Origin of the sequence: Algicola sagamiensis DSM 14643 (assembly GCF_000374485.1) — a bacterium.
GTDB lineage: Bacteria > Pseudomonadota > Gammaproteobacteria > Enterobacterales > Alteromonadaceae > Algicola > Algicola sagamiensis.
In genome coordinates this window covers 1-57,671 of sequence record NZ_KB894504.1, presented here as the reverse complement: position 1 = coordinate 57,671, position 57,671 = coordinate 1, and the positions used below count along the sequence as shown (strand labels likewise).

47 protein-coding genes and 2 rRNA genes (1 of these 49 running past the window's edge) are annotated in these 57,671 nt (G+C 42.7%); 14 read left to right on the top strand and 35 right to left on the bottom strand.

Going from position 1 to position 57,671, the window contains the following annotated elements; genetic code table 11:
* The 9 genes in view from C505_RS0117205 to C505_RS0117165 are tightly spaced (at most 49 nt apart) and all read right to left on the bottom strand, a layout consistent with a single transcriptional unit that may run on beyond the window.
* A protein-coding gene (locus C505_RS0117205) for a type II secretion system F family protein (protein ID WP_018693874.1) crosses the window boundary here: on the bottom strand, positions 1–9 show its 5' end (the start). 1,209 nt of this gene lie to the left of the window's left edge; only the first 9 of its 1,218 coding nucleotides appear in the window; the start codon lies at positions 7–9; its stop codon lies beyond the left edge, outside the window.
* A gap of 11 nt (positions 10–20) precedes the next feature.
* Positions 21–1,892, bottom strand: coding sequence for a GspE/PulE family protein (locus tag C505_RS22805; protein ID WP_157369163.1), 1,872 nt, complete (start codon positions 1,890–1,892; stop codon positions 21–23).
* Between the two features lie 3 nt (positions 1,893–1,895).
* Complete coding sequence (locus tag C505_RS0117195; RefSeq protein WP_157369162.1) at positions 1,896–3,179, bottom strand: CDC27 family protein; 1,284 nt, start codon at positions 3,177–3,179, stop codon at positions 1,896–1,898.
* 3 nt (positions 3,180–3,182) lie between these two features.
* Positions 3,183–4,082 (bottom strand): ExeA family protein, encoded by a 900-nt coding sequence (locus C505_RS0117190; protein ID WP_018693871.1) that lies wholly within the window; start codon positions 4,080–4,082, stop codon positions 3,183–3,185.
* A gap of 3 nt (positions 4,083–4,085) precedes the next feature.
* Positions 4,086–5,750 (bottom strand): pilus (MSHA type) biogenesis protein MshL, encoded by a 1,665-nt coding sequence (gene mshL / locus C505_RS0117185; protein WP_018693870.1) that lies wholly within the window; start codon positions 5,748–5,750, stop codon positions 4,086–4,088.
* A 49-nt stretch (positions 5,751–5,799) separates the two neighbouring features.
* A complete protein-coding gene (locus C505_RS0117180) occupies positions 5,800–6,189 on the bottom strand; it encodes a hypothetical protein (RefSeq protein WP_018693869.1) in 390 nt (129 codons plus the stop codon).
* A complete protein-coding gene (gene gspM, locus C505_RS0117175; RefSeq protein WP_018693868.1) occupies positions 6,167–6,832 on the bottom strand; it encodes a type II secretion system protein GspM in 666 nt (221 codons plus the stop codon). Before gspM ends, C505_RS0117180 begins: the two co-directional genes overlap by 23 nt.
* Entirely contained in the window at positions 6,829–7,437 is a 609-nt protein-coding gene (locus tag C505_RS0117170) for a PilN domain-containing protein (protein WP_018693867.1), read from the bottom strand. The genes gspM and C505_RS0117170 overlap by 4 nt, the downstream gene beginning before the upstream one ends.
* Complete coding sequence (locus C505_RS0117165; protein ID WP_018693866.1) at positions 7,434–8,339, bottom strand: hypothetical protein; 906 nt, start codon at positions 8,337–8,339, stop codon at positions 7,434–7,436. Before C505_RS0117165 ends, C505_RS0117170 begins: the two co-directional genes overlap by 4 nt.
* A 155-nt stretch (positions 8,340–8,494) precedes the next feature.
* Between C505_RS0117165 and C505_RS22800 the strand changes: the two genes are divergently transcribed.
* Entirely contained in the window at positions 8,495–9,466 is a 972-nt protein-coding gene (locus C505_RS22800) for a 1-aminocyclopropane-1-carboxylate deaminase/D-cysteine desulfhydrase (RefSeq protein ID WP_018693865.1), read from the top strand.
* Here C505_RS22800 and can read toward each other — a convergent pair.
* Together can and C505_RS0117145 are read right to left on the bottom strand one after the other, a co-directional pair.
* Positions 9,463–10,077, bottom strand: a complete 615-nt coding sequence (can, locus tag C505_RS0117150) for a carbonate dehydratase (RefSeq protein ID WP_018693864.1) — start codon at positions 10,075–10,077, stop codon at positions 9,463–9,465. The genes C505_RS22800 and can overlap by 4 nt on opposite strands.
* Before the next feature lie 102 nt (positions 10,078–10,179).
* Positions 10,180–11,826, bottom strand: coding sequence for an EAL domain-containing protein (locus C505_RS0117145; protein WP_018693863.1), 1,647 nt, complete (start codon positions 11,824–11,826; stop codon positions 10,180–10,182).
* A gap of 315 nt (positions 11,827–12,141) precedes the next feature.
* Between C505_RS0117145 and C505_RS23860 the strand changes: the two genes are divergently transcribed.
* Positions 12,142–12,927 (top strand): substrate-binding periplasmic protein, encoded by a 786-nt coding sequence (locus tag C505_RS23860; protein ID WP_018693861.1) that lies wholly within the window; start codon positions 12,142–12,144, stop codon positions 12,925–12,927.
* A 93-nt stretch (positions 12,928–13,020) separates the two neighbouring features.
* Positions 13,021–14,373, top strand: a complete 1,353-nt coding sequence (gene gorA, locus C505_RS0117130; protein ID WP_018693860.1) for a glutathione-disulfide reductase — start codon at positions 13,021–13,023, stop codon at positions 14,371–14,373.
* A gap of 72 nt (positions 14,374–14,445) precedes the next feature.
* On the opposite strand, the gene C505_RS0117125 is transcribed toward gorA, so the two are convergent.
* Positions 14,446–18,327 carry a non-ribosomal peptide synthetase gene (locus tag C505_RS0117125; RefSeq protein WP_018693859.1) on the bottom strand — a complete coding sequence of 1,294 codons (3,882 nt, stop codon included), beginning with the start codon at positions 18,325–18,327 and terminating at the stop codon, positions 14,446–14,448.
* A 253-nt stretch (positions 18,328–18,580) separates the two neighbouring features.
* The gene (locus C505_RS0117120) at positions 18,581–19,015 is read right to left on the bottom strand and encodes a hypothetical protein (protein ID WP_018693858.1); all 435 of its coding nucleotides are present in this window, start codon (positions 19,013–19,015) and stop codon (positions 18,581–18,583) included.
* A gap of 248 nt (positions 19,016–19,263) precedes the next feature.
* Here C505_RS0117120 and C505_RS0117115 point away from each other — a divergent pair, with 248 nt between their 5' ends.
* Positions 19,264–19,632, top strand: a complete 369-nt coding sequence (locus tag C505_RS0117115) for a lipase chaperone (RefSeq protein WP_040440205.1) — start codon at positions 19,264–19,266, stop codon at positions 19,630–19,632.
* Positions 19,633–19,795: 163 nt separating this feature from the next.
* Positions 19,796–20,254 (top strand): hypothetical protein, encoded by a 459-nt coding sequence (locus C505_RS0117110; protein WP_169337064.1) that lies wholly within the window; start codon positions 19,796–19,798, stop codon positions 20,252–20,254.
* 106 nt (positions 20,255–20,360) lie between these two features.
* Here the strand turns inward: C505_RS0117110 and gmhB are convergent, their stop codons facing one another.
* The 6 genes from gmhB to C505_RS0117080 form a co-directional block, all read right to left on the bottom strand.
* A complete protein-coding gene (gene gmhB, locus C505_RS22790; RefSeq protein ID WP_018693855.1) occupies positions 20,361–20,915 on the bottom strand; it encodes a D-glycero-beta-D-manno-heptose 1,7-bisphosphate 7-phosphatase in 555 nt (184 codons plus the stop codon).
* Positions 20,905–22,356 carry a bifunctional D-glycero-beta-D-manno-heptose-7-phosphate kinase/D-glycero-beta-D-manno-heptose 1-phosphate adenylyltransferase HldE gene (hldE, locus tag C505_RS0117100; RefSeq protein ID WP_018693854.1) on the bottom strand — a complete coding sequence of 484 codons (1,452 nt, stop codon included), beginning with the start codon at positions 22,354–22,356 and terminating at the stop codon, positions 20,905–20,907. Before hldE ends, gmhB begins: the two co-directional genes overlap by 11 nt.
* A gap of 1 nt (position 22,357) precedes the next feature.
* On the bottom strand, positions 22,358–22,936 hold the full coding sequence (locus tag C505_RS0117095) for a D-sedoheptulose 7-phosphate isomerase (RefSeq protein WP_018693853.1): 579 nt from the start codon (positions 22,934–22,936) through the stop codon (positions 22,358–22,360).
* Positions 22,937–23,016: 80 nt separating this feature from the next.
* Positions 23,017–24,114 (bottom strand): glycosyltransferase family 4 protein, encoded by a 1,098-nt coding sequence (locus C505_RS0117090; RefSeq protein ID WP_018693852.1) that lies wholly within the window; start codon positions 24,112–24,114, stop codon positions 23,017–23,019.
* The gene (locus C505_RS0117085) at positions 24,111–25,187 is read right to left on the bottom strand and encodes a glycosyltransferase family 9 protein (protein ID WP_018693851.1); all 1,077 of its coding nucleotides are present in this window, start codon (positions 25,185–25,187) and stop codon (positions 24,111–24,113) included. The genes C505_RS0117090 and C505_RS0117085 overlap by 4 nt, the downstream gene beginning before the upstream one ends.
* 14 nt (positions 25,188–25,201) lie before the next feature.
* Entirely contained in the window at positions 25,202–26,308 is a 1,107-nt protein-coding gene (locus C505_RS0117080; protein ID WP_018693850.1) for a glycosyltransferase family 4 protein, read from the bottom strand.
* Between the two features lie 174 nt (positions 26,309–26,482).
* On the opposite strand from C505_RS0117080, the gene waaA reads away from it, so the two are divergent.
* Positions 26,483–27,751 (top strand): lipid IV(A) 3-deoxy-D-manno-octulosonic acid transferase, encoded by a 1,269-nt coding sequence (gene waaA / locus C505_RS0117075; protein WP_018693849.1) that lies wholly within the window; start codon positions 26,483–26,485, stop codon positions 27,749–27,751.
* 22 nt (positions 27,752–27,773) lie between these two features.
* Here waaA and C505_RS0117070 read toward each other — a convergent pair whose 3' ends face one another.
* The gene (locus C505_RS0117070) at positions 27,774–28,499 is read right to left on the bottom strand and encodes a TetR/AcrR family transcriptional regulator (protein WP_018693848.1); all 726 of its coding nucleotides are present in this window, start codon (positions 28,497–28,499) and stop codon (positions 27,774–27,776) included.
* Positions 28,500–28,830: 331 nt separating this feature from the next.
* Here C505_RS0117070 and C505_RS22785 point away from each other — a divergent pair, with 331 nt between their 5' ends.
* Both C505_RS22785 and C505_RS0117060 read left to right on the top strand, forming a co-directional pair.
* Entirely contained in the window at positions 28,831–30,078 is a 1,248-nt protein-coding gene (locus C505_RS22785) for a S41 family peptidase (protein WP_018693847.1), read from the top strand.
* Positions 30,079–30,209: 131 nt separating this feature from the next.
* Positions 30,210–30,968 (top strand): divergent polysaccharide deacetylase family protein, encoded by a 759-nt coding sequence (locus tag C505_RS0117060; RefSeq protein ID WP_018693846.1) that lies wholly within the window; start codon positions 30,210–30,212, stop codon positions 30,966–30,968.
* Between the two features lie 34 nt (positions 30,969–31,002).
* On the opposite strand, the gene C505_RS0117055 is transcribed toward C505_RS0117060, so the two are convergent.
* Genes C505_RS0117055 through C505_RS0117030 form a run of 6 tightly spaced genes read right to left on the bottom strand, consistent with a single transcriptional unit; the run spans position 31,003 to position 38,493 of the window.
* Positions 31,003–31,401, bottom strand: a complete 399-nt coding sequence (locus C505_RS0117055) for an antibiotic biosynthesis monooxygenase family protein (RefSeq protein ID WP_157369158.1) — start codon at positions 31,399–31,401, stop codon at positions 31,003–31,005.
* Positions 31,402–31,406: 5 nt separating this feature from the next.
* Positions 31,407–32,039, bottom strand: a complete 633-nt coding sequence (locus C505_RS0117050; RefSeq protein WP_157369156.1) for a DUF6058 family natural product biosynthesis protein — start codon at positions 32,037–32,039, stop codon at positions 31,407–31,409.
* A 6-nt stretch (positions 32,040–32,045) separates the two neighbouring features.
* Positions 32,046–35,126: an efflux RND transporter permease subunit gene (locus tag C505_RS0117045; protein ID WP_018693843.1), complete on the bottom strand. Its 3,081-nt coding sequence runs from the start codon at positions 35,124–35,126 to the stop codon at positions 32,046–32,048.
* Between the two features lie 10 nt (positions 35,127–35,136).
* Positions 35,137–36,105 carry an efflux RND transporter periplasmic adaptor subunit gene (locus C505_RS0117040; protein ID WP_018693842.1) on the bottom strand — a complete coding sequence of 323 codons (969 nt, stop codon included), beginning with the start codon at positions 36,103–36,105 and terminating at the stop codon, positions 35,137–35,139.
* Between the two features lie 3 nt (positions 36,106–36,108).
* A complete protein-coding gene (locus C505_RS0117035; protein ID WP_018693841.1) occupies positions 36,109–37,356 on the bottom strand; it encodes an MFS transporter in 1,248 nt (415 codons plus the stop codon).
* Entirely contained in the window at positions 37,357–38,493 is a 1,137-nt protein-coding gene (locus C505_RS0117030; protein WP_018693840.1) for a HesA/MoeB/ThiF family protein, read from the bottom strand. It lies immediately after the preceding gene.
* Positions 38,494–38,969: 476 nt separating this feature from the next.
* Here C505_RS0117030 and C505_RS0117020 point away from each other — a divergent pair, with 476 nt between their 5' ends.
* Positions 38,970–39,986 carry a cupin domain-containing protein gene (locus tag C505_RS0117020; protein ID WP_018693838.1) on the top strand — a complete coding sequence of 339 codons (1,017 nt, stop codon included), beginning with the start codon at positions 38,970–38,972 and terminating at the stop codon, positions 39,984–39,986.
* 131 nt (positions 39,987–40,117) lie between these two features.
* Here the strand turns inward: C505_RS0117020 and C505_RS22780 are convergent, their stop codons facing one another.
* The 3 genes from C505_RS22780 to C505_RS0117005 form a co-directional block, all read right to left on the bottom strand.
* Positions 40,118–42,658 (bottom strand): EAL domain-containing protein, encoded by a 2,541-nt coding sequence (locus tag C505_RS22780; RefSeq protein ID WP_018693837.1) that lies wholly within the window; start codon positions 42,656–42,658, stop codon positions 40,118–40,120.
* 215 nt (positions 42,659–42,873) lie between these two features.
* Positions 42,874–43,767: an EamA family transporter RarD gene (rarD, locus tag C505_RS0117010; RefSeq protein ID WP_018693836.1), complete on the bottom strand. Its 894-nt coding sequence runs from the start codon at positions 43,765–43,767 to the stop codon at positions 42,874–42,876.
* A 118-nt stretch (positions 43,768–43,885) separates the two neighbouring features.
* Positions 43,886–44,347 carry a thioesterase family protein gene (locus C505_RS0117005; RefSeq protein WP_018693835.1) on the bottom strand — a complete coding sequence of 154 codons (462 nt, stop codon included), beginning with the start codon at positions 44,345–44,347 and terminating at the stop codon, positions 43,886–43,888.
* Positions 44,348–44,392: 45 nt separating this feature from the next.
* Between C505_RS0117005 and recQ the strand changes: the two genes are divergently transcribed.
* Positions 44,393–46,288 carry a DNA helicase RecQ gene (gene recQ / locus C505_RS0117000; protein WP_018693834.1) on the top strand — a complete coding sequence of 632 codons (1,896 nt, stop codon included), beginning with the start codon at positions 44,393–44,395 and terminating at the stop codon, positions 46,286–46,288.
* A gap of 191 nt (positions 46,289–46,479) precedes the next feature.
* Here the strand turns inward: recQ and C505_RS0116995 are convergent, their stop codons facing one another.
* A complete protein-coding gene (locus C505_RS0116995) occupies positions 46,480–46,695 on the bottom strand; it encodes a hypothetical protein (protein WP_157369154.1) in 216 nt (71 codons plus the stop codon).
* A gap of 220 nt (positions 46,696–46,915) precedes the next feature.
* Between C505_RS0116995 and C505_RS0116990 the strand changes: the two genes are divergently transcribed.
* The 4 genes from C505_RS0116990 (at position 46,916) to C505_RS0116975 (ending at position 53,516) form a co-directional block, all read left to right on the top strand.
* Positions 46,916–48,373 (top strand): protein adenylyltransferase SelO, encoded by a 1,458-nt coding sequence (locus C505_RS0116990; protein ID WP_018693832.1) that lies wholly within the window; start codon positions 46,916–46,918, stop codon positions 48,371–48,373.
* On the top strand, positions 48,361–48,687 hold the full coding sequence (locus C505_RS0116985) for a DUF3630 family protein (protein ID WP_018693831.1): 327 nt from the start codon (positions 48,361–48,363) through the stop codon (positions 48,685–48,687). Before C505_RS0116990 ends, C505_RS0116985 begins: the two co-directional genes overlap by 13 nt.
* Before the next feature lie 109 nt (positions 48,688–48,796).
* Complete coding sequence (locus C505_RS0116980) at positions 48,797–51,640, top strand: EAL domain-containing protein (RefSeq protein ID WP_169337063.1); 2,844 nt, start codon at positions 48,797–48,799, stop codon at positions 51,638–51,640.
* 160 nt (positions 51,641–51,800) lie between these two features.
* A complete protein-coding gene (locus C505_RS0116975; RefSeq protein WP_018693829.1) occupies positions 51,801–53,516 on the top strand; it encodes a glutamate decarboxylase in 1,716 nt (571 codons plus the stop codon).
* An 81-nt stretch (positions 53,517–53,597) separates the two neighbouring features.
* Here C505_RS0116975 and C505_RS0116970 read toward each other — a convergent pair whose 3' ends face one another.
* The 5 genes from C505_RS0116970 to C505_RS0116950 form a co-directional block, all read right to left on the bottom strand.
* Positions 53,598–54,539 carry a glycosyltransferase family 2 protein gene (locus tag C505_RS0116970; protein ID WP_018693828.1) on the bottom strand — a complete coding sequence of 314 codons (942 nt, stop codon included), beginning with the start codon at positions 54,537–54,539 and terminating at the stop codon, positions 53,598–53,600.
* 2 nt (positions 54,540–54,541) lie between these two features.
* Complete coding sequence (locus C505_RS24990) at positions 54,542–54,886, bottom strand: GtrA family protein (RefSeq protein ID WP_018693827.1); 345 nt, start codon at positions 54,884–54,886, stop codon at positions 54,542–54,544.
* Positions 54,886–56,460: a DUF6056 family protein gene (locus C505_RS0116960; protein WP_018693826.1), complete on the bottom strand. Its 1,575-nt coding sequence runs from the start codon at positions 56,458–56,460 to the stop codon at positions 54,886–54,888. The genes C505_RS24990 and C505_RS0116960 overlap by 1 nt, the downstream gene beginning before the upstream one ends.
* Before the next feature lie 736 nt (positions 56,461–57,196).
* Positions 57,197–57,312 (bottom strand): 5S ribosomal RNA (gene rrf / locus C505_RS0116955).
* A 142-nt stretch (positions 57,313–57,454) separates the two neighbouring features.
* Positions 57,455–57,671: ribosomal RNA gene (locus tag C505_RS0116950) — 23S ribosomal RNA — on the bottom strand; the annotation flags it as partial.

Sequence of the window (57,671 nt, the reverse complement as noted above, 5' to 3'; positions counted from 1 at the left end):
GTGGGGCATATAGTCTTCCTTTATCCGTCACTAAACGGACTACCATCATCATCGAAAGGAGGCGGTGATACTGGCTTTTGCGGTGTACTTTCTGGGGCTGGCTGTTGAGGTTCTAACTGTAAGCCCGTGGGAGCTGGTTTCTCTTCTTCATGCGGTTGTTGCTGAATGCCAACTGGCGCATCATCTGCAACATTTTCGGAAATGCGTAAGACTTCATCCAATGTCGTAATCCCTTGTTCAGCATATTCCAGTGCCACTAATGAGAAGGGTTTAAATTCAGGTGATTGAATCGCTGCTTTTGAAAACTCATGTGGATCCTCTTTACGCAACGCTTCAATCATGGCGTGATTCATCACTAATATTTCGTAGACACCAATTCGCCCTTTGTATCCTGAATAATTACAACTTTGGCACCCGAGACCTTTATAAAACTGAGCGCGTGACTTATCAATACCAGCAAGGGCACTTGCCCATGCCACATCTTGCTCATCCGCTTTGACTTCTGTCCGACAACCATCACAAACGCGTCTAACCAGACGCTGCGCAACAACTGCCCGTAATGCACTCGCAACTAAATATGCAGGTGCCCCCATATCAATTAATCTCAGCGCGCTTGTGACGGAATCATTCGTGTGGAGTGTGGACAGGACCAAGTGACCTGTTAGTGCACCTCGAAGACCAATTTCTACCGTTTCCTGATCCCGCATCTCACCGACCATGATGATATCCGGGTCTTGGCGAAGGGTTGTTCTTAAGATGGAAGAAAAGGTGAGCCCAATTTTTGTATTCACTTGAACCTGATTGATTCGTGGTAAGCCGTATTCAACCGGGTCCTCAACTGTAATAATTTTCTTTTCTTCCTGATTCAGTTCGGACAATGCGCCGTATAGCGTTGTGGTTTTTCCCGACCCCGTTGGCCCTGTCACTAATAACATCCCGTGTGGTCGGTGAAACAGCATTCTTAATTTTTCAAGCAGATGAGGCGGGATACCCGTATCATCAAGATTTAAAAGACCAGCAGACTGATCCAATAAACGCATAACGACTGATTCACCATGCTTCACAGGCATTGTTGAGATCCGGATATCGATATTATGCCCTTTAATTTTGATATTAAATCGACCATCCTGAGGTAAACGCTTTTCTGAGATATCCAACCCTGACATGAGTTTTAAACGTAAAACCAATGCATTCGAGATATTCACTTCTTTTAAAATGTTCTCTTGGAGCTTACCATCGACCCGCTGACGAATACGCAACATCCCTTCATCTGGTTCGATATGTATATCCGAAGCTCGGATTTGAACGGCATCCTCAAATATGGATTGAAGCAACTTGACGACCGTTGCATCCCCTCCCTGGGTATCATCAATCAGGGCTGCAAAGTCAAAATCCGCGGTTTCTTCAAACTCCTCTTGGAGCTGCGCAGCAAATGACGCAATATCCTGAGTCCGACGGTAGAGCGAGTCAAACGCTTCGAGCATTTGGCTTTCTTTAACGACTGCAAGTTGTATCTCTTTTGGGGAGAGTAATGGTGCAATTGTATCTAACGCACTTAAGTCAGCAGGATCACTCATCCCTAAAGTCACTTCCATGCCATTATCTTCAATCACAAGAGCACGGTGTTGTCTGGCATGAACTTCCGGAAGTAATTGCGCCACTTCAGGTGCAATCCGCTTTTGAGAAATGTCCATATAAGGAATATTGAGCTGCTGTGCTAAAAACTTGAGTAACTCTTCTTCTTCGATATAGCCAAGCTCAATGAGTGTCGCCCCGAGCTTCCTGCCGCTTTTTTTCTGGGAACCAAGCGCCTGCATGAGTTGATCTTGAGTAATTATATGTTCATGGACGAGCAAATCGCCCAACCGCATTTTGAGTCGAGGTCTAGCCATCTGTTACTCCAATCGAGCAAGACGTTGCTTTGCAAATTGCTGAGATTGCTGGGACAAGCCCCCTAAAGAAACGGCTTGACGATAAGCATACTCTGCGCGTCTTTCTTGACCTTGTTTATCAAAAGCAATCGCGGCGCCAAGCCACCATCTGGGCTGTGATGGCTGACGATGGACGAGTGTCATAAAAATATCACCTGCTGCAATATAATTTTCCACTCGTTGAAGTAAGTTTGCCCGCAAAGCTTGTATCTCAATATTATCCGAAATCACCGGGATCACCGCTAAAGCTTCCTCCCACTTACGCTGACGGTAATATACTTTCGCCAACAAGATTGCATAGCCCTCGTGTTGTGGATAAAGGGCAACGCCTTGCTTCAAAACATGAATGGCTTCTTGCTGACTGCCCTGACCAAATAGTAATGCAGCAAGGCCTTCTCGTGCAGGGTGGTGGGCCCGTTTAAGCTCTAAAGACTGGTAATAAAGTTTCCTTGCCTGTGCCAATCGACCGGATTGCTGCGCGCTTTTTGCTTTTTTTAGACTTTTTTTCGCAAGACTCGCAAAGTCTGTCTTTACTGGCTTAATGGCTAACTTAACAGTTTTTTCATCTGGCTTTAGCGCGGTTTCTTTTAAATGTGATTTTCCGGGTGCTATTGTGTTCGTGATAGCCGCTTTCTTTGGATTCGATGTCGCAATGACGTTGTTCAAAACAGGTGTCGAGCTTTTTTTGTTCGCGGCTTCGCGTGCAAATGGCTGTTTGTCTAATTCCTGATGCTTTATCTCATCTTTTGCTTTTTTTGAGGCGATGGTTGGGGGGGATAGTTTTGGGGGCAAAACTGTTTTTGGGGACTTCGCTTGTTTTGCAATCACTTGTTGTGGCACAGGTTTACTTGGGGATGGAACTGCTGTTGTTTTTTCAATTTTGGATGGCAATGTTGCACTCGGAGCCAGCTTGGTGACGGTCGCCATTTTACGAGCACTTTCCTGTACTTTTTGTTGCTGGGCTAAATGCTGTCTTGGGGAGATATTTGGAATGGTATCCTGTTGCTTTTGTGGCGCTTGCGCTGGTATTACCACTATTGGAAGCTGTTGTTCTGCATTTCTGTTCGACTCAAGAATATAAAAATTAATAATAGAACCAACGAGAATACCAACCATTACCGAAGCAATCACAATGATTTTTGGGTTCTTTCTGCGGATCGTCACAGGGCTAGATACGGGTGGCGGTTTGTCTTTTTCCTGCCTAGTTCGGCGCTCTATGTCTTGCAGAACTTTATTAATCACGCTCACGAGTTACCTCCCGAGCCAATACCAAAATGCCAAGCTGCCGACTGCCCCGGTTAACACAGTACCAAACGTAATTTTTTGCCAGTCTTTGTTATATTCACTTCCGTCCGTATCCTGTAAGGCTTCTCGAATGTGATCTTTCGAAACACTTCTTCGACCCTCACCATAAGCAAGTAATAATGCTTTGTGACAAACAATATTGATAATTCTCGGAATGCCACTTACGCCGCTCGCCAGTAAATCCAATCCTGAGTCATCTAAAATAGGCGCACCAACATACCCAGCCACCGCAAGACGATGATGCACATAATCAATAACTTCATTGTACTCTAGCGGGCGCAGATCATAACTAAATGAAATTCGTTGGCGTAATTGCCTGAGGTGTCTTTCCTTCAACCGCTCATTCAGCTCTGGTTGGCCGAGTAAAACAACTTGTACCAGCTTTCTGCTTTCTGTTTCCAGATTCGTGATCAAACGTAACGCTTCCAGCGTCTCATCAGGTAATGCCTGAGCCTCATCAATGACCAATACAACGCGCTTATCTGCCATACACAGTTCAAGCAGATGTTCTTGCAATTGCTGGGCTAGCTGAATAGGATTCATTTCAACGGGGACTTCCATCCCTAGCTCATGGGCGAGAGACCATCGCATCTCTTGGGGGGATAAATAAGGGTCGGGAATATACGCTGTACAGAATGCATCTGGAAGTTCTTTCAGTAATTTACGACAAAGGAGTGTTTTGCCAACCCCAACTTCCCCCGTCACTTTGATAAATCCTTCTCCCAGCTTAAGCGCAGTCATCAAAACGTCTAAAGCCTCATGATGGCTGGGTAAATCCAAATAGTAACTTGTATTTGGCGTCAAACTAAACGGTAACTCTTTAAGGCCAAAGTGATACAAATACATGCGCTATTCCCCCTGATACCATTCTTCCAATAGACGTTTAGAGCGATCAAGCTGCTCCCGCCAAGTCCCCCCCTCCACAACGACTGGCTTTAACAAAATTACGAGTTCTTTTTTCAAGTTCTTTTCAAAACGACTTGTAAACAGTTCCCCAATAAAAGGGATATCCCCAAGGAGTGGTGTCTTTGAAACATTGTATGTCTTCAGGTTTTGCATCAAGCCACCAATAATGACAATTTCACCGCTTTTTGCTCGGATGACGGTATCCGATTCGCGGATATTGCTCTGCGCCAGTGGTAATACAATATTCTCATTATTGAGTGTAATCGTTTTTTTCTGTTCTGTAGTTTCATTTACAGCGGGATGAACGTGTAAGATCACATTTCCATCCAAATCGATCTGTGGCGTCACATCCAAAGAGATCCCAGAAAAGAAGGGTGTCAGTTCAATATCCGGTGTTGTGGAAGTGCCGGAATTCGTCGTTCCAGTCACCGTCGTTGTGCTGACATCTGTCACAAAGTATTCATCCTGACCAACTTTGATGACTGCTTTTTGATTATTCGAAGCGGAAACCCGCGGGCTGGAAAGTACATGGACATTTCCTTGGGTTTGCATCAGTTCAATCACCGTCTGAAAGTTCTGATTGGTGACCGTCAAGCCAGTGATCCCACCCAGTCCACCAGTAATTGTATTTCCAGCTTTTCCTGGAGAGTTCACAAAGCTAAAGTCTGTATTTCTCAAATGACTCAGGGCTTTTTGCCAATTAATCCCTTGTTGGTATTCATCATCCAGTGTGACCTCAATCACCTTGGTTTCCAAAATAACCTGGCGCTGGATCGTTTGTTCTGATATCGACAGGAATTGTTCAACAGTACGAAGCTCACCGGGTAATGCTCGGACAGTCACCAAACCACTTTGCGGGCTGACCACAACATACCGCCCATCCGTTGTTCCGATCATGGTTTGTAATGTTTCTTTAAGTTCACTCCAAAACGTCGTTTCACTAATCGTTTCAATAAATGAACCGTTTTGCTGACTACTGCTGGAGCCTGAACTACCAGAACTCCCGCTGGAATTGGATGAAGAAGAGGAAGAATTTGATGAACCACTACTTGAAGAACCAGATGAATTGCCTCCGCCACTTGCACCGGCCTGCTGAGATACCCCGCCAGAGTTGACTGTAATTGAAGAGGTACCGGCCCGTTGCATAAATAGATAATTCACCTGGAAAGAGCGGGTTTGCATCCCAGCTGGATAGATCTGATATACGCGTCCTTTTTGTTGAATATCATAACCATATAGTGAGCTAAGAATATCGAGCGTTTCATCGAGGGTGACATTTTTAAGCTGAAGAGAAATTGCCCCCTGCACATCCGGATGGATCGCGACACTGTAAGGCGCGCTTTGCATTAGACTATTCAGTAAACTCCGAATATCGACATTTTCTGCTGTGACATCAAATCGCTGAACTTTGGGTTTCAGTACCGCAGGATCGTTTGTGATCCCAACAAAAATATCGTCAACCACATCTTCAGGTATTTTTAAATCTTCTGGCGAATGATCATGTGTTTGATGTGAATTTCTTGCTTTTCTGAGTTCTTTTTGGATCTCATGTGGCGGTTCAAGCGGACGATCAACACGCTGACAACCTGTGCTTAAACACAGTATCATTCCAATCAGTCCAATGATCCTTCGCACACGGAAACAACAAGTGACAACACTAAGGTCTATTCGGCTGTTCTGTTTGGTCTTTCTTCGGCACCACAAGTTCATAAATGAGTGATAGCTCCAGCGACTCTTCGCCTTTTTTTAACGTTACCCGGTTATTTTCGATACCAGTGACTTGATAACCTTGTATTTTTTCCCCTCTTCTAAGTACGGTATTATTGATGACAGCCCTTGCGTCGCGCTGATTCCACCATAAGCTTTCTAACTTCAATGGCGCTTCTTTCTCCGTCTGTTCTGTCGTTGCAACACCTTGGACTAACTCCACGAGTGGCTTTGTTGGGTCTACAATCGCCCCTTCCGATGAAGCAAAAACAGTGCCAGCCCAGAAAAAAACGCTGCTGAAGATAAGAGTATGAGCATTAAATCGCAAAAAACTTTTCATCTGCACTGATCGTGACCAATTCAAGTTGTACCCTCGCAAGCGGATATCGCGTGACTTCGTAATGCATTCGCCGCCAAAAAAAACGCCAAGGCAATGTTTCCAGCTTTCTTAAGTAATGGTAGACATCAAAATAAGTCCCTCGAAATGTCACCACAATGCCATGCTGGAAAAGTTGCACCTTCTTTTCTGCACCTTCGGCTTGTTTAACCGATGTAAACTCAAGCGGCTCCGGCTCAATAGACCCGAGTTCCTCCAACTTCAGTTGTTTTGCCTGAAGCAACATATCTTGCAATAGTTCCGTCATTTTTTCTGGCGGAACAAAATCTGCTACATGCTCCGTTAATCGCTGATCCAGCTGTGCCATCTCCTTTGCAATTTTTTCCATTTTCTCTCTCTCGTGCATATTGGGATCCTTCCCGAGCAACGATTGAATTTCAGACATCTGTAAATTAGTACTATTGAGTGTCTGAACGGTCCGTTGGTGCTGCTGTTGTAAATGCGTCATTTCTTTATAGGGCGGTTCGATATATTGCAAAAAGCCTCCCCAACCAACGATCACTAGTCCAGCGCCAAAAATAATCGCCTTTTCCCTCGGTTGTCGGGCCTGGAATTTCTTTTGTAAGTCTTCCCAGTAATTTTTCATTGCACCACAACCTCTTCCTCAGATATCGGCATTTCTGAGATTGTAAAGCTCAAGACATCCTGTGTTTCTTCTTTTAATTCCATCGCTGCAAACTGACGACCAGAAAAATGTTCCGACCCCTTCAAGTTTTTTAACCATTGCGGCACGGCCGTTGCACTTGTCGCATGGCCAAAAAAACGCATGTTTTTGTCTTCAATCTGGATCTCCTTCAACCACAGTCCGGGAACATGTAACCTTGCAATATCATGCATCATTGCAGCGTAGCCTGTTTCTTCACGCTTTTCTTTGTCCCTCAAATAAGTCAATAACGCACGTTTGCCAATCAGCTCCTCTTCCATTTTTTTGCGTTGCTCCACAATGGCTTCATCAGGAGCATACTTTGCCTGACGCTTTTGTAACTCTGTCAATCCATCTTCAGAAGCTTTGAGTGACGCTTTTTCTTTTTCTAACTGCTCACGCCACATATCCCGCTCCTGTTCAAAGTAATAACCTGTACCAAATACGATACTGCCAACACTCGCCCAAATCCCAATAACTAACAACAAAGGAAAGGGATCGCGCTTTGGCCGCATATCGGCCGGGTAAAGGTTAATCCGCTTTTTCAATCGTACATTCCCTCTTCAATCAGCAACTGCCCTTCCACCGCCCCACAAAATGCAGGAAAATAATTCCATAATGGTGTTAAATCTTCGGGCAAATCACCATGGCTCCATTGCAGCTCAGAGACTGCAGCACCAAAGTTGTTATTCACTCGATTCACTAGAAAAGTCAGCGCAGGTGTGGGCATTGAGAGTTGAATACTGGAAATCGTTCCTTGTTTTATCTGCCCTTCGAAATAATCAATCGAACGTTGGATTTCGACACTCAGTGTATCTGCAACCCCCTCACCCAGCTCATCTTCTGTGTATTCATGGATTTGATTAAACCCTCGTAATCGGCGCGAGAAAAAACTCTGTCCATTTTTGATGATATGAAGTGCAGGCTCTTTATTCATACTTTGCACAACTTGAAGAATTGGCTCTTCTTGAATGGGAAGCATATTTCGCATCACCAAATCTTCAATGGAAATGCCGATTAGCTTGGGTTTCGCCTTACGGAAAAGCTCCACAATTTTGCTGATGACTTGCCGATGAGTCACCACAACATTGATTTTCTCTGGTTGATTCGGTACTTGAAATGCCGGATCATAGTAATCCAAAATCATTTCCTCAGCGTTCATATTGACAAGCTCTTTTAAACTCCAAGGCAAAGCATGAAGAAGCTCACTCTCAGGCACATTTGGTTTTTCAATAGCCTGTATTTGATACATGTTATTCGGTAAAACAATGCAGCACCCACAGCGTTCACTTAATTTCGAGACGGTATCTTTCAAGGCTATAAACCAGCCATGGTCTCCTTCAAAATCTACAGATCGTGTATCAATAAATTCCCAACTCTGCTCTTGGTGGATGCCTTTTGCCAACGTCAGGCCAAGTGGGCAGATATTGATCCCCACAAAAAAATCCATGCTCTTTTTCTTAAACAAACGCTTGAAGATCATGTTTATCCTGAGACAATAGCACTCGGCATTTTGGCGTAATCTGTACCTTTAATTATTTGTCAGGATTTGCTTTTTTACTAAATTTGGTTGAAAAACCATCGTTTTAATATGAAAAAAGTTCAATGTCATCCAAATTTAATACTTTATTATTATCATCGCCGCTGCAAAAACTGACTTATTCGTTGGCTGAGCAATCGGGACTTGAAGTCTGGATCAAACGAGATGATCTTATTCACCCGCTCGTTTCTGGAAATAAGTTCCGTAAACTGAAATATGCAATCGAGCCAATTCTCAATGGGGAAAAGAAAGAACTTCTGACATTTGGTGGTGCTTTCTCGAATCATATTCATGCCTGTGCAGCCCTGGGCCATCTTCTTGGTTTCGCAACACATGGGATCATTCGAGGTTTGTATCTCAGCGATGACAACCCAACGCTCAATGACGCAAAACATTGGGGAATGGCCATTACACCGATTTCAAAGCAGGAATACGCCAAGCGGGAAGACGTTGATTATATCGCATCATTACAAAACCAATATCCTCATGCACGACTACTTCCAGAGGGCGGAACAGCACCATCAGCACTACAAGGCGTCGCTGATTTATTTCTGGAGTTGCAAGATCATCCCCCATTCGATCATGTTATTTGCCCAGTAGGGTCTGGCGGGACAATGGCCGGGCTGATCCAAGGTGCACCGATACAAACAAAGGTCCATGGTATTTGTGTGCTTAAAAGTGCTAAATACTTGACAGAAAAAGTACAACAGCTGGTTGGCTCTACTGAAAAAAGCTGGCAAATCTGGCATGAGTTTCATCATGGCGGCTATGCGAAATGTGACGAGGCATTGATTCAATTATGCCATCGTATTTGGCAAAAGATGAACATCCCAGTTGAACCGATTTATTCTGCCAAAATGTTTTCAGGATTTGAGCAAATGTTACATCAGGGAGTATTCAGAAAAGGGCAGCGGATCTTATTGATCCACACCGGAGGGATGCAAGGATTGCGTGGTATGGCCAAACGCAACCCAGATCTGGAGACACTGCTATCAGCTGTTTATTCCGAAACAACGTATCCCCATCAAGAAAATTAAGAAGGGACGCGGCAGTAATTCGCTGTACAAACGTGTAAATCGCGGATCACGCCATCTTCTATACCATAGATCCAGCCATGTATCGTGAGATCCTGACCTGCTGCCCATGCCTTTTTAATCATCGGTGTATTGGATAGGTTTTTTACTTGCGCAACGACGTTCAGTTCACATAAACGGTTCAAGCGTTGCTTCTCATCTGTAATCGCATCCAGCTCTTTTTCATGTTTTTCTGCTGTGTCAGCGATATGGCGCAACCAGTTATCAATCAAACCATGCTCCTTCCCATCAACAGCAGCATGAACACCACCACAGCCATAATGCCCCGAGACAATGATGTGTTTTACTTTGAGAACTTCCACTGCGTATTGAAGAACAGAGAGGCAGTTGAGATCAGTATGGATCACCTGATTCGCGATATTTCGATGAACAAAAATTTCTCCTGGCAGTAAACCAACGATCTGATTTGCAGGTACGCGGCTATCAGAGCAGCCAATCCACAAATACTCCGGCGTCTGCTGTGCTGCCAGCTTGGTAAAAAATTCAGGATCTTCTTGCTTGATCCGCTCAGCCCACGCCCGATTATTCTCAAATAATTGCTCTAAAGCACTCATAACTTACCCCACATTAGACGAACACGGGGAATGTATCAGTTATCCTCATCGGAAAAAAGAGTCTGGTGACAGGTAAGAGTTGTGTCAGTTGTCAGTATGTCGCTAACAATCCTTCAAAGAAGTATCGCTCGACCATTGCTCCAACGCCCCAAGTGACTGGGTAAAGTAAAATCCCTGCCCACCCGCGATCCCAAGATCCAGCAAGAATTTCCACTCTGTATCTTGATCGACACCAATCGCATATATTGGAATTGTATGATGCAAACCATGACTCACAATCTGGCGAACGAGCTGTTGTGACTCATCGTATTTATCCACCCCTTGGACAAGGGCTGTATGCATTTTGACAAAATCCGGGATCATGGATAAATCTGGGAAAATCGAATCAAAGAAGACACACACTTCATCAATGAGTATGCGTACTTTGTAGCACTTTAATTGACGTGCAATCCGAGAAAATGCCTCACAGTGCTCAATGACACTCGACTCGGTAAACTCCAAGATTAGTTTTTTAGCCACCTTCGGATGTTTTTGCAGTGTCTCAATCAGATTTGTGAAATATTGCTCATCTCTTAAAAAGCATAAAGAAACGTTTAAACTGAACAATTGGTCGGGCTGACTTTCATATTCGATTAAGCGGATCGCACGCTGAAAAATTTCCTGTTCCAATCGCATCGCTTCGGCCGTATGCTGAGTCTCCAGCATTAAACTGGAAACAGGTTGCAATCCACCTTTATCATCACGAAATCGGGTCAGGATTTCGTAATGATGTACATTCATGTCTCTACCCATGACTGGTTGTGTTGACAATAAGATGTGATCCGAGTCAGGTAGCTCTCGTTGTAGGCGGTTTTTCCAATTGCCTTCCTGCCAGTGCAATACGGTTTGATGTTGAAGCTTTTGGTAACTCAGCCGTTCTACGGTTTCAAATAATTCCTGTGGATGAATGGAATGATCAAATACCAAAGACCCCACAGACAAGCTCTGTTCTTTACCACGAGCAAGCATGCGACGAACACCTTTTGCGATTCGCATAATGGCGTTCGACTGTTCAACATGATCGATTTTCAATAACAGCGCAAAGGAGTTTTGAGAGAGGCGTCCCAAGCCAACCCAGTCTTTCATATCCATTTGTTTTTCCAAAAGTCGGCTCAACAAGGATAATCGAACATGATAGCGTTGTTCGACATCAAGCTCGTGCGTAAAGACGACGAGTTGAAATAATTGTCGCTTTTGCCGAGACGTTTGCAACAAAAGCTGAAGAAACCGGCTTCGATCAAAAGCCTTATGAGATTGAGTATGACCATTCATCCATTGTTGAATTGGATGCTGCTCTTCCAAACTTCCTGTCTGAGGCAGAATATTCTTCCAGCCACGTAGGAAAAGGAATCGCCCAGCCAAAAGAATAAAACTGAGCAGGTTCAACCCCAGTAAAACAGGCGTTAAGGCATGCTGAACGGGTGGTAAATGGACTGAAACCGTGATCTGATGACGAAAATAATTATCGAGGCCAATATGCTGACCATTTCGATCAAAGTAGAAGTGATACGTTGAAGAAAAATCTTTTGACCATAAATCAACGCCGACAACAATTGGAAATTGCCTGACCTCATCTAATCGAACTTGGCTAAATCGTTCATAGGCGATTTGTTTTGCCTGACTCTTTTGCGTGTGCAAAACGGAAACGACAGCAACAATATTTAATGCAAAAATGACAACAAGACATTTCAAAATATTTGGAATATTCATTACACCTGTACCAAGAAGCGAACGGTTTCCATCCCAACTTGATCTCTTTCCAAGTCTGGTCAGCAGATCGCTGTTTGTCTAGGACTAAATTCTGATTCGCTCTAAAGAAAGGCAAAAGGACATTGAAAAAGAGTCAATCTAAATGATTCAAATTAAGAGATTTTTTACACTTTAAATTGATTACGCTTGTTTATAAAGTAAATACACGCGTATTTCCACATCTCGCACGACTCATCCATGTCAGCACCTGTCGAACTTGCCAATCTACCAAACTTATCTTTACTTAATGAAATGAAGCAGGACTGATTGGCATCCATGCATAAATTTCATCTTCTGCCAGCGCTCATCATCTTAGGCATCTTCTTATGTGGTCATGCGATGGCAACACAAGAACAGAATATCATCGTCGGAGATTTCAATTACCCACCTTATAGTTATATGGATAAAAGAAATCAGCCCACTGGCATTTGGGTCGAATTGGTACAAAAAGTCATTGAAACGACTGAAAATCACGACTTTGAAATCCGATTGGAGCCTTGGAAAAGAGCTTTAAAAATGGTCGAAGACGGTCAAGCATTTGCCGTATTTGCTCCGTATTACGATCCGATTGGGCGCGCGTACCTTCACTATTCAACGCCAACAATTGCTGAGCAAGTGGAACTCTTTTGTAAAGAACCATTGGCAAAAAGTGATCTTTGGAAAGAAAGACTAAAGGGGAAAATCATCTCTAGAAACCTCGGTTTTATCACTGGGGCAGACTTTTTCGATAATCTTTTAAAAGATAGTGTCTTTAAAATCTTAGATGTCAAAAATGTGGATGATGGCTTAAGAGCAATGCGTCACAACATTGCAGATTGCTATATCAACGATGGGATTAATATTCGATGGAATATTAAACGGCTCAAGTTTGCGTCAGGATTTCAACCTTCTCAATACCATGTCTATGTGATGGAAAAAGAACGTTGGGCATACATGGGGTTTACCCGACATACAAAACGTTACCCATTTCGAGACTCTTGGCTAAAAAAATACAATTATCAAATCGAGCGATTCCGCAATAATAAAACCATTCAAAAATTAATCGATAAATACACAAAATAACAAGAAAAATGTTTGATAGATGAAATAGTGAGATTGAATTTCTGGTCATTTGCCACTACATCATATTGAATATCCAAACTCAGGCTTAAAAACATGAGCAAACATTACGATTATATCGCTATTGGTGGCGGCAGTGGCGGTATTGCATCAGCAAACCGGGCAGCAAAGCACGGTAAAAAGTGCGCAATTATTGAAGCAAAAGCCTTAGGGGGGACGTGTGTCAACGTCGGTTGCGTTCCTAAAAAAGCAATGTGGTTTGCCGCACACATCGCAGATGCGCTTCGATATGCACCAGACTATGGTTTTGATACAACATTGAATCAATTCGATTGGAAAACCTTGGTTGAGAGCCGCGAAGCATATATCGGTCGAATTCATCAATCTTACGATCGTGTTTTAGGAAACAATCAGGTCGATGTGCTCCAAGGAAGAGCCACTTTTGTGGATAAGAATACAGTCGAAGTCAATGGTGAGCACTACACCGCTGACCATATCACAATTGCAACAGGTGGCTACCCAGTCATTCCAGATCTACCTGGTGCAGAACTTGGCATTGATTCGGATGGATTCTTTGCATTAGAGGAACAGCCCAAAAGTGTTGCTGTTGTCGGAGCAGGTTATATTGCAGTCGAGATAGCTGGTGTATTCCATGCTTTAGGAACAGAAACGCACTTGGTGGTCAGGAAAGAAAAACCACTCAGAGCATTCGATCCAATCCTGTCAGATACGCTGGTTGAAGTCATGGCTGAAGAAGGTCCAACTCTTCATACGCACAGCTTACCAAAGTCTGTTGAAAAACTCCCAGATGGCCAACGCCTCATTCACTTGGAAAATGGAAAGCAAATTGGTCCTGTCGAACAAGTAGTTTGGGCCATTGGAAGGAAACCAAATATTGAAACACTTAATCTAGAAGCGATCGGTGTAGAACTCAATGAATATGGCTACATCAAGGCTGACAAGTACCAAAATACAACCGTTGAAGGCATCTATGCTGTTGGTGATAACACTGGCCGTATTGAATTAACGCCTGTGGCAGTTGCTGCTGGACGTCGACTCTCAGAACGCCTTTTCAACAACAAACCAGATGCGCACCTTGATTACGATAACGTTGCGACCGTCGTCTTTTCTCACCCACCCATTGGAACTGTGGGCCTTTCAGAGCAAGCTGCGAAAATCAAATACGGTGAAGACAATGTCAAAGTCTACACGTCCCAGTTCACTGCCATGTACCAAGCCCTGACGAGCCATCGTCAGCCGACTCGTATGAAGCTCGTATGTGTTGGAGAAGAAGAAAAAGTCGTCGGGATCCACGGCATTGGCTTTGGCATGGATGAGATCCTTCAAGGCTTCGCCGTCGCACTCAAAATGGGCGCAACAAAAGCCGATCTAGACAATACCGTTGCCATCCACCCGACCTCAGCGGAAGAGTTTGTGACGATGACCTAGGTTGATCTGTGAGCCATGGTGACATGGCTCACGGTAAAGAATATCCTTATCCGCACAATCTCAAGTTATTCCTTAATTCACAGCAGACATGAGGCTCTTTTCTTGTCGGGACAATAACTCCGAAGCAAAGATACCACCAAATTGCTCAAGGTATTGTCTTTGGAGCATACATTCATGCGGGGCGTTCACCTCATATTCTATCAATTGCCCATTGACATAGGGCCTCCAGAGCGAGGGTTGCTGTGCTTCCAATCGCAGAATATCGGTTGCTGCGCGAAAGAAGATGACATCACACTGACAGGGTGGATACTCTGTATGTTCCAGCAAATCCACCATCTGTTTTGAATCCTCAATAATCCGTTTTAAGAAGTCATCACCAACTTGGTTCCCACCCAGAAGCTCATCAACTGCGCTTTTTAACCCGGTCATTCCTGAGCGGGGCGCACCAAGAATTGCGCGTGTCATTCTCGTGATAATTGTCTCATCATCCAGCTTGAGGGCTTGCTGCCCACCATGCAATGGGTAACTATCAAATAAACTCAAAAAGCTCACTTCATGACCATGCTGTTCGAGTAATGACGTGATAAGTAATGCTAAATTCCCCCCCACTGACCAACCTGCAAGCTGATAAGGCCCTATCGGCTGTATTGATTGAATCAGGCTGAGATACTCATTCGCAAGTCCTTTCAAATCCAGAATTTCTCGGTTTGGATCTTGTAGAATAGGCGACTGAATTGCGTAGACGGGTTGATCTTCAGGCAAATAAGGCAGTAGTCCTGCATATGGCCATGCAATACCACCACCAGGATGGATACAAAATAGAGGGGGTCTTTCTCCTGCCTCTCTTAAAGGAAGAAGCATCGCAAAAGGCTCATGATAGGGAACTGTTCTTGATAGCCTTAATGCGAGGTGTCTTGGCGTTGGGGCACTTAAAAAGTCTGTCATATTCAGCTGCGTATTCAACTTTTCTTTCAGTTGATTCAACAGTTGTAATCCCAGAACTGAGTGCCCTCCCATCTCAAAGAAATTATCATTTGCATACACCTTATCAACCCCAAGTATCTTCTCAAATAACTCACAAATCATGACTTCTTCTTTTGTTTCTGGTGGTGCTTGGCAGCCTTGAGAAGTCAGCTGAGGCTCTGGGAGTTGACTCGTGGCCAATTTACCATTTGCGGTTAATGGAAACTCTTGAAGAACGATGATCATACTCGGGATCATATAATACGGTAACTGATGAGTGAGTGATTGCTTTAGCCGTTCGAGACTCAAGTTCGGATCTTGTGATACGACATAACCAATTAAAGCAGGACCGCTGGAGAGTTCTTTGATAAGAGACACCGCATTCTCAATCCCCTCATAGCTCATCATTGCATTATTTACTTCCTCAAGTTCAATTCTCAATCCTCTTAACTTCACTTGCTTATCCTGACGCCCGATATAGTGGATCTCTCCATCCATGGCGTAGTAAACACGGTCCCCACTTTGATACATCATGGTTGTTGGATCACAGATATCTGGAATAAAACCTTGTTTTGTTCGTTCCGGTTGGTTCAAATAGCCTTTGGCTACACCAGGACCTCCAATGAAAAGTTCTCCCCAGCTTCCTGGCGGTAAAAGCGCTTGATTTGAGTCAACGACGTACAAGCGCGTATTTTCTGTTGGCTGACCAATCGATAAACTATTTGCCCCAAAGTCTTCGTTGACTGATGTTGCGAAAGAAGTTTCTGTCGGGCCATAAATATTCAATAGATGGCAGTGTGAGAAACGTGAGAGTAAGTTCGCAGTACAAGGCTCTCCACCGAGCAGCACGGTGAGATGCGCTGGAAAATCTTCACTCTTTTGATAAGCAAGCAAGCTGGGTGTCATGATCACGAGATCAATCCACTCTTGTTTGATTGTCTCAGCCATTGCTGCCCCTGGCGTTCTTTCATGATCTTCTGTCATGACAAGTTGTGCACCACTTAAGGCCGTCATCATGATTTCTAGCACTGACATATCAAACCCCGGCGAGATGGACTGTAAAACACGCTCAGATGGCTTTAAATGTGCAGCAAGTGCAACCGAATTTGCAATGGGCACTAAGTTGCGATGGGTCACTTCTACACCTTTGGGGACACCCGTCGATCCAGAAGTGTATATAACATATGCAACCGCATCTATCGGAAAATCATTCCCATCGGCAACGAAGCGCTCTGATGGTTCCATTTGTTCTAAGCAAAATTCGTATCTATTCTCCAGAGCCAATGCACTATCCAATGCTCTTCCTGGTGTCACAATACATAATTTCGGATCGGCATCTTGTAGAATATGGTTAATACGCGCAGCGGGTAGCGATGATGATATCGGCACATAAGCAACGCCCATTCTAAGCAGTGTAATTGCAACAACTGGCCATTCAAGACTTGGGGACATCAAGACAGCAACACGATCATGCCCTTTGATCCCTTTCGCGTTTAAAGCTGACTCCAGCGAGGATGTATACTGATGAAACTCCTCATACGTCATTGTCCGTTCACCATGAGAGACAGCAATATTGTTTGGATAATTTTTGACAGCGTCATTCCATTTCGTTCTAAAGTCAGCCTGTTGCGATAGCGGAGCTGATTTCGGGTAGATACGCTCGCGCTCGTGCTCCAAAAATAAGCTATATTGTTTGGTTAATCGTTCTGGTGACGCAATAAACTGCTTAAAAATCATGATAATACGTTGATAATGCTTTTGAAGATCGGATAGGCTATACAGCGCGCTATTGGCATTAAAACCAATTTCCAAGCGCCCATCGCTATTTCTGTCAAAAATATCAATCCCTATATGTGCAGCCGGTCCATTCGCAACATTTTGAATCGTCGTTTCTCCACCTTCAAAGTTTGCTCCTTGGTCATAAGAAACAATATTCAATAACGTTTTAAAGAGTGGTTTATTCCCTCTTTCGGCATACAGATCCCGCGCCATATCTTCAACACGATAAGTTTGATGCAACAAGTGCCGTCTGAGCTGTTTTTGAAGCACTGCTGCAACAGTTAAAGCAGAACTTTGCTCATCAAACTTCAAATGCAATGGCAAAATATTAGCAACCATTGCAGGGATAGTTCTTAAGGACTTAATTTGCCTAGCCCCAACAGGCATACCAATAGCCAATTCTGGTTGACCAGTGACGCGATGGAGATAGGTTGCACATAGCGCCATGAGAAGACTCGATAGTCTGAGACGATGCTCACTGGCATACTGTCTAATGCTCTCGACCAATTCACCACTGACAACTTCTCGCAATCGATGAATTTTTGTCAATGGCGTATCATTTGGGACTAACTGGGTTGGCTCAGGCAAATGCGCACAGTAATCAAGCCAATATGCCTTATCCTTTTCTCTTGTATCGCTACTCCGGTAAGCTTCCTCCGCTTGAAAAACACTCTCTAGCGCCATTGGAGGTTTGAGTTCAAGCGTTTGACCCTTAACTAAATTATTGTAATTTGCAGCTATTTTCGCTGATAAGAGCCCATGTGCCCAGCCATCCAATACCAAATGAGAAGCGAATTCGATGATCCGATAAACACGATCAGCCAATTTCACCACAACATATTGAGCAAGGGGGCCGCTTTCTATCTCTAGCTCTTTTTCTAACAATTGATCTAGCTTTTGTTGGTAAGCTTGATCAGGGCATTCATCTTCAGAAACATCCACAAACTCAAAGCAAGTCTGGAAACGATTTTCGGGAGGATGCACAAATTGCTTCATTAAACCTGTCGTTTGATCTTGCTCAATGGTGATACGCAGTGATTCTGTTTCTGCGACTAAGTATTGAATTGCAGTCGATAGTTTTGCTATATCCAGCGACCCGATAAACTCTAAAACATCACATAAATGGTAACTTGAATTGCTTCCTGATTGACGAATTGCAAGGCAAACTTCCTGTTGCGCGGCACTTAATGAACAGCTTACTTTGTTCAACATATAGTTATCCTGTTACATCAACATCAAATTGACATAATCATTCACCACTAAAATAGTTCAGCTATGATGACCACAGGTGGATGAAGGTGAGAAGTGATACGTCAATCATTCATCCATTAATTTTAATGATTAATATTCCGTATCACGAGGCGGATAATAGATTATCGGCAAGAAAACAACTAGATAAAAATTTAATTAAAATGAATGTTTAACAAAACCTTCAAATAAGTTTAACCCAAGAAAAAAGGCTTGATTATCCCTTCTTAAAGTCTTGCATATAAGTATTCTCTCGATTGAGTTTGATTTTGATAAATCCATGCGCTGTTGCTTGGTGGCATGCATTGCAGGAGAAAATCATGCGCTGAATCGCTTCATCTGCCACTTTCATTTTTCCGGCTTTGACTTGTTTTTCCAATACCTCGAATGATGGAACCAGCATTGATTTGGTCAGTTGTCCGATTGGGTGACCGTCGTAGCTTTTGACCTCTTCCACGGCTTCAATCATTTCCTCTAATTCATGTAGGTAAAAATCCGCGAGGGGTTGATTTTTTTCTTGGATGGATAGTGTTGCTTTATGGGTAAAATATTGCATTTTCCCCATCATTTCGGCTAGTTCTACATCACCAGCAAATAGTGGTTGGCAAAAAAGGGTGATACCAGCCGCACATAATATTGATTTGATTTTCATAACAGATCTCAGTGAATGAAAGAGCACATCAGCCATTTAGCATAACAAAGCTGCGATCCCTCGCAAATATGAATCCCACGAATAATGAAAAAAGTTAATACACCCCAAAAGAATGACTTGCAACAAATCTATTAGACTTTTTCAGTCGACTTATCGCATTTTTTTAGGTACATTCCACGGCGAACAAGTTGGCCGTGAACTGACAATTTATCACTATACATATCGTTTGAATAATGAAGGAATTTAGAATGATAATCACTTCTATGATGGATGTTTTTTTCGGATATAATGGCCGGGTTGGTGATGTCCAGAGTTGTCGACAAGGTATTCAAGAATATACTATGCTCTCTCAAACCGCAGAAACGCCAGAACTTCGCGAATACTACGCAAAATCCGCACAAAATATGCGGGAAAATATTCTGCCTAAGATGGAAAGTGAGATGAAACAGCTCGCGCACCAACTTGGCGTCAAAGGCGAGAAGCTCGGACAAGTCATGTCGCTTGAAGAATTAGAAACACGCAAAGGCCCATCTGTATTCTTTCAACGAGAAGACAAAGATACGCTTCAATTTATGAAAGCCTACCAACCAGGTGAATATTTTTACGAAAGCTCTTGATCCTTAGCAATCTGATTACTTTTGACACATACCATTCAAATAATAACAAATTCTGAAACAAAACCTTGATTTCTATAACTTTAATCTGATATAAAGTGCTCGGATTATTCTCATCATATCGATGAGATGTTTTATTTGGACTAAAAATGTAATGGAATCCTCAATGATCAGTCGTAAACTACTGTTTATCCCTTTTCTTCTTGCTTCTCAATCAACATTCGCATCAATTAAAGTTAATGTTGAAAATGACACCCGTCATGATGAAATCAAGCTTTTGAGTTATGATGTACAAACCTCAACCTATAGTGCAACACCACTCGAAAGCATGCCCAGTCAGGGAAAAAGCAGCTTTCATGTATTTAGTAATTATCCAGACGTCGTTCGTATCGTTGATTTAGAGTATGGATTTAGCCAACCAAGCCATCGTGCACCAAAATGTCATTTCAGATTCGTGATCATGAAAGACTATCGTAGTGGAAACTTCCTACCACAGCGTGTCATTGCTGAAAATGAAGGGGGTTCATTCCGCGATAAAGCAATTTGTGCAGGAAAGATGAATAGCTTCAACCTTACAACAGGAAATGCGGAAGTCACATTCTCCATGAATCGTCGTAAGTTTTAAATGAATCAGGCTACCAGTTCTTGGTAGCCTTCTTTGTCTAGTTTCGTGATGGGTGTGAAAGAATCAACTCTCAAAAATCTAAGTGACTCTCTATAAGGCCTTGATTTTAAAGTGTATGACTAAACGCTTGAAGATCGAGAAAGTGGTGTGTTGCTTCTGGGCAATTGAGTGTTTGTAATCGTTCCTTTTCACCATTTTTTGCAACCAATACACGCATAGGCACACCAGATGCCTGCGCTGCCTGCATATCAGAGCATTTATCACCAATCATGATCGACTGAGATAAATCGATGTCCCAATCTTCTGCAGCTTTTATCAACATGCCGGGACGTGGCTTGCGACACTCACAATCTTTGAGATACTCTTCTGTCGCTTTCTCTGGGTGATGTGGACAAAACTCAATCGCAGCAATGGGGATATCATGTGCCTGAAATGCTTTACGCATCCAAATGCTCAATGTATTAAAATCTTCCACTGTATAATAGCCACGACCAATACCAGATTGATTCGTCACAACCACAATCAAATATCCCAAAGCATGAAACTTCTGACAGGCTTCAAAAACACCTGGAACAAACTCAAATTCTTCGGGTTGATAGACATAACCGTGATCGATGTTGATCACACCGTCACGGTCTAGAAATACAGCTTTATGCGTCATTGGCTTGGATCTTCTCGATGATCTTGGTTGTAGAACGTCCATCAACGAAGTCTAAGACTATCACTTTGCCGCCATTTTGTTGAACCGTGTCCGCACCAACAATCGTATCCACGGTATAGTCACCACCTTTGACCAGTATATCCGGCATGACAGAACGGATTAATTCAGCTGGCGTGTCATGCTCCTGTGCTTCTGAGCCAAATGGGATCACCCAATCAACCGCGCCGAGAGCACCTAAAACTTCCGCACGATCTGAGAGTGTGTTCACCGGGCGATTTGCACCTTTTAAGCGCTCTACTGAAGCATCGACATTCATGCCAACAACAAGTCGGTCACCCAGTGCTTTTGCTTCTTGAAGATACTTGACGTGGCCAGCATGCAAGATATCAAAGCAACCATTGGTAAAGACGATGGTTTCGCCGCTCTGCTTTGCAAATTCAATATGAGACAGAACCTCAGAGAAGTTCGTCCGGTAGTTCACCGCACTTCTGCATAAATAGGTATTGAGCTTTGCTGCTAACTCTTCAGGTGTTGCCGTTGCAGCGCCCAACTTTGCAACCACAATACCAGCAGCAAGATTTGCAAAACATGCAGCATCCGACATAGAAGCGCCCGCAGCAAGCATGGTTGCAAAAGTCGCAACAACTGTATCACCAGCGCCAGTCACATCACTCACTTCCAGTACTTGCGCAGGGAAATCAACTTTATCATCAGGTGTGATCAAGGACATACCCTGTTCACTTCGAGTCAGTAATATGGCTCCAATCTGGTGACGTTGCATTAAATCACGAGCACTTGTTACGATAGATTCTTCCGAATCAACTAACCCACCCGCTAAAATAAACTCTGAGCGGTTTGGCGTTATTAAGTCTGCACCAGCATAAGACGATAAATCTTTTTGCTTTGGATCGATCAGAACACATTTGCCTCGGGATTTCGCCAATTGGATCATCGACTGGATCTGTAATAAAGACCCTTTGTTATAATCAGAGAAAACGATAAATTCGTAATCATCCACCAGCGACTCAAACTCATTTGCCAGTGTTTCAGCATCACTTTTTTCAAACGTTTGTTCAAAGTCCAGACGAAGCATTTGTTGATGGCGACTGATCACACGGAGCTTCGCAATCGTTGGTTTCTTTGATTGCTTCACAAGCTTTTGTTCTATTTTTTCTTCTTCAAGTAACCGAGAGAAGCGTTGACCAACATCATCTTCACCGATGATCCCCATCAGTGCGACTTTTCCATCTAAATGTGCGATGTTCCGTGCAACGTTTGCAGCTCCGCCAACTTTGTCATCCTGATCATCGACTTTTACAACTGGAATCGGTGCTTCTGGAGAAATTCTTGACGAGTCACCTTGCCAGTAGGAATCAAGCATGACATCACCGACAACAAGAACTTTTGCTTGGCTTAAACGCTGAAAAACACTGAGATCCATCCTAACTCCCTTCTGCAAATGCACAGTCAACAGCATCACACAGCCAATGACCAATAAACATATGTGCTTCTTGAATTCGAGCTGTCTCATTGCTTGGCATAATGAATGCGTATTTTGAAATATCCTTAATTTTTCCGCCGTCTTTTCCTGTAAATGCAACCGTTGCAGCGCCTATTCGATTGGCTGCTTCTATTGCCATATTGACATTTGGGCTTTGACCAGAGGTTGAGAGGCCAATCACGACATCATTATCTTTACACAAAGCTTCTATTTGGCGTGCAAACACATGATCATATGAGTAATCATTCGCACACGCTGTCAAAATTGATGTATCCGTCGTTAACGCAATAGAAGGAAGCGCTTGTCGTTCGCGACGAAAACGAACCACAAATTCTGCCGCTAAATGCTGGCTATCCGCAGCACTGCCGCCATTCCCTAAAAATATAATTTTTCCACCATTATGAAGTGACTCAACGCACAACTGTGCAAGAGCATGTACTTCATTGGAAAACTGATCCAGTTTTGAAAAAAGCGCTTGATGATCAGCCAGCTGCTTTAAATAATTATCCTGGTCTAACATGATGTGTCTCCCGGTATTTCTTTCCTATATCTTTAATTGTAAGTGCTCATCAGAGTTATCGCTTGTCATTGATTCTCTCTTCATGACTCGTTGAGCACTGCTTCATATAACTGCATACTTTGCTGGGACATGACGGTAAGGGCAAAGGCTTCTTCCATATATTGTCGCCCCTGTTTTCCCATCGTTTCTCTTAACGATTTATCTTGCAACAGACGCGAGACTTTGTCATATAATGCCTTAGAGTTTCCTGGTTGTACTAAAAAGCCACTATACCCATCTTTGACGGCCTCTGGGATACCGCCAACAGCAGAGGCCACTATCGGTACACCGCAGGCGCTCGCTTGAAGAAGTGCTACCCCCATGCCTTCTGCTAAAGCAGGATGAACAACCATATCCAGTTGTGGAATGATCTGCTCGATACCCGCCACAAACCCGGTGAAGGTCACATGCTGGCTTACCCCTTTTTCTTCGCAGTATGCTTTCAGTGCAGCTTCCTCTGGTCCTTTGCCAAAAAATAAAAAATGCGCATCTGGTGTATCTTGAACGAGGCGTTCCACGACATCAATCAGAAATTTGTGTCCTTTTCGCTCAATGAGCTGTGCAATCACCCCAACTGTAACCGCAGACTCCGGCACGTTAAATCGCGTAAATACACCAGACTCCTTTTCTTTGGGAACAAAAGCGGCTGTATCTACAGCATCCCGGATTGTGACCATACAGGATTGTGGCACTTGCTCACTTAGCAGCACATCCCGGATCCCATCTGAAATGGTGATCACTTTATCGTACCAACCATACTTTCGCTTCGCGAGCCAGACAGGCTCTGGATTATCCACACGACGCGTTAGGATCACTTTGCATTTGGCAATGTTCGCAGCCAGAGCGCCCCATATATCTGCACCACGCCGAGAGTGGATCTGAATCAAATCCACCTTTTCTTCCTGAACGATTTTCGCCAACCGAAAAGCCAGTCCAATATCCAAATCGCCACCCATTTTACATTCAATCACTTTGACGCCAAGCGCCTGCGCTGGGTTGACGATCTCACTGCCAATTGGACAAATAAGAATATTCTCAATTTTTCCTGGATATTCTTCCTGTAAGGACTGCAATAAATACAATACCTGTTGTGGCCCACCAAATAATGTTCTTCCTGCTTCGACATGGATAACTTTCATTGCGTTGCCTTCTGCTGTTGAACGTCTTGAAGCACTTGAAGAACTTCTTCTGGTTTGATTTCTCTTAAGCAATCGAAACGACCGTCACAGGTTGGTCGCCGATGACAAGGTGAACATTCATACCGATGATAAATCACCGTCGCATTATCCTGCATTGTATTGAGATAGGGTCTTGTTGAGCCAAACAATGCAACCGTTGGAGTTCGCCTTGCAATACTCATATGAGTTAACCCCGTATCCACACCAATGACGCCTTTTGCTTGATCCAGCAATGCGACCGCTTCTAACAATCGAGTCTTACCCGCAAAATTCATGAGCGCACCTTCACTTTGTTCACACAAAAGTGCAGCATTACTCTGATCACCAGGGCCGCCAAGAACCAGAATGGGCAAACCGTCGTTTTCGGCCAATTGCTTCGCAAGGGATAGCCAATAGTCATCAAACCAGTGTTTTTGAGGGCGAGTGGTATATGGACATATAACGTAATAGTCGCCTTGGATCCCAGCTTCACTTAAATAGTGTTGCACTTGTTGGTGAGTCTTTGATGAAAACGGCAAAGACATGCGATACCAGTCTGGTTTTGCACCAAGATGTTCCGCCAACTGTCGATATTCACTGCTGATATGAGGGTGATCCCGATCGATTGTCAGCGTTTCTGTGACCAATCGGTTACTACCTTCTCGCGAATCGAGTCCAATCCGTCGTTTGGCACCAGACAACTTTGCCCAAATCGCACTTTTAATGAGTCCTTGAGTATCTAACGCCAAGTCGAATTTTTTCGCTCGAAGCATGCGAACGAACTCACGCACAACGCGAAATAATTCGCGGTATTTTTTTTCTTTAAAAAGTTGCTTCCACTGCGCTTTTGGCCAGAGGATCACTTCATCCAATGCATCGTTTTCTTTTAAAAGATCAGCAGCCATTGGTTCAACCAACCAAGTCAGTGACGCATCCGGATATGCCTTTTTTAGCGAAGGTATGAGCCCTGAGGCCATTACGACATCCCCAATCGCACTTAAGCGAATGATCAGGATTTTTTTGGGTGAAGTAGGCTGAGTTTGAATCACAGTCATGAATTCGTTATATCTTAGAAAGATGTCTCTTCATCATTGAGAATTGCAAGAAAAAGGCTCTCAATTTTATCGATCATGAAGGACATTTGGAAATATTTTAAAAACAGCGTCCGGTTTCTTGCTCCCAACCGCGTCAAGCTTTCCTGATTTAAGGTAATTTGTTCAATCTTATCCGCACAATCCAGTGGGTCCCCAACCTTGTATAGCCAACCATTTCTGTCATGCACAACAAACTCATTATTTTGTTGGATCTCAGAACTTAAGATTGGTATCCCTTGCACTGTGGATTCAATCATGGAAAGGCTGATATTGTTCTGTTCTGCTGGATTAATCACCACATCAAGCGTGGCCATCCACATTTCAGGAGAAGTCACATGTCCCGCAAAATAAACCACATCTTCCAACCCCATATCTGCAACTTGTTGACGAATATGGGTTCCATAATCAGACTCATGATCCCCCAGGAATAAAACCTGGATACGGGCGCGAACATCACCGGAGATTTGTGAAATCGCTTCAAGTAGTGTTTCATGACCACTTTGAGGTTCAAATCGTGTAAATACGCCAAAAATCAGTTTGTCCTGAACATGAATGTAAGACAATAACTCCGATTTAAGCTGCTGTTTTTCTTCTTCAGTAAATTGTCTGTCAGCGAGGCCATGATATACATGATGCACATCCCAGGCATCAAATCCGCTTTCAATCAGATGATCTTCAATATGTTCAGACAGCGCAATCAACGGCAGTTTCTTTGGCGTATATTTTTTAGATGAGAGACTATGTACAGTTGCGATAACAGGTACTTTCGCTAATAGTGCCGCAAGGCGCACATCACGAATAATACACGACTTTTTCGGGAGAATATGAATATGGATCAGATCCACTTTTTCCTGCAGCAACAAACGCTTCACAACCATGACATTATGAAGAGAAAAGTATCGTTTTAAAGGGAGTTCACAGGTTTCGATCCCTTGCTCCTGACACTCAGCCATTAACCAACTTTGTCCCTGGCCTGCAAAAATGAGATCATGGCCACGATGCTGCAATTGCTGGATCAACTCCAACACATGCCGCTCGGCACCACCACAATATTCACTTTGTAGGACCTGTAAGATCCGCATTATCCGCCTCCACTCTTCATTCCGGCCAATATTCTATCGAGTTCACAGGCGATAAGAAAGTTAAACAAAGCGATGGTTCCATTCTTCTTCACTTTCTAACGAATTTAACCATGACAGCTACCCGCCTTCCACGTAGAATAAGCGCACCGTTAACTTTTGGTGAATTCAACGCACGTGTTTCGAATTTTTTACAACCTGCTGCTTCATCTCCTGCTGCCATTCATTCTCTTTCGATTCTGGTGGCGAGGCAGAAAGCAACCCGCTTATGCACAACGCCTCCAAGAGCGGCTTGGCAGTTCGAAACCTCCAAAACAACAAGGTGGCGTCTTATTCCACTGTGTATCTGTAGGCGAAACTATCGCTGCAATTCAGCTGATTCAACGCGTTCAAGCAGAATTTCCGACACTACCGATTACCATTACCAGCACAACCCCGACGGGGTCTGAACAAGTTCTCAAAACTTTCGGTGATAGTGTGCATCATTGCTATATGCCATTGGATTTCAATTGGGCTCTAGAAAAACTGTTTTCCCAAATTCGACCACAAAAGCTGGTCATTATGGAAACCGAGCTTTGGCCTAATCTCATTTATAAAGCACGAGAATATTGCTGTGACATCATTATCGCCAATGCCAGGTTGTCTGAGCGCTCTGCAAAAGGGTATCAAAAAATATCAGGGGCAATGCGCGACCTATTCACAACGATCGATCACTTAAGCGTCGTACACTGTGATGATGCCAAGCGATTTAATCAACTGGGGGCAGCAAAGCACAAAATCGAAGTCACAGGGAATATTAAGTTCGATATCAACATCGATCAGGCGATTCAGGAAAAAGTCACTGCGTTAAAAAATGAATGGCCAAAGGACTGTGTCACTTGGATTGCGGGCAGCACCCATGAGGGAGAAGAGTCTATGATTCTGGAAAGCTATGCCAAGCTCAAGCAAACCTTCCCACAACTCAAGCTGATCCTCGCCCCCCGCCATCCTGATCGCTGTCAAAGTGTCGAGAAAATAATCCAATCCCACGGGCTGAGTTATCAAACCCGAAGTAGCGTTCAGCCGATGTCCGCTGATCACGATTTATTTCTGCTGGATACACTCGGAGAGCTCAAAGTATTCTACGGTATTTCAGATATTGCTTTTATCGGCGGAAGTTTGATTGAAAGAGGTGGTCATAACCCACTTGAAGCAGCGGTGTATGGATTACCCATTCTCTCTGGCCAACATGTTTTCAACTTTTCCTACGTCTATGACATGATGGAGAAGCAACAAGCCGTTGCACTTGTGGAAGACACTGACGTACTCTCAGAAACAATCGCAAAATGGCTGAATTCGCCTGAAAAACGCTCAGATATTGGAGAGAAAGCACTCAAAGTGGTGAAAGAAAACCATGGTTCCAGCGAGAAACTATTTCGCCGGATCACCCAAGGTTATCAATCTTGACTTCAACTATTGTGAATTCGATTTAGCCCTGACGTTCTTGTTCGGGCTGAATGTCTGCTGAATTTGTTTTTAATGCATCTGCTTCAACTGCATCGTTATCTGTTAAATCCACTTCATTTGCAAGCGCTGCAAAGCGTTTTTCGAACTCTTGAATACGTGCTTTTGCCTCAATCGTCACATAAGGTTTAAACAACAAAAGAACCTTTTGGACACCTTGATAAATGGTCGCTTGATTAATCGTTGCATGCGGATCTTGCGTTCGGATATAGCTCACCCAAAATGTGACTGTTAGCTTGATCGTATGTGCAAAGTCTAAAATGTCCTCTTCATCAATCTGTATAATCTTCGCGCGCTTTAACCCTTGAATGAGGGACACGACTCGCTCAAGCAGTCGCAACTGGAATTCCTGATAGTTTTTCTGAAGGACTTCATCCCTTGACAAAAGATCAGGAAGGTTTGCGTAGAAGAAATGGAACTTCCACATCAGTTCGAAAACAGAATCCAGATATTGGGCAACACTTTCTATTGGATCTTCATTTCTTGGTGGCTGAACAACATGTTGTTCAAGGTGATGTGTATATTCTTCGAATATATTGCGAATGATATCTTCTTTATTACGAAAGTGATAATACAAGTTCCCAGGGCTAATCCCTAGATGTGCTGCAATATGGTTCGTGGTGACATGACGCTCACCCTGCGCATTAAACAACTCGATACTGGCTTTAATGATCCGATCTCTGGTCCGCATAAATAAATCTTTTACCTACTGCCCTTACTGACATGCCCGACTGATCCAACACCCTTTGATGTTGAACCATCCCAAAGGTTTCTATCTTAACCCGACTATCGATCAGAATAAACCACCACATTCATCCACATGAAGAGAGAGCTGTATATCCTTACTTCACACTTTTATACTGAAAAATAATGTGAAGAATAAATTTCAAACAAAATACAAACCTTTAGTACGATTAAAAAGCAGACAGATCAAGAGTGAACTATAATTCGGATGATAGCGACGGCACACCTGCTGAACCACAGTTGTGTCCAAGCTCTGATGGATATGCAGGAGTCCGCCTATGGGTTGTTTATTTCGAAAACTTGCGACTTTTTTGGTATTTTTCAGCTTTATACTGTCACCCCTCCGTGCTATCTGCGAAGAACAACCCAAAAAAGGGGCACCTTCAGACACACAGAGCAAAGCCATTTCACTATTCACCTTTAATCAGATCCTGAGACAAGTTGATAATTATTACGTTGATGAAGTGAATGTTGAAAAACTACTATTCGTCGCTGTGCAAGCAATGTTTAAAGAGCTAGACATGCATTCTGCCTACCTGGATCATAGCCAGCTTGAAAATATATTTGGCCTCGCCAATGGCCAATACAGCGGACTTGGTATCGAGGTCGAACAACGTGAAGAAGGTATTTTTATCACTGAAACACTCAAACGTTCACCCGCAGAAGCTGCTGGGCTGCTGACAGGGGATAAAATTATAAAAATCGATGAACACGATATTACTGGCAAAAATGTGGATGAAGTCGCTTATATTGCACGTGGTCAATCCGGTGAAAAAGTCCTCATCACCGTGCAGCGAAAAAACATCCCCAGCCCGATGGAGTACATGATCACAAGAGCTGTGATTGATATCGAAAGTATTGAAGCCAAGCTCCTTCCCAATGATATCGCGTATACCAAGATCCATTCATTTCAGAAACAAACCGCACAAGAGCTAAAAGTCGCGATTCAGGCATTGATGAAACAAAACCCAAAGCTGGTTGGGTTAATATTAGACTTACGGGATAATCCAGGGGGTATATTGGATAGTGCCGTTGAAGTGACAGATTTATTCTTAAATGAAGGGACCATTGTATCGACACGAGGGCGATTTTTTCATGCAAATAATGAATATGTTGCGACAACTGGAGATATGATGAATGGCCGCCCAATTGTCGTCTTGATTAATGAAGGGTCAGCATCTGCTGCTGAAATCGTTGCTGGTGCTTTACAATCTCACCGTCGCGCAACAATCGCTGGCTCCAATTCTTATGGAAAAGGCTCTGTACAATCTCTTATCCCGTTATCAGAAGGGAATACAGCCATCAAATTAACCACAGCCATATACTATACACCCGATGGAGTCTCCATTGATGGTGAAGGTATTTCCCCTGATATCACTTTAGCCAAAGAGGATATTCCGAGTCTTCAATACGCTGATTTACTTCAAACAGCATCTGAAAATCCCAATATTCAACGCCAGGATACAATGTTGCTTTATGCAGAGCGCCTATTAATCCAACCCGTGAATGATAAACGGCAGGACTGAGAAAGAAGATTTCGTAAATCAACTACCTCAGTCCTCAGGGATCATGTAAACTTCCAAAAGGGTCCATTGAAGGACCGTTCAACATACTCCCAAATGGATACAACAAGCGATTAATTTTTCAGGGCTATTTTGTGCGTTATCTATTCTTAGGTTGGTTGCTGCTATGCTGCAACTGTGTTTCTGCTGCAGGCCGCCTTGCGATTGTCATTGACGATCTGGGCTATAATCAGCTTGATTTAGCAGCCGTCCAACTCCCAGGGCAGTTTACCTACGCAGTATTACCGCATACTCCTTATGGTAAAAAGTGTGCAGATCTCGCAGATCATCTGCAAAAAGATGTCATGTTACATATTCCAATGGAAGCCCTGTCTGGCAAAGCACTTGGACCGGGTGCTCTCACGATTGATATGGAAAAGGATGCAATTCAGCAAACACTTCAAAAAGCCCTCGAAGAAATTCCTTCTGCAAAAGGGATCAACAATCATATGGGGAGTTTACTCACTCAGCTTCAATATCCCATGCATTGGACGATGGATTTTCTCCAGCAAAAGTCTCTGTTCTTTCTCGATAGCCGTACTTCCAGACATTCACTTGCAGAAGAATACGCGATCAACGCCGGTGTTCCTGCATTCCATCGGCATATTTTTATCGATCATTTTGTGAATGAGCCATTCATGGAGCAACAGCTCAAAAAGTTGATCCGCATTGCCAAGCGCCATGACTTTGCGATTGGGATTGCCCACCCATATCCAGAAACCATTGCTTTCTTTCAAAAAAACAAAGACCGATTCGAAGAAGAAGGGGTAAAACTTGTACCCATTTCAAGCCTTGTTCCAACAGTGACACTGCGTATTGCGGCGCTCAACAAGAAAAAAGAACCCAAAGGGTAACGTTATTCAAATGTCTGCGGGGATCAAACCCCGCCTAAGCTTCCTCACAATCAAAAGCAACTCGACTATCATCAGGAGCCTGTTCTCGCTCAAACATCCCATAGTCCCGCATGACATGGGCTACGCGTAAGCGGTACTGGGCAAAGACCTCTTCTCTGCCTTTTTGTTGTCCTGCCCTGTGACTCTGCTTGTTTCGCCAATTTTGAATAGCGGCTTCACTTTCCCAGCTTGATAGAGATAACATCTTATTGGGCGAAGTAAGGCTACGGAATCGTTCGATTGAAATAAATCCTTCAATGTGGGATAGCTCTGCCTTTAATGCTTGAGCGATTTCAAGGTATTCATCTGACTTCCCTTCTTCCACTTCAAGCTCAAATATAACGACAAATGTGCCATTTGGCCTAGCGGTTTGCTGGTTGTGTTGATTGAACATCACCATTATCTCAATTGATACTTTGTTTTCATATCTAGAATAAACTTCTGCCTTGAGCTTCTCGCCACTTCATGGGGTGCAAACTGCGCACTAGATTGATCCAAAAGATCGACACCTGATTGAAGTAAGTCGCGCTCGTGAGGCGCAAGAGAACTCGCTTCACCTTCTTGCGTAACCGATTTAATGAGGTGAATCGTATACTCTTTTCTCGCAATATCTTTCGGTAAACCAGAGACTGTACACAGCCCATATATCCCATCGAGAAAGTGTGTCCACTCACGCTCTAGATGCGTGGATAAATCCGTCACGAATTGAATATCTGACATTGGGATCAGTTGCTGCGCTAATCGCTGTAACTCTGCCTGATATTCATCAAAGAAATATTGCTTTACATCAAATGACGGTTGCGCCGCTAACCCAAGCCAAAACGCATACCCCTGGCTGTAAAAGTCAATCGATTCAGATACTGCGTGTTCCCCAAAAAATGATTGGCACTGAATGCTTTGTTGTATTTGATATGAAGCAAGTGGCATCCGCTTTTCAGCTTGTAGACTTGTCAACAGATCCCGTTCAACACCTGTCACTGCCAGCAGCTTATCCGTTGTGATGAAATGTGTATTTAAATATTGTAAGAGCATGATCATTTACCTTTCTTCTGTCATTACTGCTGCATGTGAACTGAATAGATTGATACCCTCAAGTTTCTTACGCCAATGAGCCGTGAGCCTCATGAGATATGGAAGGACAAACATAGAAACGATTAAATTCGTAAGCATTCCAAAGATTGTGACATAAGCGATGCCACGGTAGGCAATCGCACTTTCCGTATTGGATAAAATAAGCGGTAGAACACCAAAAATACTCGTGAGTGTTGTCATGATAATCGGGTTGGCACGCTCATTCAGCGCTTTTTCAATTGCGAGCAACGGCGGGGTGTGTATCGCAATGAATCGACTATAAGCGTCAATCAACAATATCCCATTATTGACGATTAAACCAAAAAGAATAATAAAACCAATTCCGGTCAACAGATCAAGACTTTGAAAAGTCAGCAGGTCTGCCACAGAAATCCCAATCATCCCCCCAACCAAAGACAATGTCATACAAACCGATAACCAAACAACATATATCAACCGTTTTAAAACCAAATAAATCGCAATCAGAAGTGCTAAAAATATGACAAAAAAGTAGAACGACATTTTTTGTGATAACACCGCCATACGGCTGCCACTTCCTGAGATCGAATAGGCCAGAGTAGCATATTTTTTGTCAGAAAGGATCGGTGCAATTGCATCCTGAACTTGTGAGATTGACGACTCTAGACTGACGCCACTTGGTAGGCGAATATCCATCAAATGAGTTCGACGCCCATCCACACGTCTCATCGCTGAGAATCCCTTTTGGCTTTGCAAGGTTGCGACATCCCGCAGATTGTGTGCCATTTTCCCCTTAATGAGTAAAGGCTGTGAAAGCAGTTGCTCTGACTCATCCCAGTCAAAAGCTTGCAAATAAAGACCAATATTATCGCTATCCGTAAACAAGTCTCGAATGTACAGTCCACTCGACATCGCTTTGAGGAGGTCACTAAATGCTTCTCGTGAAACACCAATATTCGCAAGACGATCAACGTCATAATCAAAAGCCCACTCTTGCGTCTTGGCTATTTGCGGTGTATGTGAAACAGACACACCATCCAGCGCTTCTTCAACTCGTATTTCCAAGTCTTGGAGTAGCGCAACCATATCCAATCCAGATTGGCTTTCCACTTCCAATTGTAATGTTGGTGATAAGCCAAAGTTTGAGAATACAGGCCGAACAAAACCTGCGACCCGTTTGAGGCCGAACGCTGACTTCAGCTTCTCTGTAAGGGCCTGTTTTACGAGATGCTTTTGATTTGAGTGGACAGGCCTTGAAATGATCACGGTTTTATTTTTTCGGATAAAGACGAGATAATTCCGGATCCCCAGCTCCGCCTGATATTGCCGAAAGAAACTGGTCACCTGTGCTGTTTGCTCCCGTTGCGCAACCGACAAGCTTTTGTATTGTGTGGGGATCACCGTGATGATCTGGTCGTAGTTCACTGAAGGTAAGTAGTCTTGCTCTATCTTCACGAAATACAGATAGCTCAACATTCCAATGACCACACACAGGGAGATGTTTCGCTGCCATGTTTTTTGGTGGATCATGCTCGGGAGAACAATCGGTTTCAGTGTACGATCTCGGTTCAATGTTGAGAAAATCATTTTTGTGATCACGGGGGTAAGTGTCAGTGAAATCAGATACGAACCAAACAACCCAACAACCATCACAACGCTTAAATCAAAAAAGATTTTTGACTCAATCTCATGAAGAAGAAAAACCGGGATAAAACAGCCAATCGTCGTCAGTGTTGAAATCAATAAAGAACGGTTCACTTGCCCAACCACCAAAACAGCTTTGTCATCAAATCCTTTTGGATCATCTTTGAGGCCATTCAACTTTGTATAGACAATTATCGCAGTATCAACGACCATCCCGGTGAGTAAAACCATGCCCGCAATCGACAGCAAATTCAAAGATCCTTGGGCAACATAAAGTCCGATAGCTGAAAGTAAAATCGACATGGGAATCGAGATTGCAATCACAAGAGTCGCAAAGTGATCCCGCATGAAGAACCAGATCACCCCAGTGGCAATCAACATCCCAAGTGCCAAACTCAACACAACACTCCAAAGCGCCTCTTTTACAAACTTACTCGTGTCCAGAGACACAGAGACAGCCAGGTCAATCCCATTAGCAAGCAATTCTGCGTTGATTGACTTTAACTTCTTCTCTGTATTTTTCTGAAGTTGCAATACATTAGAATGAGGCATCCGCTCAATCACGATGAGTAAAGTTGGATCGCCGTTGTGCAACATAGACACGGATTGGAATGGAAATGTAATTTCTGCATAACCCACATCACTCAGTCGAACAATCTGGTTTTTATTAATGGCAATCACACTATGACTCAGAAGGTCAATATCGATAAATGATCCTGCCACCAAAGAGATATCAACGCCATCAGATACCGCTCGACTCCCAACAACATACCCGAGATCTTTCATCGTGCTGCGTAGCATGTTCAATGAAACCCCATATGCTCTTAGTTTGTGTGGATCAAAACGGATCGATAACCGCTTTTCTGGAACATTGACCAAATAGGCTCGTGCAACCCCTTGGACCCCACGCAATGCAGGTAAAATGTTTTCTTCGACATGCTTGATATTTTGCGGCGTCATCACTGCACGACCATTTGAGCTTTTGACAATCAATGACAATGCAACCGCATTATTGAGCTGCCCATTGCCAGAATTATCTAGCGAGATTTTGGGGGGATTGGCTTCTTTGGGGTGGGTATTCAGCCCGTTAAGTTGATTCACAGTTTCAAAAAATATCTGCTCTTTTTGTGCCCCATAACGTAGGAATAGTTTGGTAATCGCTTGCCCTTGGGTGATCGTAGACTCAACTTTTTCAATACCAGAAATATCTTTCAGGGCCTGCTCTTGCTGAGAAATGATCTGACTTTCGATCTCCTGAATTGAAGCATTCATCCATACATTTTGAATATGAATGATCGGCATGGTCACAAAAGGAAGTAATCCACTGGAGACCCGCCCAATCGCAAGCGCACCCAGTAAGATCAAGACAATATAACTGCCAAGAACCCATCGTTTATTCTCTAAACTCCATTTCACCAGATGCATAGATATTCCATTATTGTTTGCCTGTTCTAGGGTCTTCTGACAGTGCGACTTGTGTCAGTGGTGTATTCCTCGAATAAACGATCGCTTCTTGAGTGCCATAGCGAATGACCTCAACCTCATACCTGTGCTTATCGGCACCTTCAACAAAGAGTTTTCCCGCTCTTTTTTGGATGAAATGATTCGGCACTGCAAAAAGTGACGGACTACTTAAGCGCATCGTGACATCCACCTTTTGCCCTGAGAACTGATATTGATTTACTTCAATATTCATCTGAAAAAAGTTTTCACCGCTCGTTGGCGGTAGGATCACTCCTTCGGGCAGCTTGCTTCCCGTTTTCTGATCAATCAATGAAACTTGGGAACCAAGCCCTTGAATATATTCCAGATAATGCATTGGAATTGCCACATTCAATAAAAATCTATCGTTTCTTTGCAGAAAAATAAGCGGATCACCAAGTGTCAACCACTCTCCGATATCACTCATTTTATTGATCACAATGCCTGAATAGGGGGCTTTTATTTCTAGTTCTTCGATACGATAATCAATTTCCTGCAATGTATTTTCTAGCTTGAGGATCTGGCTTTGATGAACATCAATTTCCAGTGCGTTTTCCAGTAAGGTCTCTTCTGGTATCGACTTTTGAGAGAGTAACTTCTGGTAGCGCTGTCCCATCAGTTGATGGAACTTCAAGCGGGCTTTCTTTTCAGCAATCTGGTGGATCACTTCATTTCTTTGAAAATTCAGGCTTGGGTTTTCCATCCGGCCAATGACTTCTCCAGCTTTCACCATCGCACCAGCATCTGCAATAAAAACAACCTGACCTTCTGACATCACACTGATCTTCGAGCTGTTTTCACTTTGGACTTCTCCAAGGAAACTGCCCACCTCAATCTGATTTAATGCACGAATGGTTACTGTGTCTGCTGCATTGACCTGGCTGAAACCCAACAAAAGAACAAAATGATACCTCCATTTCATTCGTTACATCCCCTCTTTCGCTTGGTCATTCAATGACTCATCTTGCGGGCTTTGTTCGCCAGAAAATAAGCCAAGTACGCCATAAATCGTTGCCATCAACATGAGCCCAAGAGATATCAGGATCAACGGTTTTGAAGACATCAACAGCCCGATGAGGTATCCCCCAGCAACCGATCCAATCGGAATACATAAAATGACCATCGTTCTTGTTATCGAAACAACAATACCTAATTTATCCTTCGGAACCAACTTTTGGCGCAATGTAAAATAGCTCACAATCGTGATTGCATTACAAAAAGTAATCAGCGCCCAAAACAATGCTGTTTGCAAATAGTGGGAAGAAAAATAGAGCCCTAAGCATAAACACATAGACAATGCTGTACTCAGCATAATGGTTTGATATTCTGCAAGGCGCTTTAATATCAGCTTCGAGACAAAGCTGCCACAAAATGCACCAATCCCGATCAGGCTGTAAACCAAACCAATTTGAGCTTCCGCTAGCTGATATTCAGATTTTAAGACAAAGATAAAATTTGAAAAAAATAAGCTAATGGCAATATTCACCAAAATGAAGACACAACATGCACGCCGGATCAGTGGAATAGAAAATGCAATCCTCATCCCCTCGATGCTCTTTTGCTGAATATTATCAAACCGAATAAAGTCCGAAATCTTTATCACGGATATCTGCGGCGGTTGTCTTGAAATCAATTGAATGATGATGGCAGACAGTAAAAAAGAAAGCCCATTGACTAAAATCGCTATCTCTGCGGAGACAAAAGCGATGACAATTGCACTTAATGGCGGACCCAGAATCAGTACCATATTGTCGATCATACGAAACCGCGCAATCGCCGAAGTATATTGCTCATCCGGGACAATTTCAGGAATGATTGATTGGTGCGATGAATAGTAAAAAGCGGAAGCCGTGGAAAGAAAAAATGCAAAGAACATCATCATCACTGGGTTATGGGCCCCAATGGACAACATCGTAAATAACAATAGCAGCACCACCGCAGAGAAAGCATCCCCTAAGACCAGTACTTTCTTTTTATCAAACGTATCGGCAGCAATGCCACCAATGATGGTAAAGAGAATACTGGGAATGTACGTCACCCCATAAGTCAGCGCCATGTAAAACGCCGACCCCGTGTACTGGTATATCAATAGCGGAAGAGCCAGCTTATAAAGCCAGTCTCCGACCAACGATACAGCATAGGCAACGGATAATTGGTTGAAGTTTCGATTCACTTAACTGACCCGCTCATTTGTGTGACTACACATCGGACAGTGTTCACTTCTTTTCCAGGTTTCGATGACTCGGCTTTCGAAGTTCTTGAAATCGATTTGAGTCAGCTTATTCCCAAAACTTGGCTCCGCAATGCCTGTTAATACCTTCACGGCTTCTGTCAGCATCGCACCTGTCACAACAGACACGAGAGGCGCAAAAGCTGGTGATGAATAAGGTGTTTCAAAGGTTTGGTGCGTCTCGTGTTTGTGGCCATGGATCACTTCGTTGATCTCATTGGACACATTTGCCTGATTTCTCCAGCAAGAAATGCAACCTGTCTTTCCTGGCGTCACGCTGTAAATCAAACCTCGATTAATATTTAATCCGCCAGAGATAAATGTGACATTCCGGTTGATGCACGCCTGATTCATCCACATCGGCATCTTCATCCTTGGTTTATCTGCAACACCAATGACGACATCACAACCTTCGATAAATCGCTCAATATCTTCGTGTGATTCAAATTTCTGCCTGGAAATCCTTGTATTCATCCCCGGGTAAAATTGCTTGATACGCATCTCTGCTGTCGGGGCTTTTTCTTTTCCTACATCTTCCTGGCGATAAAGGATCTGACGGTTTAAATTTGATTGCTCAATCATATCAAAATCAGCCGCAACAACGTTTTTCACACCCATCGCTGCAAGCCCCAGCAGTATGTTCGATCCTAATCCACCGAGTCCAAGTAAGCCGACTGTCGCGTTTCTGAGCTTATCCTGCACTTCATATTTATTCTCTGACATGGGAATCAAAGAACCATAAAAGTCAAAATTTCGGCACCATCGCTCATCCACCTCTGGCTCAATCGTGTCGCTTCTATGTAGATTGAATTGATTATCTTCAAGCAGGCGAAGCTCATCCAGTTGTTGGATTGCATCTGTCACCGCCTGACTTTCCAACTCAGGGAATGCAGCCAGCATTCGCGAAATGATGGTCTCTACGCGACTTTGACCATCCATACAATCACACAAAGACTTCAAAAAATCTGCGTTTTCATCATTCAATAGAGAATCTTCGCCATGCGTGAGCACAACACTATCGTGCAGTTTAGTGAATTCTACGGACGGCTTTAATCTGGGGAGGCAATTTTCGGAAAACATTCAATTATCCTTTTGGCTTAAAAATAAAACGCCCCAATGAATTGGGGCGTATTGAGGATTAACCTACGTCTTGTTCACCAGCTGTGCTGACTTTAACTTTTTTAAAGTTCATAGCATGTCTCCTTCGTTGATATGAAACAACTAGTGCATTCGCACTATCCCAGTTACGTTTCGCAGCGCTACTTGACGTCTTCCAGAAAGACTTTGAACTGAGCTGAAATTCAAAGGCAGCTCGAATGATAGGCTCAAAGTTGCAATCTGTGAATCCCATGCTATTGACAGTAATTTTGTCTGTCAATACAACAAGATAAACAAATACCCAAAATGGGTAATAAGTTTGATTTAGAATAAACATTCATAATTTTTTGGCATTTATTTCTGGAAAAACCAAGGCAAAATGGGTAATTAAGCAATACACAAATGTATGAATAGCAGAGCGTGGAAACAGGCTCATGGATACTTTTTAAGGATTTATCATGCAAGTTATTTCAATCGATACTCTCAAAACCATCACCCATATCCAACAAGGGGATCAGGAAGTTTATATTGGACAAGTCCGTCCTTTTCACTCGAACGAAAGTCTCATGAAATATATCAACCATTCTAGTCAAGCACGTTTTACCCATGTATCTTTGGCCCAAGGGGAAGAACATAAACCTCATATGCATGATACGAATAGCATGCTCATTGTGACAGAAGGAAAAGGCGCGTTGATTGGGGATCTATCCAAAGAAGTCAAAAAAGGCGATATCGTCTGTATCCCCAAAGGAGCAGTCCATGGTTTTCAATGCCATTACCCAGAAGGACTCGAAGGCATTTCAATTCAGTTCGAAGGTGAAGGGTTATTCGATAGTGAAGAAAAAAATATTCGTTTTGACTACTCAAAGCGGTTACTCCAGCACAATATGGACTTGTGCAAAGCCTTCGAATTATCCCCATTTTTTCAGCTTATGGAAGAAGGGATTTTCAATGATGCTGATAAGAAAACCACTTTTTATCAAAACTTAAAAATTTGGTCTGAAAAGTTTCAGGACATCCTATTTGCCCGGCAATGTTCAACCATCGACCCCAAATTTAAAACACTTTTCACAGAACATATTCTCGAAGAAATTGGTCACGATAAATTACTCAAGGGTAAAACTAAATGGGATCCAATCATTGACAGTTGTGGAGATTGGTTCATGGTCAAAATGCTGCAATCCGATAATATTGAGAAGCTCGTGATCACCCACATGGTTCTTGAGTTATGTGGTGATGTTTTTCATACAAAAGCTTTAAAATTCGCAGATCAGTCCGATGCAGATGATTACCTTTCACTCCATGCGCATTTAGATGAAGGGCATGCCCATATGGGCAGCGAATTACTCGGACATATCAATGAAAAGCAGTTTGACGGACTGTGCGACTTAAGTGAACGTGCATGGAAGATCCTAGAGATCCTCTTAAATAGGGTAGCTGAATTAACGGTTGCAGAAATCAATAAAAAATTCTGAAGCAGGAACCAATATCACAGGCAAAATCAGAGTTGAACTCTGAATAACACTACTGTATATTTATACATATATACGAGTTCGAGCGTCTACTTTCTCAAATTACCCTTCAAAAGCCACCCCGGGTGGCTTTTTTATGCATCGTCTTGATGCCTCAACCAATCAATCACTTCAGAAAATGGCATTGGCTCCTGTTGAAAGTACCCTTGATATGCATCACAGCCCATATTATGTAACAGGTCCGCTTGCGTTTGTGTTTCCACTCCTTCCGCGATCACCTTTTTTTGAAACGCCTTCGCCATATCGATGATACTTTTCACCATAATATAGTCTTGCGTACTTTGCTCCATTTCATGAATAAAGACTTCATCAATTTTGATGGTATCAATCGGAAACTTTCGTAAGTGAGATAGTGAAGAAAAACCAACGCCAAAATCATCAATTGCTATCGAGTGACCACGACGTTTCAGTTCAAGTAGGATCTCTTCAATATTTGATTCATCAGACAATAAAAGCGATTCTTGGATTTCAAAAGCAACCTGCTCAGGTTTGATCTTCGTTTTTGCAAAAATCTTTTCCAAAATAGATAAACAGAGTGATGGCTGTAAAAACTCCTGCACAGAACGATTCACATGGAAACATACCCCCTCAAAACCTAAGAGCTGGAGTTCATTCAAATCGTTACATGCTCGGACTAAAATATGCTTTCCTAAATCCGACATCAACCCAGAAACTTCCGCGATATGGATAAACTCTGATGGCTCAATCCAACCAAGCGTCTCATGCTTCCATCGCGCAAGCACTTCAAATTGAAACTGATCTGGTTCATTAAAATGATAAATCGGTTGATATTTCAGTGAAATATCTTGATGCTCTATTGCTTCTTTCAAGGCATTTCGCAACAGTAGTTGGCGTTCTGGCCGCTTGATATTCTGTTGACTAGAGAAACTGTAAGTATTTCGTCCAATACTCTTCGCCAAAAAAACAGCTTGGTCGCACACAGACATCAAACGACTCACATTCGCCCCATCTTGGGGATAGATCGCAACCCCCATACTGGCCGAAATATATATCATTCTGCCAAGCGACAATTTAAATGGCATGTTCATCGCTTGCTGTAACGATGAAGCCAGCTTATGCGCACCTTCCACATCTGTCGTTGAACGTGTGATGATCGCAAATTCGTCACCGCTCAAACGGGCAACTGTATCCTCTTGTTTTACCGAACTCACAAGACGTCTTGCGACTGCTCTTAGCAGATCATCCCCAATCGCATGTCCAAGGGATTCATTAATTGTTTTAAATTGATCCAGATCGATAACAATCAAACAAAACTGACCGTCCCGTTGTTTCTCTTGAATAATGGTCTGTTTTAAACGATCAATAAATAAGGCTCGGTTTGGAAGACGTGTGAGGGCATCATAGTTTTCTCGATACTCAACCTTTGCTTCTGCACTTTTTTGTGCGCTGATATCTGAGAAAATATAGAGGTATTTTTCAGCCTGACCCGTTGCATTACGAATTGCCTTAATTTTAAGTTGTTCAGGAAATGCCTCTCCACTCTTTCGGCGACTCCAAATTTCACCTTCCCATCCGCCAGTCTCAGCCAGACACTTTTCGATATCATGGAAGAATGAATCGCTGTGCTTACCAGAACTCAATGACGTAGCATGTTTTCCGACGACATCCTCATCTTGATATCCAGTGATCCGTCGAAATGCTTCGTTCACACTCAGGATCACTTTTTCTTCATTGGTTGAAATGATCGCTTCACTCGCATAATCATAAATCACTTTGGCAAGCTGAAGCTCTGCATTGACTTGTTTGCTCTCTGTTAAATCGCGTACAACGCCATCAATCCTCACTGCAACATCCAAATCATCTCGAACAATATATCCAGTTTGACGGACCTGTTTTTCTTCTCCTTTTGGTGTCACAATCCGATGCTCTACATCAAAGACAGCTTCATCACTTCCTAGCGCGCATAGAATCGCTCGATTCACTCTTTCCTGATCATCAGGATGACTCAACCCCATCAAGTCATAATACTCCAATGAGATCTCTTTCAGCTGATATATTGAAAATAAATTGGGTGAACAGTACAAATCATCCGAAATTAAGCTCCAACTCCAACTCCCTTCTTTTGCAGTTTTCTGAGCATTCGCAAGCAGGCAACGTTCACGCTCTAATAAAGCCAAAGCTTCCACTCGGCTTTGTTCATTCACAATTAATGTCGCACAAAACTGGAAATAAGTGGATAAAAGTGACTCATCCAATTCACTCAATTCTGTCGAGAAAAAGGCGATGATCGCACCAGACTCTATACCATTCACATCAAGCATTGGGTAGGCATACATTTGGAACGCTGATGCATCACAATATTGTGCATAGGGTAATTTATCTTTGAAGATCCGATTTGCGGCATTTCGAAAGAATTCAGCCCCGCATCTATCCTTATCTTGCTTATCCTGACACCTTACTAAATCACATGTATAGGCCTGACCTGACTCAATCCAAGTATCGACTTTCATCATACAATCGACACGCTCGAAATGAACCACAGCCAGCGCTTGAGCTTCAACAGCCTGTGCTAAAGATACTCCTAATGCATCTAAATAAGCTTGTCCGTGTTGGTGAGAAAGTGATGTGATTAACGAAGAGATCCAAGCACGCATAGGTTCTTCCTAGCAAAATAAGTATTATTTTAGGTACATGTATTCATATTAGTCCGGCCCATATGTTCCGTAAAACACGATTCATGAAACGACTACACGACAAGAAGTATCAGGGGTTTTAGGGAAATCATTATTGAATGTACCCTTGCGTTTGCGGTGATGAGATTGTTGGAGGGCTGCCCGTTTACCCTTTAGCAGATAAACAGGCATGGAAGTTATGTCGTTTTTGGGGTGATCCGCGGTGTGCGAATTGAGTCCAGTGTAAAGACAAATAAAGCAGTCCAGATAAAAATAAAAGAGGTGAGCTTCTCCATACTGATTGTCTCACCATACGCAAAGACGCCCAGAAGAAACATTAGGCTTGGACCAATATATTGAAGAAATCCAATCGTCGTGTACGTCAGCCTTTTCGCCGCAGCAGTATAACTTACCAGCGGGATTGTGGTGATCGCACCTGCCATGATCAAACCAAAAATATACAGATTCGGCGCTTGGGTCCAGTCACTATAGTGACTCCAGTCACCAAAATACCAAGCACCCAAAGCGATTGGCAGAAGAAGCATGGACTCGAACCAAAGACCAACGATCGAATCTACTGCGAGCTGCTTTCGCAATAACCCATAAACAGCAAAACTACTTGCAAGTACAAGGGAAATGATAGGTAAACTGCCAAGTGCCACCAGCTGAACAAGAACGCCACACATTGCAAGCCCAACAGCAAACATTTGTCCTTTACGTAATCTTTCATTGAGGAAAAGGGTGCCAAGTAGAACGTTTAACAGTGGATTGATGTAATAGCCAAGGCTCGCTTCCAGAATATGTCCTTGATTCACAGCCCAAATAAACAACCACCAGTTTCCTCCAATAATCATTGCCGTACTCCCTAAATACAGCATTTGCTTTGGGTTTTTAAAGATGGCTTTCGCTTTATAGAGCTGCTTCGTGAAGATAAGCAATAGAAAAAGAAGCACAAATGACCAAATAATTCGGTGTAGCAAAATCTCTGTCGCAGGGACAGCATCCAGTAATTTAAAATAGACTGGGGCAACCCCCCAAAAGACAAAGGCAAATAGCGCAAGATATACACCCTTGCGTGTTTCCTGTTCCATGTTTACTCCTCAAAAATGTCCATGGTCATGAATGGCTGAATATTTCAGCCTGTAATTTTTAGCTGATGTTTATCGAAAACGGTTCTCCTAACCAACCTGCTCTTCAAACCAAGTCTTTCTAACCAACTAAGTATGTTCCTGTACCTGAGGCGATATGCAACTGCTCTTCATTATAGAGTTCCATACGACAAACACATACTTTATTCCCAGTTCGGATCACCTCTGCCGTTGCGACAAATTCTTTACCTCTACCTGGTCTTAAGTAATCCGTTCTCAGGTCAATCGTCCCCATACTGGATAACTTTTCTCTGAATTGTTCTTCAGTTGAAATTTCGAATCGCTCAACTGCACCAGCAATCGCCATCAACCCACCAACAACATCCAATACGGATGCGGTGACACCACCGTGAAGAATTTTTTGCATCGGGTTACCAATAAACTCATCTTTCCAAGGGAAACGGATTTCAACACCTTGATGATCAAATCGTACAACCTTGATCCCCAGAATTTGGTTGTATGGCATATGGTCCATAAAAATATCTGCGATAAAATGAAGGAGTAACGCTTGTTGCTTGTCCATAATGCCTCATCTTATTGATTGTTGGGAAATAAGGTATGTTGATGAATGAACACCGTGATTTCACAAGACAGTTTGCTCGAATTTTTTTACAATAAGCCTCTTTCGACTCTTAGCCAGTATACAACAGTGACAACCACACAAGCAGCATTATACAAGCTTCAGGAAACTTTTGGTTACCACGAATTCCGCCCTGGACAGGCTGAAGCGATAGAAGCGACGCTCAACCAAAGCGACAGTCTGATACTCCTGCCGACTGGTGGTGGTAAGTCTCTATGTTATCAAATTCCTGGGTTAATTCTCCCAGGCATCACGCTGGTGATCTCTCCACTTATCGCACTCATGAAAGACCAAGTGGATGAATTAACGGGTAATGGAATTGCCGCTGCCTATCTCAATAACACGTTATCTCGTGAAAAAGTTCAGGATACATATCAACAATTACATAATAATACGTTGAAGTTCCTATATGTAGCACCTGAACGGCTTTTTCAACCCCAGTTTATGGAACGATTGCAGTCGATACCGCTCAGTTTAATTGCTATTGATGAAGCACATTGTGTCTCTCAATGGGGTCATGACTTTCGGCCAGAATACGCGCGACTTGGGCAGTTAAAATACAGTTTTCCAAACACACCTGTCATGGCACTCACAGCAACAGCCGATCGCGCGACACGCAAGGATATTCTGCAACAATTACAGCTTCATAAGCCATTTCTGTTTACGGGCAGCTTTGATCGACCGAACATCCGATACACACTACAGGAAAAGTTTCATGCCACAAAACAAACTGTCCAATTTCTAAAGAGCCAGGAAGGCCAATGTGGCATTATTTATTGTTCCAGCCGTAAACGAGTCGATACACTTGCCGAACATTTAGTTGAACAAGGATTTGCAGCAGCAGGCTATCACGCAGGTTTAGACAACGAGACACGCCAACACATTCAGGATGACTTCCGCAGAGATAATATTCAAATTGTTGTCGCAACGGTTGCATTTGGCATGGGGATCAACAAACCAAATATCCGATTTGTCCTGCATTATGATATCCCTAAAAATATTGAATCTTATTATCAGGAAACCGGACGAGCAGGTCGAGATGGCTTATCTGCTGAAGCTGTTTTCCTCTACGATCCTGCAGATATCCCACGCGTACGCCGACTACTAGAAAGCAACGAAAACGAAGATAGAAAAATGGTTGAAAACCAACGTTTTAATGCAATGGCAGCTTTCGCGGAAGCGCAAACATGTCGGCGTGTTGTCCTCCTCAATTACTTCGATGAATTCAGAACGGATGCCTGCAATAACTGTGATATTTGCCTTGATCCCCCTAAACGATTTGATGGGATCGTCGAAGCACAAAAAGCATTGTCCTGCGTCTATCGTGTTGGACAGCGTTTTGGTGTTGGCTATGTCATTGATGTTTTACGTGGTTCATCCATCCAGCGGATTAAAGATTATGGCCATGATAAGCTGTCTACTTATGGCATCGGCAAAGAACACTCTCATGATTACTGGCTGAGTATATTCCGCCAACTGATCCATCATGGTTATTTATTACAAGACATCACGCAAAGCTCTATTCTTAAACTCACAGAAAATGCACGTTGTATTTTAAAAGGAGAAGTACCTCTACAGCTCGCCACGCCAAGGTTGACTGACTTTAAGAAGAAAGCGACTTCGAAGGCATCTCACCTCAACCTCAATTACGATAAGAAATTGTTCGCGCGATTAAAGAAGCTCAGAAAGCTGATTGCAGACGAAGGGGAAATCCCACCATTTGTTGTCTTTAGTGACGCAACATTGGTCGAAATGTGTATTCACTTGCCAACAAATGAGGCTGAGTTTTTATCAATCAGTGGTGTTGGACAAACAAAGTTATCCCGTTATGGGGATGATTTTATGGCGGAGATTTTTGAATATTCAACGGAAGTGACAAGCTGATTGCTCTGTACATGAAGTCTGCCTTCATATCCAATCACCGATGAAAGTGAGTACTTGTGGTGGATGATTTTTATGGTGTAGAGTACTTAAAGTAAAGAGTACTTTAGCACGATCTCACAATGCTCCCATTGCAAGACCGTACCCGGCTGCTAAGCTAAACAGCGCTTTAGCGTAGCAGCCTTCGAGACTACTCAATTTAATTCAGAGGCGACTGCATATTTCACATGGGAGACTAATTCCAACCACCCGGGCGACATGTTATGTTCCTGGGTAATATCGACCCAGCCCTCTTCCTCAAGTTTTTCCAATGAAGAAAACTCTATGTTTGCTGGGTTATCATGAAATTTACCATCAACTCTAAATAGTCCTTTTTCTGTCTGAATTCTCGAAAATTGAACGCGTTCCATCTTAAAATTCTCCTTTTGGCTTACATTTTCGACTTTATCATCAGTATGCATCAGGTTTAAAACAAAACCGGTCAGTTGGCAAACCAATGTTTTCCTTTGCGGCCTATACTAACAAAAGTTTGCTCTCACGCAAGTTTCTATTCAATACTGGTATTGAAAAAGGTTGAATTCCACTTGAGTTGCTCTAGAATCATTTTTCAAAATTAATTGAGAGTTCGCTGTGTCCCAGAGTAAATGGCTGTTGAACAATACTTTTCATGATGAATTGAGTGGGTTTTACTCACACCAAACACCGACTTCCATTCAAAATCCTCAACTCGTTATTTTGAATGAATCCCTCGCTGAAACGCTCAATATCCCCCCAAAAGATTGGTACAGTGAACACCTTCTCGACATTTTATCGGGAAAGTCCATACCCAAAGGGGGACAACCGATTGCTCAAAAATATTCAGGACACCAATTTGGGAATTACAATCCGGAATTAGGCGATGGTCGTGGTATTCTCCTTGGTGAAATTGTCACGCAAACTGGCAATAAATACGATTTGCACCTCAAAGGAGCAGGACAAACACCTTATTCCAGATTTGGTGATGGTCGCGCTGTACTGCGTTCTTCAATTCGCGAATTTCTGGCATCAGAAGCACTTCATTCGCTTGGGATACCAACAACAAGAGCACTTGCGATAGTCACCAGCACTGAGCCTGTCCAACGGGAAAAAACAGAGTATGCCACAACATTATTGAGGGTTTGCGAAAGCCATATCCGATTCGGACATTTCGAAAACTTTTTTTATCTTGGCCAGCAAGACAAATTAAAACAACTTCTCGACTATTGCATCAAATATCATTTTCCAGAAGCACAAGATTCCGCAAGCCCTGCCCTTCATTTTTTTCAGCAAGTTGTCCATTCAACAGCAGAAATGGTTGCGAAATGGCAGGCTTTTGGCTTTGCTCATGGCGTCATGAATACAGATAATATGTCAATCCTGGGTCTGACATTTGATTTCGGTCCCTATGGATTTTTAGATGATTATGATCCCGGATTTATCTGCAATCATTCCGATCATTATGGTCGTTATGCATTTGATCAACAACCAGGGGTCGCGCTTTGGAACTTAAACGCGCTCGGCCATTCATTATCAAACTTTCTGAACCCAGAACAATTAAAGTCAGCTTTATCAGAATATGAGCCTGCGCTGATTGGTGCCTACGCAACACTCATGCGGCAAAAACTTGGACTGAGTGAAGGGAAAAAGTCAGATCAAACATTACTCGCCTCGTTGTTTACTTGGATGGAAAAAGAAAAAGCTGACTATACCTCCTTTTTCCGAAATCTATCGACCTTCGATGAAAAGCAGTCTACCCAATCTTTTTGTGATGATTATATTTATAGAGAAGAACTTCAAGCGTGGCTCAATACTTATATTGCGCGTCTAAGTCAGGAGGATACGAAAACAGAAAACCGTCATGAGACAATGCTGAAAAAAAACCCGAAGTTTATCTTGCGCAATTATCTTGCACAGAATGTCATTGAATCAGCAGAAAAAGGCGATTACACACCATTAAAAACACTACATAAAATACTACAAAATCCTTATGATACACAAAGTAAATACGAAGATATGTCCAATCCTCCTCCTGAGTGGGGGAAACACTTAGAGATCTCATGCAGCAGTTAAAGCAACTCCAGATCATTGAACAATCCAACGAAGTACTGATCATTCTGACACCATTAGAAACAATACATTGGGATGAATTTTCAATGTTTTCATCAGAACTTCTGCAACATTGCCCAGAATTATTTCCCATAGGTGAACCTGAAGTAGGTGCTGACATGCACATCACCTATTTTCGTTTCCTTGGAGCGCTCTTCGCAATTGTCTATGAGGGGTACTCTGAGAGTATTTGGATCAGTGCTCAAGAGACCCAAGCTGAGAAAAATGTACGAGCATTATACGAAAATTTATCCATAATGATAAAAACGATTGATTAAAAATAGATCGAAGAACGATTTGCTTGCGGTGAAACTACTCAAACTTTTGTTGATGTACTGCTTCATGCTGACACTTGTCTGCATATCCCCTTACGCCTCCAGTTTTCACATGTTGCCAAACAAGCTAGAACAACATACAGAAAATGTGAAGCTTCATCCCTTTGTTCGTTATCAAATTACGCCAAAAACAACGACCGTAGATAGTATGATCTTCGAACCAGAGTTGCATCATGGCTGGCTACAATCCGATCAGGAAGTCCCTGTTTTTATCAAGCCGCACCATGCTGTCTGGTTGGTTTCAGCGCTCGAATATCAGGGAAAAACCCCCTATCATGGTGTCCTTGAATTCTCTTTTCCATTGGCTGACGAAGTCGATTTTTACCTATTTGATCGAGAGTCCAGCCAAATCACGCCCTTATTAAAGTCTGGGAATCAGTTTGTTTTTTCAGAAAGGCCGATAGCATCAAGGACCTACACGGTTCATGTAGAGATACTCCCTGGACAAGAGTTTGAGCTATACACGCGAATCGTTGATGATGGAATTAATACTTTTCACTGGGAGCTGTTTAACGAGAAAGTTTATTTTGACCAAAAATTTTTCAAATTGATCCTGATTGGTATTGTGATTGGGATCCTTCTGCTTATCGCGGCCCGCCAAGCTACTTTATTATATCTATATCGTAATGCTAAAAGTACATATATATTGCTGACATCAATCAGCTTTTTAATGTTCTATCTCACATATACAGGCCTAGGATTTCAATATTTATGGCCAAATGAACCGGAGATTAACCAAAGTGTGCTCTATATTTCTGGTGGATTATTGATCGCAAGTATCGTGAAATTTGCGGATCAAGTATTGCTTGAAGATAGCACACGGAATGAGCAGCTATTTATGTCAACCTTGCTGTTTTCCGGATTTATCGTGTTGTTTTCGCCGCTATTCTTTCCATCGCATTGGCGTCCAATGATATTTCTGATCATTGTATTTATCACCTGTGTAGGATTATTTTTTAGCTGTGTAAACCGCGTGCTGAAAGATCGAAAACATCTGGATTTGGCCATCTGCTACTTTATGATTCTCATGAGCGCTTTTATGTTGGCAGCCAGCCACCTTGGCTTCTTTTCCAATATGCGGATCCCGGAGTATGTTGCGATTACGCTTGCGCTCAGTGTACTGATGTACTTTTCTTTCGCCTACCACCCAGCAGGCAAATTAGTGAAAGGGGAAAATCATCCAACTGAAGTCGACATTTTGGATATGCCACTTGCTTCTTTTCGAGATATATATCAACACAGTCTTGTCGGACTCTTCACTGCAAGTATGGATGGACGCCTTTTAAGCGCAAATCAAGCTTTCATAGAGATGCTTGGATTCCAATCATTTGAAGAATTAAAGGCATTTGTCAGTCGCCATGGCCCTGCGCGATTTATCGCTGAAAAAGCACAAATACACCTTATTAAAGAAAAGCTGACACAACGTCAGGTGATCCAAAATGAAGAAATCCGCTTACTAAGGCGGAGCAGTCATTCTTTTTGGGCACAAATTTCTTTGCAAATGGTTCATTCTGAAACAGATCGGCAGTACATAATTTATGGGACAATGACAGATATATCAGAGCAACACCAAACGAATCAACAACTTCAGTACCTTGCATCACATGATTCTCTCACTGGTACATTGAGCCGTACAGAGTTTGAAAAACGTTTACATAAAACACATATTGCGATTCAATCAGGGCAAAGTGCCGCAACATTGCTCATGGTTGATATTCATAAATTTAAAGAGATCCACGAAGCATGCGGTCATGCAGCTGGGGATTCCTTACTTCGCCAACTCAGCGATATTCTAAAAACGAGTATTGGCCAACGTGGCAATATCGCACGTCATGATGGTAGCGAATTTCTTGTACTACTCCCTGAAGCTTCAGGAAATCAGGCATTTGTCACTGCATATCGACTTCAGGAAGCCATTAAAGAAGTTCGGTTTACATGGGAAGCAAGTGCTTTTTCTGTAGAGTCGAGCATTGGTATGGTCGAGATAGGACAAGAAAGACATAGTCTTGAAGAGCTTATGGAAGAAGCTGAGATCGCCTGTCAATCAGCCAAGTCCAAAGGCGTGAATCGTATTCATATCTTTACAGAAGAAGATCGCACAGAGCATCGCCAAGCCAACCAACAAGGGCGATCAAATAAACTGGAATCAGCGATTGAAGCCTGCCAGTTCCAGCTTTATTTTCAAAATATCCGATCCCTGCATCAAACAACCATCCATCCAAAATATGAAATAATACTCCGGTTGGAAATGGATGATCAGTTAATCCTACCAGATACCATTTTGCCAATCGCAGAAAGGTTGCACATCATGCCTACAGTCGATCGCTGGGTGATCTCAACCTATTTTCAGTGGCTATCAACTCAGACCGCGCATATGGAAAAGCTAGGCATGGCTTGCATTAACCTTTCAGGATCATCATTGGCTGATGTATCCTTCAAGGACTTTGTTGTTGAAGCGTTCAGAAAGTATCAGATCCCACATCATTTGATCTGTTTTGAAATCAAAGAAACTGTTGCCATCGTCAATGCCCAAGCTTCGCTCGACTTTATCCAAACCTTGAGACCCCTAGGTTGCCAGTTTGCTTTGGATGACTTTGGAAGTGGGTTTTCTTCTTACACATACATCAAGCATTTGCCTGTCGATTACATTAAAGTTGATGGCGGTTTTGTGAAAGATATTTTGATAGATCCGATTGATAAAGCCATGGTTTCCGCGATTCAAGAAGTCGCTAAAGCAATGAACATCAAAACCATTGCTGAGAGTGTCGAATCAGATGATGTCATGATAGATCTCAGAGAAATGGGCATTGATTATGTCCAAGGATACGCGCTTCATCAGCCCACAACACTAGATGAACTCGCAATGCCCCATGTTTCACGCAGCTCTGTAAATTAGGCTTTCTGAAATAGGTATTGCACTGGCAAATCTACCATTCCATTCTATTTTTAAACAGCCAGCCGTAAAACAAACTCTCCACATCACAGCCTGTGCCATTCAATCTTGTGCACTGCGTCGTGCTGCGTATGATGGCCTTTCAACAATCAGGACAAAATACATGAAAAAGACAGATCAACAGGCGTGCCTGACACCAACCTATGGTCGCGTGTTATTTGGCGAAGATATACCTAAAAATGAAATTCCGGTTAATTCTCACCAGCCCCATGCTGTGTACCGTTTTATCCGAGATGAACTTCAACTCGATGGCAATCCCACATTAAATATGGCTTCCTTCGTCACGACTGTTATGGATGATGAGGCTAATCGGTTAATCAGTGAAAATCTCGGCAAAAATTATATTGATTCTGAAGTGTATCATCGCACGCTGGATATCCAGCAACGTTGCGTTCAAATGATGTTGGATCTCTATAAAGCACCAGGCAAAATGAAAACCGCGGAAGAGCTACATGAAGATCGCTCAGGCCCTTGGGGGACACTAGCGATTGGCTCTTCAGAAGCACTCATGCTCTGCGCATTGTCACATAAACGTCAATGGCAGAAAAAACAATCAAAAGCAGGCAAAGACACATCAAATCCAAATATTGTTCTTGGCTCCGATGTGCATATCACTTGGGTTAAATATGCTAAGTACTTTGATTTGGAAATCCGCTGGATCCCGATACAACCTGAGAATAATTTCACGATTACTGCGGATGAAGTCGCTGAAAAAGTCGATGACAACACAACTTGTGTTGTATCTGTTATGGGAACCTCTTATACAGGGCAAAACGATCCTGTAGAGTCAATTAACAATAAGCTTGTGCAAATCAAACAAGATAAAAATCTAGACATCCCTCTCCATGTCGATGGTGCAAGTGGCGGATTCATTGAACCATTCCGACAGTATGATCGTATACCACAGTTGAAATGGGATTTTGAACTCGAACAAGTTAAATCGATCAATGTTTCAGGCCATAAATTCGGGCTAGTTTATCCTGGCGTCGGTTGGGCCTTATGGCGTGATATCAAAGATATTCCAGAAGATTTGTTTATTTCTACAAATGTTCTTGGGTTTGATGAAACAACATATAGCCTCAACTTCTCCCGTGGCAGCGCGATGGTCTTGGCTCAGTATTACAACTTCCTACGTCTAGGTAAAGAGGGCTATCAATCCGTCATTCAAAATCTGATGAAAGTCGCAAGGCACCTTGCAAACGGATTATCTGCAATTCGGGTGACTGTGAAAGAAAAAGTGACTGAAGACGACCCAGGTAAAGCAATTATTGATAATCACCCTGTCTTTGAAATGGTCAATAACGCGAATTATTTTCCAGCTGCCGCTGTGAGAATGAACTTCGGTGACAAAAACCAATCGGATAATGATTCCGAAAAATATATCTATAACGTGCATGATATCGCAGCAAAGCTAAAGCAAAATGGGTGGATTGTTCCTGCTTTCTCAATGCCACTAGAAGAATACCCACCACTACACAAATACGATGACGCACTCGCACAATATGATGGCCCCGTGATCAACGTTATGCGTATGGTGGTCAAAGAAAGCTTTAGTTGGGAAATGGCAGATATTTTGATTGAGCACTATGTCAATTCAATCAAAACTCTGGAAGAAGAAACACGTGCATTGAAGTATCCCGAAAAGATTTTCGAGGTATCCGTCACACTCCAAGAACGAGATTTAAGAGCAGATGATCAAGAGCTGTTACACAGTCACCAACGTTTAAGTGATCTTGCAAATAAGATGATGCTTAGCGCAAACAAGTTGAAACGTGAAAAGGAGCTAAAAGCAAAAAAGGCTCCTGTTGCGGCAAAGTAAAATAAAAGACTATATGACCCACTCTGACCATCAGGAGCCTAGAGTGGGTTGTTCTATTTATAAGAACCAATTCGCTGTGATTTAATCCGGCTTCTTCTCATCACATCCAAGAAGTGATTCAATCACATAACGCGGTCTAGATTTCACCTCTGAATAGATCCGGCCTACATATTCACCCAGAATACCAATTGCGATCAACTGGATCCCACCTAGGAAAAGCATTGCAGTCATCAAAGAGGCATAACCTTTGACATCGACCCCAAGAAAAATAGTCTTTGCAATAATCACCAATCCATAAAACCCAGATAAAATTGATACTATAAATCCAATATAGCTAGCAAGTTTTAATGGTGCTGTACTGAAGTTTGTGATCCCCTCAATCGCCAATCTAAACAACTGAATTCCATTGAACTTCGTTGTCCCTGCATGGCGCTCAGGCCTGACGTATTCTACGACATCAGTTTTAAAACCTGGCCAAGAAAGCAAGCCTTTCATAAAGAGGTTTTTCTCATTCAAAGATATGATCACATTCACAACATCGCGATCGAGAAGTCGAAAATCACCGACATCATCTTCAATTTTGGAATGTGACAACAAGTTATGGATTTTATAAAACCATCTTGCTGTCAGACGTTTTAAAACGTGATCTGATTTTCTGCATGAGCGTTTTGCTAGGACAACTTTTGCACCTTTTTGCCACATTTCATACATAGGTTGAATCAGTTCGACAGGGTCCTGAAGATCAACATCCATCGGGATCACAACATCACCCTGGCTATATTCCAAGCCACAGAATAATGCTGGTTCCTTCCCAAAATTTCTCGATAAGCTGATGAGTTTTACAAGTGAATCTTCTTGTGCAATGCTTCTTACGATGTCTTCTGAAGCGTCAGAGCTGCCATCATTAATGAAAACGATTTCAACATCATGTTGTTTCAAAAAAAGATCACCTCTCACTGCGCGATAAAATAAAGCTATCGTTTCCTCTTCATTAAATATCGGCACAATAATCGAAAAAAGCATGACTACTCCCTACGAAGAATAAATTTTGAAAATTGAAAACCCAAAAATAGGCTAAGCAAAGAAAAGGATATTAAAGCAACCCAGGGATTCAGTGCGAAAAAGTCACCTAGCCAGCCAATTAAATAACTGAGACAACCCATTCCTACGACATAGCTCACATATCGCTTGAGACGATATGTTACCTTAAAGGTGAACTTTGAATTCAGAATATAAGACACACTGACAGCAATCATAAACCCTGATATATTACTTACAGCCTGGCTAAATCCCAATGAAATCAAAGCAAAGAATGTGAAAAAATGGGTGGCTGTATTAATCAGCCCAATAAGTGCATAACGAATAAACATCATTGGCCTTGAAGCGTACCAAATAAATAGCGGATATATTGGGTCAATGGCAATTTATCTTCTCCCTTCGCTAATGCCACACTCTTCACTTGATAATATTCAGCTGCGCATTGGTTCGCCCAATTTGTTTTATCTGTAGAAAGTGTTTCCCAATCTTTAAATTGCTTTGGCCGAATATGTAACAAATAATATGTCTGATGGATGATCACTTCATCCTCTTCACTAGCCTTTGACACAGCCGGCTTGATCACATAAGACTCTGTTATGTTAAGACCAACAGTATGCAGAGACAGCATGAGCATGCTAATTGTCAACATAGGGTAAAACACGATCTTCCTTGCCAAAATAGGCCATGACAATTGGATCATGAGAGCTAAGTTTAAAGCAGCCATGAATGATGCCGTCATATATGTTCGACGGCCGGGAATGAAACCAACAACATAAGCAGAGACATCAATAATGATTAGTATATGAAGTAATGTGATTGCTACGTATTGCTCATAATTATCCTGAATGAGTGATTTTCTTTTGAGTAGAAATACACCAGCAATCAACGATAAAACAAAATTGGCGAATAAGATAACACCGCCTAGTGACTCCCCAGATGGCTTTTCGCTGCCAGCATAGAGTAAACCCAGTAAAGTAAAGACACCACATAGGTATCCTGAAACAAGATGCCACCATTTCAGAGGCATAAAGTGATATTTTTTTTGTAATCGACAAATAAACCACACTGTAGATAATGAAGCCAATGCAATGAGGTGTGTCGTCCTATTCATAGACTGACCTAATACATCAAGATAGTGGTTGGCTAGAATTGACCATTCAAATGATAATAACCAAGATATGTTTTGAGATAGTGAAACATAATCCTCGAGATATGATGCTCGAATTTTATTTCCTGGGGCTAGATAGAGCGTGACAAAGCCTCCGATAAATACGACAGCAGGCAGTAAGTACCTCCCGTTCGGAAGCTGTCGTTTCGCTGCAAAACTGCCCATGACACATAGATGAAATAGTGTTCCTAATGCACCAAGATCATAACTACTCATCCCAGCAAAAAAGCTGATTGTGGTAAACAACAAGATCCAAGCAGCGTTGGCATTATCATATGGGTGATGAACACCTGCATAGAGATAGCGAAAAAGTGAAAAGTGGATACAACATAATGTAATTGCCCAAGCGTAATTCAAAGCACCCGCGCGCCATAAAAAGGTCGCACCAATAACAGAAAATAATGAAAAGAGCACGAAGAAAACCACTAAGAATAAACCATCCTCTTTAGAATGACCTTTTCTTGCAAATAGAAGTGGATGAATGAGAACAATGAATATAAAGAAAACAAACGTATTCAATACATCAAATACGAAACCAGATAAGCTTTCTCCAAATAAAAGCGCTATGGATTCACCTGTTCTCGGATTCCAGTTCAGATAATTATGAATCACTGCTTCTACTCCACCCCTAGCAGCAGAATTATTGAGGTGGCAAAAGTCATCAGAAATTAAAGGAAAAAAAATATTAAGTACAAAAAAAATGGAAACCAGTAGACCAACTGATAATCGATAATTCAAAACTGACCCTCACCTAATTCTATCGTCGTTCTCTGAGGAAATTGTCTAGAGAATTTTCGATTAACGTTTTTTGCCAATGGCTCGTGTACCTATTATTTTCCGATGACATCAATCAGGGCTATGGCACTACGGCAACGGCGTGTATTCTATCACAATGCTGATTTAAAAGTATGATGAGACAGCCTACTTTTGATGGCTGTTTGTGGTTTATTGAGACTCTAGACATCAAAGTCAGCCGCACCAGCGTCAATCTCTGGGTCAAACAGAAGATATTGCAAATGATTTCAAAAACCTCGCTATCTTGAAGATACCGCACTATTCACCAGCGCTGATCCCCAGTCTGGCAAGAGTTGAGAAAAACTGCCTGAGCAACCGTGTTTTCAAAGACGATAAAGATACATGTTCAGATGCTTGGCATTCTTTTTTTAGATAGAGAAAGAGCCAAAAGCATGTCTGAAGAGCATGGATTGATGTGACCAAATGAATATCCAATTGGTATTCTCTCAATCATGGCATTTCATTTCAGGGAAGAGGCACGCAGTGAGGCAGCAAGTATTTCGCTAAAGCTGATATAGAGACAGATACAGACAGGTTTTGGCGGAGATTTTACGAGAGACAAGGCGGAAGTGACGCAGCATAGTACGACTATGTGAGGAACTGACAACGCAGTATCTCTGTAAAATCATACACCACAAATAAAAAAACCCAGCCTTTCGGGCTGGGTTCTCAATTGGGAGCCTGGCGGTGTCCTACTCTCACATGGGGAAACCCCACACTACCATCGGCGCTATTGCGTTTCACTGCTGAGTTCGGAATGGATTCAGGTGGTGCCACAATGCTATTGCCACCAGGCAAATTCGTTGCTTTGTCGTTCGTTCTTCGTCTTTATTCACAATTCGAAAGCTGATTTCTTCTAAATCCAAATTCTTTAGTAACCTTAGTCTCGATTTCTTTATCGTCTCTAGACCGCCACACAAAACCACTTGGGCGTTGTATGGTTAAGCCTCTCGGGCAATTAGTACAGGTTAGCTTAACGCCTCACAGCGCTTCCACACCCTGCCTATCTACGTCGTAGTCTTCAACAACCCTTTAGAGGAATTTAATTCCTAGGGATGACTCATCTCGAGGCCTGCTTCCCGCTTAGATGCTTTCAGCGGTTATCAGTTCCGAACTTAGCTACCGGGCAGTGCCACTGGCGTGACAACCCGAAC

What these genes read in the sequence shown, in the direction of transcription:
- C505_RS22805 (WP_157369163.1), bottom strand. Translation starts at nt 1,892, where the DNA reads ATGGCTAGACCTCGACTCAAAATGCGGTTGGGCGATTTGCTCGTCCAT.
- C505_RS0117050 (WP_157369156.1), bottom strand. Translation starts at nt 32,039, where the DNA reads ATGCTCTTACAATATTTAAATACACATTTCATCACAACGGATAAGCTG.
- C505_RS0117005 (WP_018693835.1), bottom strand. Translation starts at nt 44,347, where the DNA reads ATGGACAAGCAACAAGCGTTACTCCTTCATTTTATCGCAGATATTTTT.
- C505_RS0117040 (WP_018693842.1), bottom strand. Translation starts at nt 36,105, where the DNA reads ATGAAATGGAGGTATCATTTTGTTCTTTTGTTGGGTTTCAGCCAGGTC.
- C505_RS0117145 (WP_018693863.1), bottom strand. Translation starts at nt 11,826, where the DNA reads ATGAATATTCCAAATATTTTGAAATGTCTTGTTGTCATTTTTGCATTA.
- C505_RS0116970 (WP_018693828.1), bottom strand. Translation starts at nt 54,539, where the DNA reads ATGCTTTTTTCGATTATTGTGCCGATATTTAATGAAGAGGAAACGATA.
- C505_RS0117080 (WP_018693850.1), bottom strand. Translation starts at nt 26,308, where the DNA reads ATGCGGATCTTACAGGTCCTACAAAGTGAATATTGTGGTGGTGCCGAG.
- C505_RS0117085 (WP_018693851.1), bottom strand. Translation starts at nt 25,187, where the DNA reads ATGACTGTGATTCAAACTCAGCCTACTTCACCCAAAAAAATCCTGATC.
- can (WP_018693864.1), bottom strand. Translation starts at nt 10,077, where the DNA reads ATGAGTGCTTTAGAGCAATTATTTGAGAATAATCGGGCGTGGGCTGAG.
- gmhB (WP_018693855.1), bottom strand. Translation starts at nt 20,915, where the DNA reads ATGACGCATAAAGCTGTATTTCTAGACCGTGACGGTGTGATCAACATC.
- hldE (WP_018693854.1), bottom strand. Translation starts at nt 22,356, where the DNA reads ATGGATCTCAGTGTTTTTCAGCGTTTAAGCCAAGCAAAAGTTCTTGTT.
- C505_RS0117045 (WP_018693843.1), bottom strand. Translation starts at nt 35,126, where the DNA reads ATGCATCTGGTGAAATGGAGTTTAGAGAATAAACGATGGGTTCTTGGC.
- C505_RS0117070 (WP_018693848.1), bottom strand. Translation starts at nt 28,499, where the DNA reads ATGCGGACCAGAGATCGGATCATTAAAGCCAGTATCGAGTTGTTTAAT.
- C505_RS23860 (WP_018693861.1), top strand. Translation starts at nt 12,142, where the DNA reads ATGCATAAATTTCATCTTCTGCCAGCGCTCATCATCTTAGGCATCTTC.
- C505_RS0117190 (WP_018693871.1), bottom strand. Translation starts at nt 4,082, where the DNA reads ATGTATTTGTATCACTTTGGCCTTAAAGAGTTACCGTTTAGTTTGACG.
- C505_RS0117115 (WP_040440205.1), top strand. Translation starts at nt 19,264, where the DNA reads ATGATAATCACTTCTATGATGGATGTTTTTTTCGGATATAATGGCCGG.
- C505_RS0117090 (WP_018693852.1), bottom strand. Translation starts at nt 24,114, where the DNA reads ATGAAAGTTATCCATGTCGAAGCAGGAAGAACATTATTTGGTGGGCCA.
- C505_RS0117055 (WP_157369158.1), bottom strand. Translation starts at nt 31,401, where the DNA reads ATGTTCAATCAACACAACCAGCAAACCGCTAGGCCAAATGGCACATTT.
- C505_RS22785 (WP_018693847.1), top strand. Translation starts at nt 28,831, where the DNA reads ATGGGTTGTTTATTTCGAAAACTTGCGACTTTTTTGGTATTTTTCAGC.
- C505_RS0116985 (WP_018693831.1), top strand. Translation starts at nt 48,361, where the DNA reads ATGCAGCAGTTAAAGCAACTCCAGATCATTGAACAATCCAACGAAGTA.
- C505_RS22800 (WP_018693865.1), top strand. Translation starts at nt 8,495, where the DNA reads ATGTCATCCAAATTTAATACTTTATTATTATCATCGCCGCTGCAAAAA.
- rarD (WP_018693836.1), bottom strand. Translation starts at nt 43,767, where the DNA reads ATGGAACAGGAAACACGCAAGGGTGTATATCTTGCGCTATTTGCCTTT.
- C505_RS0116975 (WP_018693829.1), top strand. Translation starts at nt 51,801, where the DNA reads ATGAAAAAGACAGATCAACAGGCGTGCCTGACACCAACCTATGGTCGC.
- C505_RS0117165 (WP_018693866.1), bottom strand. Translation starts at nt 8,339, where the DNA reads ATGGATTTTTTTGTGGGGATCAATATCTGCCCACTTGGCCTGACGTTG.
- mshL (WP_018693870.1), bottom strand. Translation starts at nt 5,750, where the DNA reads ATGATACTGTGTTTAAGCACAGGTTGTCAGCGTGTTGATCGTCCGCTT.
- C505_RS0116995 (WP_157369154.1), bottom strand. Translation starts at nt 46,695, where the DNA reads ATGGAACGCGTTCAATTTTCGAGAATTCAGACAGAAAAAGGACTATTT.
- C505_RS0117120 (WP_018693858.1), bottom strand. Translation starts at nt 19,015, where the DNA reads ATGAAAATCAAATCAATATTATGTGCGGCTGGTATCACCCTTTTTTGC.
- C505_RS22780 (WP_018693837.1), bottom strand. Translation starts at nt 42,658, where the DNA reads ATGCGTGCTTGGATCTCTTCGTTAATCACATCACTTTCTCACCAACAC.
- C505_RS0117095 (WP_018693853.1), bottom strand. Translation starts at nt 22,936, where the DNA reads ATGTTAGACCAGGATAATTATTTAAAGCAGCTGGCTGATCATCAAGCG.
- C505_RS0117110 (WP_169337064.1), top strand. Translation starts at nt 19,796, where the DNA reads ATGATCAGTCGTAAACTACTGTTTATCCCTTTTCTTCTTGCTTCTCAA.
- gspM (WP_018693868.1), bottom strand. Translation starts at nt 6,832, where the DNA reads ATGAAAAATTACTGGGAAGACTTACAAAAGAAATTCCAGGCCCGACAA.
- recQ (WP_018693834.1), top strand. Translation starts at nt 44,393, where the DNA reads ATGAACACCGTGATTTCACAAGACAGTTTGCTCGAATTTTTTTACAAT.
- C505_RS0117030 (WP_018693840.1), bottom strand. Translation starts at nt 38,493, where the DNA reads ATGTTTTCCGAAAATTGCCTCCCCAGATTAAAGCCGTCCGTAGAATTC.
- C505_RS0116980 (WP_169337063.1), top strand. Translation starts at nt 48,797, where the DNA reads ATGTTGCCAAACAAGCTAGAACAACATACAGAAAATGTGAAGCTTCAT.
- C505_RS0117020 (WP_018693838.1), top strand. Translation starts at nt 38,970, where the DNA reads ATGCAAGTTATTTCAATCGATACTCTCAAAACCATCACCCATATCCAA.
- C505_RS24990 (WP_018693827.1), bottom strand. Translation starts at nt 54,886, where the DNA reads ATGTTTATTCGTTATGCACTTATTGGGCTGATTAATACAGCCACCCAT.
- gorA (WP_018693860.1), top strand. Translation starts at nt 13,021, where the DNA reads ATGAGCAAACATTACGATTATATCGCTATTGGTGGCGGCAGTGGCGGT.
- C505_RS0117180 (WP_018693869.1), bottom strand. Translation starts at nt 6,189, where the DNA reads ATGAAAAGTTTTTTGCGATTTAATGCTCATACTCTTATCTTCAGCAGC.
- C505_RS0117125 (WP_018693859.1), bottom strand. Translation starts at nt 18,327, where the DNA reads ATGTTGAACAAAGTAAGCTGTTCATTAAGTGCCGCGCAACAGGAAGTT.